At 63.0% G+C, this 57,671-nt stretch carries 49 protein-coding genes, 1 tRNA gene and 1 pseudogene (2 of these 51 only partly in view); 21 read left to right on the forward strand and 30 right to left on the reverse strand.

Features of this window, described 5'->3' with window-relative positions; translation table 11 throughout:
• The 6 genes from ASD45_RS23560 to ASD45_RS14995 form a co-directional block, all read right to left on the reverse strand.
• Positions 1-54, reverse strand: the beginning of a protein-coding gene (locus tag ASD45_RS23560; RefSeq protein WP_156380869.1) for a hypothetical protein. Its footprint begins 315 nt before the window's first position; the window shows 54 of its 369 coding nt (coding positions 1-54); it begins with the start codon at positions 52-54; its stop codon lies beyond the left edge, outside the window.
• Complete coding sequence (locus ASD45_RS23565) at positions 23-739, reverse strand: nucleotidyltransferase domain-containing protein (RefSeq protein ID WP_156380870.1); 717 nt, start codon at positions 737-739, stop codon at positions 23-25. Before ASD45_RS23565 ends, ASD45_RS23560 begins: the two co-directional genes overlap by 32 nt.
• Positions 736-1,626 carry a pentapeptide repeat-containing protein gene (locus ASD45_RS14980; protein ID WP_082540859.1) on the reverse strand — a complete coding sequence of 297 codons (891 nt, stop codon included), beginning with the start codon at positions 1,624-1,626 and terminating at the stop codon, positions 736-738. Before ASD45_RS14980 ends, ASD45_RS23565 begins: the two co-directional genes overlap by 4 nt.
• 208 nt (positions 1,627-1,834) lie before the next feature.
• Positions 1,835-4,855 carry a DEAD/DEAH box helicase family protein gene (locus ASD45_RS14985; protein ID WP_056912215.1) on the reverse strand — a complete coding sequence of 1,007 codons (3,021 nt, stop codon included), beginning with the start codon at positions 4,853-4,855 and terminating at the stop codon, positions 1,835-1,837.
• The gene (locus ASD45_RS14990; protein WP_156380871.1) at positions 4,855-6,606 is read right to left on the reverse strand and encodes a hypothetical protein; all 1,752 of its coding nucleotides are present in this window, start codon (positions 6,604-6,606) and stop codon (positions 4,855-4,857) included. The genes ASD45_RS14985 and ASD45_RS14990 overlap by 1 nt, the downstream gene beginning before the upstream one ends.
• A gap of 59 nt (positions 6,607-6,665) precedes the next feature.
• Positions 6,666-7,856, reverse strand: coding sequence for a DUF6361 family protein (locus ASD45_RS14995; protein WP_156380872.1), 1,191 nt, complete (start codon positions 7,854-7,856; stop codon positions 6,666-6,668).
• 410 nt (positions 7,857-8,266) lie between these two features.
• On the opposite strand from ASD45_RS14995, the gene ASD45_RS23570 reads away from it, so the two are divergent.
• From ASD45_RS23570 to ASD45_RS15020, 4 genes are all read left to right on the forward strand, one after another.
• Complete coding sequence (locus tag ASD45_RS23570; protein ID WP_156380873.1) at positions 8,267-8,593, forward strand: hypothetical protein; 327 nt, start codon at positions 8,267-8,269, stop codon at positions 8,591-8,593.
• Positions 8,590-10,377 carry a hypothetical protein gene (locus tag ASD45_RS23575; protein WP_156380874.1) on the forward strand — a complete coding sequence of 596 codons (1,788 nt, stop codon included), beginning with the start codon at positions 8,590-8,592 and terminating at the stop codon, positions 10,375-10,377. Before ASD45_RS23570 ends, ASD45_RS23575 begins: the two co-directional genes overlap by 4 nt.
• A gap of 546 nt (positions 10,378-10,923) precedes the next feature.
• Positions 10,924-12,444: hypothetical protein (locus ASD45_RS15010; RefSeq protein ID WP_210168894.1), on the forward strand; the 1,521-nt coding region annotated here is incomplete at its 3' end.
• Between the two features lie 604 nt (positions 12,445-13,048).
• The gene (locus tag ASD45_RS15020) at positions 13,049-13,342 is read left to right on the forward strand and encodes a hypothetical protein (protein ID WP_156380876.1); all 294 of its coding nucleotides are present in this window, start codon (positions 13,049-13,051) and stop codon (positions 13,340-13,342) included.
• 26 nt (positions 13,343-13,368) lie between these two features.
• Here ASD45_RS15020 and ASD45_RS15025 read toward each other — a convergent pair whose 3' ends face one another.
• From ASD45_RS15025 to ASD45_RS15045, 6 genes and pseudogenes are all read right to left on the reverse strand, one after another.
• A complete protein-coding gene (locus ASD45_RS15025; protein WP_056912223.1) occupies positions 13,369-14,865 on the reverse strand; it encodes a class I SAM-dependent DNA methyltransferase in 1,497 nt (498 codons plus the stop codon).
• Position 14,866: 1 nt separating this feature from the next.
• Positions 14,867-16,471: a restriction endonuclease subunit S gene (locus ASD45_RS15030; RefSeq protein WP_056912224.1), complete on the reverse strand. Its 1,605-nt coding sequence runs from the start codon at positions 16,469-16,471 to the stop codon at positions 14,867-14,869.
• Positions 16,468-16,572, reverse strand: a complete 105-nt coding sequence (locus ASD45_RS24025; protein WP_244485383.1) for a hypothetical protein — start codon at positions 16,570-16,572, stop codon at positions 16,468-16,470. The genes ASD45_RS15030 and ASD45_RS24025 overlap by 4 nt, the downstream gene beginning before the upstream one ends.
• 1,405 nt (positions 16,573-17,977) lie before the next feature.
• Positions 17,978-19,048 (reverse strand): annotated as a pseudogene (locus tag ASD45_RS24210) (DEAD/DEAH box helicase family protein); the annotation flags it as partial.
• A gap of 252 nt (positions 19,049-19,300) precedes the next feature.
• Positions 19,301-19,376: transfer RNA gene (locus ASD45_RS15040), tRNA-Glu, on the reverse strand.
• Between the two features lie 70 nt (positions 19,377-19,446).
• Complete coding sequence (locus ASD45_RS15045) at positions 19,447-19,803, reverse strand: hypothetical protein (RefSeq protein ID WP_056912226.1); 357 nt, start codon at positions 19,801-19,803, stop codon at positions 19,447-19,449.
• 35 nt (positions 19,804-19,838) lie between these two features.
• On the opposite strand from ASD45_RS15045, the gene ASD45_RS15050 reads away from it, so the two are divergent.
• The 3 genes from ASD45_RS15050 to ASD45_RS15060 all read left to right on the forward strand — a co-directional run bounded on the left by ASD45_RS15050 (position 19,839) and on the right by ASD45_RS15060 (position 22,623).
• A complete protein-coding gene (locus ASD45_RS15050; RefSeq protein ID WP_056912227.1) occupies positions 19,839-20,849 on the forward strand; it encodes an RluA family pseudouridine synthase in 1,011 nt (336 codons plus the stop codon).
• A 382-nt stretch (positions 20,850-21,231) separates the two neighbouring features.
• On the forward strand, positions 21,232-22,155 hold the full coding sequence (rpoH, locus tag ASD45_RS15055; RefSeq protein WP_056912228.1) for an RNA polymerase sigma factor RpoH: 924 nt from the start codon (positions 21,232-21,234) through the stop codon (positions 22,153-22,155).
• Between the two features lie 132 nt (positions 22,156-22,287).
• Positions 22,288-22,623 carry a hypothetical protein gene (locus tag ASD45_RS15060; RefSeq protein ID WP_056912229.1) on the forward strand — a complete coding sequence of 112 codons (336 nt, stop codon included), beginning with the start codon at positions 22,288-22,290 and terminating at the stop codon, positions 22,621-22,623.
• A 25-nt stretch (positions 22,624-22,648) separates the two neighbouring features.
• Here ASD45_RS15060 and ASD45_RS15065 read toward each other — a convergent pair whose 3' ends face one another.
• The gene (locus ASD45_RS15065) at positions 22,649-23,056 is read right to left on the reverse strand and encodes a hypothetical protein (RefSeq protein ID WP_056912230.1); all 408 of its coding nucleotides are present in this window, start codon (positions 23,054-23,056) and stop codon (positions 22,649-22,651) included.
• A gap of 239 nt (positions 23,057-23,295) precedes the next feature.
• Here ASD45_RS15065 and ASD45_RS24035 point away from each other — a divergent pair, with 239 nt between their 5' ends.
• The 4 genes from ASD45_RS24035 (at position 23,296) to ASD45_RS15080 (ending at position 25,920) form a co-directional block, all read left to right on the forward strand.
• Positions 23,296-23,481, forward strand: a complete 186-nt coding sequence (locus tag ASD45_RS24035) for a hypothetical protein (RefSeq protein WP_244485385.1) — start codon at positions 23,296-23,298, stop codon at positions 23,479-23,481.
• Positions 23,424-23,927, forward strand: a complete 504-nt coding sequence (locus ASD45_RS15070) for a PadR family transcriptional regulator (RefSeq protein ID WP_244485387.1) — start codon at positions 23,424-23,426, stop codon at positions 23,925-23,927. Before ASD45_RS24035 ends, ASD45_RS15070 begins: the two co-directional genes overlap by 58 nt.
• Positions 23,928-24,008: 81 nt before the next feature.
• Positions 24,009-24,875, forward strand: a complete 867-nt coding sequence (locus tag ASD45_RS15075; RefSeq protein ID WP_056912231.1) for an MBL fold metallo-hydrolase — start codon at positions 24,009-24,011, stop codon at positions 24,873-24,875.
• Between the two features lie 157 nt (positions 24,876-25,032).
• Positions 25,033-25,920: a DUF2189 domain-containing protein gene (locus tag ASD45_RS15080; RefSeq protein WP_056912805.1), complete on the forward strand. Its 888-nt coding sequence runs from the start codon at positions 25,033-25,035 to the stop codon at positions 25,918-25,920.
• A gap of 77 nt (positions 25,921-25,997) precedes the next feature.
• Here ASD45_RS15080 and ASD45_RS15085 read toward each other — a convergent pair whose 3' ends face one another.
• From ASD45_RS15085 to ASD45_RS15100, 4 genes are all read right to left on the reverse strand, one after another.
• Positions 25,998-27,461, reverse strand: coding sequence for a hypothetical protein (locus tag ASD45_RS15085; RefSeq protein ID WP_056912232.1), 1,464 nt, complete (start codon positions 27,459-27,461; stop codon positions 25,998-26,000).
• A 73-nt stretch (positions 27,462-27,534) separates the two neighbouring features.
• Positions 27,535-28,824 carry an adenylosuccinate synthase gene (locus tag ASD45_RS15090; protein ID WP_056912233.1) on the reverse strand — a complete coding sequence of 430 codons (1,290 nt, stop codon included), beginning with the start codon at positions 28,822-28,824 and terminating at the stop codon, positions 27,535-27,537.
• Between the two features lie 179 nt (positions 28,825-29,003).
• Complete coding sequence (locus ASD45_RS15095) at positions 29,004-30,887, reverse strand: alpha/beta fold hydrolase (RefSeq protein WP_082540860.1); 1,884 nt, start codon at positions 30,885-30,887, stop codon at positions 29,004-29,006.
• A 60-nt stretch (positions 30,888-30,947) separates the two neighbouring features.
• Entirely contained in the window at positions 30,948-31,856 is a 909-nt protein-coding gene (locus ASD45_RS15100) for a LysR substrate-binding domain-containing protein (protein WP_056912234.1), read from the reverse strand.
• Positions 31,857-31,968: 112 nt separating this feature from the next.
• Here ASD45_RS15100 and ASD45_RS15105 point away from each other — a divergent pair, with 112 nt between their 5' ends.
• On the forward strand, positions 31,969-33,105 hold the full coding sequence (locus ASD45_RS15105) for an aldo/keto reductase (protein ID WP_056912235.1): 1,137 nt from the start codon (positions 31,969-31,971) through the stop codon (positions 33,103-33,105).
• Between the two features lie 69 nt (positions 33,106-33,174).
• Here the strand turns inward: ASD45_RS15105 and serA are convergent, their stop codons facing one another.
• The 6 genes from serA to ASD45_RS15135 all read right to left on the reverse strand — a co-directional run bounded on the left by serA (position 33,175) and on the right by ASD45_RS15135 (position 39,334).
• A complete protein-coding gene (gene serA, locus ASD45_RS15110; protein ID WP_056912236.1) occupies positions 33,175-34,758 on the reverse strand; it encodes a phosphoglycerate dehydrogenase in 1,584 nt (527 codons plus the stop codon).
• 138 nt (positions 34,759-34,896) lie between these two features.
• Positions 34,897-36,069 carry a phosphoserine transaminase gene (locus ASD45_RS15115; protein ID WP_056912237.1) on the reverse strand — a complete coding sequence of 391 codons (1,173 nt, stop codon included), beginning with the start codon at positions 36,067-36,069 and terminating at the stop codon, positions 34,897-34,899.
• 116 nt (positions 36,070-36,185) lie between these two features.
• The gene (locus tag ASD45_RS15120) at positions 36,186-37,082 is read right to left on the reverse strand and encodes a porin family protein (protein WP_156380877.1); all 897 of its coding nucleotides are present in this window, start codon (positions 37,080-37,082) and stop codon (positions 36,186-36,188) included.
• The gene (locus ASD45_RS15125; RefSeq protein WP_082540861.1) at positions 37,060-37,797 is read right to left on the reverse strand and encodes an outer membrane protein; all 738 of its coding nucleotides are present in this window, start codon (positions 37,795-37,797) and stop codon (positions 37,060-37,062) included. The genes ASD45_RS15120 and ASD45_RS15125 overlap by 23 nt, the downstream gene beginning before the upstream one ends.
• A 116-nt stretch (positions 37,798-37,913) precedes the next feature.
• Positions 37,914-38,852 carry an outer membrane beta-barrel protein gene (locus tag ASD45_RS15130; RefSeq protein WP_082540862.1) on the reverse strand — a complete coding sequence of 313 codons (939 nt, stop codon included), beginning with the start codon at positions 38,850-38,852 and terminating at the stop codon, positions 37,914-37,916.
• Between the two features lie 218 nt (positions 38,853-39,070).
• On the reverse strand, positions 39,071-39,334 hold the full coding sequence (locus tag ASD45_RS15135; RefSeq protein WP_056912240.1) for a hypothetical protein: 264 nt from the start codon (positions 39,332-39,334) through the stop codon (positions 39,071-39,073).
• A 211-nt stretch (positions 39,335-39,545) separates the two neighbouring features.
• Here ASD45_RS15135 and ASD45_RS15140 point away from each other — a divergent pair, with 211 nt between their 5' ends.
• On the forward strand, positions 39,546-40,433 hold the full coding sequence (locus ASD45_RS15140) for a LysR substrate-binding domain-containing protein (protein ID WP_056912241.1): 888 nt from the start codon (positions 39,546-39,548) through the stop codon (positions 40,431-40,433).
• On the opposite strand, the gene ASD45_RS15145 is transcribed toward ASD45_RS15140, so the two are convergent.
• The 5 genes from ASD45_RS15145 to glmM form a co-directional block, all read right to left on the reverse strand.
• Positions 40,399-41,193 carry a dienelactone hydrolase family protein gene (locus ASD45_RS15145; RefSeq protein ID WP_056912242.1) on the reverse strand — a complete coding sequence of 265 codons (795 nt, stop codon included), beginning with the start codon at positions 41,191-41,193 and terminating at the stop codon, positions 40,399-40,401. The two genes, ASD45_RS15140 and ASD45_RS15145, sit on opposite strands and share 35 nt — an antisense overlap.
• 18 nt (positions 41,194-41,211) lie before the next feature.
• Positions 41,212-42,174: a tripartite tricarboxylate transporter substrate binding protein gene (locus ASD45_RS15150; RefSeq protein ID WP_056912243.1), complete on the reverse strand. Its 963-nt coding sequence runs from the start codon at positions 42,172-42,174 to the stop codon at positions 41,212-41,214.
• Between the two features lie 152 nt (positions 42,175-42,326).
• On the reverse strand, positions 42,327-42,812 hold the full coding sequence (bfr, locus tag ASD45_RS15155) for a bacterioferritin (protein WP_056912244.1): 486 nt from the start codon (positions 42,810-42,812) through the stop codon (positions 42,327-42,329).
• Between the two features lie 169 nt (positions 42,813-42,981).
• Positions 42,982-43,206 (reverse strand): (2Fe-2S)-binding protein, encoded by a 225-nt coding sequence (locus ASD45_RS15160; protein WP_056912245.1) that lies wholly within the window; start codon positions 43,204-43,206, stop codon positions 42,982-42,984.
• 276 nt (positions 43,207-43,482) lie between these two features.
• A complete protein-coding gene (gene glmM / locus ASD45_RS15165) occupies positions 43,483-44,826 on the reverse strand; it encodes a phosphoglucosamine mutase (protein ID WP_056912246.1) in 1,344 nt (447 codons plus the stop codon).
• A gap of 334 nt (positions 44,827-45,160) precedes the next feature.
• Here glmM and ASD45_RS15170 point away from each other — a divergent pair, with 334 nt between their 5' ends.
• Together ASD45_RS15170 and ASD45_RS15175 are read left to right on the forward strand one after the other, a co-directional pair.
• Entirely contained in the window at positions 45,161-46,324 is a 1,164-nt protein-coding gene (locus tag ASD45_RS15170) for an alpha-hydroxy acid oxidase (protein ID WP_056912247.1), read from the forward strand.
• A 145-nt stretch (positions 46,325-46,469) separates the two neighbouring features.
• On the forward strand, positions 46,470-46,904 hold the full coding sequence (locus ASD45_RS15175; RefSeq protein WP_056912248.1) for a thioesterase family protein: 435 nt from the start codon (positions 46,470-46,472) through the stop codon (positions 46,902-46,904).
• A 92-nt stretch (positions 46,905-46,996) separates the two neighbouring features.
• Here ASD45_RS15175 and ASD45_RS15180 read toward each other — a convergent pair whose 3' ends face one another.
• On the reverse strand, positions 46,997-48,016 hold the full coding sequence (locus tag ASD45_RS15180; RefSeq protein WP_056912249.1) for an LLM class flavin-dependent oxidoreductase: 1,020 nt from the start codon (positions 48,014-48,016) through the stop codon (positions 46,997-46,999).
• Between the two features lie 123 nt (positions 48,017-48,139).
• Here ASD45_RS15180 and ASD45_RS15185 point away from each other — a divergent pair, with 123 nt between their 5' ends.
• Together ASD45_RS15185 and ASD45_RS15190 are read left to right on the forward strand one after the other, a co-directional pair.
• The gene (locus ASD45_RS15185; RefSeq protein ID WP_056912250.1) at positions 48,140-49,444 is read left to right on the forward strand and encodes a DUF3422 domain-containing protein; all 1,305 of its coding nucleotides are present in this window, start codon (positions 48,140-48,142) and stop codon (positions 49,442-49,444) included.
• Complete coding sequence (locus ASD45_RS15190) at positions 49,445-49,855, forward strand: hypothetical protein (protein ID WP_056912251.1); 411 nt, start codon at positions 49,445-49,447, stop codon at positions 49,853-49,855. It abuts the gene before it with no gap.
• A 6-nt stretch (positions 49,856-49,861) separates the two neighbouring features.
• On the opposite strand, the gene ASD45_RS15195 is transcribed toward ASD45_RS15190, so the two are convergent.
• Positions 49,862-51,556, reverse strand: a complete 1,695-nt coding sequence (locus ASD45_RS15195) for an FAD-dependent oxidoreductase (protein ID WP_056912252.1) — start codon at positions 51,554-51,556, stop codon at positions 49,862-49,864.
• A gap of 202 nt (positions 51,557-51,758) precedes the next feature.
• Between ASD45_RS15195 and ASD45_RS15200 the strand changes: the two genes are divergently transcribed.
• The 4 genes from ASD45_RS15200 to ASD45_RS15215 all read left to right on the forward strand — a co-directional run.
• Entirely contained in the window at positions 51,759-52,979 is a 1,221-nt protein-coding gene (locus tag ASD45_RS15200) for a bifunctional alpha/beta hydrolase/OsmC family protein (protein ID WP_056912253.1), read from the forward strand.
• A 382-nt stretch (positions 52,980-53,361) separates the two neighbouring features.
• Complete coding sequence (locus ASD45_RS15205; protein WP_056912254.1) at positions 53,362-54,177, forward strand: hypothetical protein; 816 nt, start codon at positions 53,362-53,364, stop codon at positions 54,175-54,177.
• Positions 54,178-54,292: 115 nt separating this feature from the next.
• Complete coding sequence (locus ASD45_RS15210; RefSeq protein ID WP_244485388.1) at positions 54,293-55,822, forward strand: DNA polymerase Y family protein; 1,530 nt, start codon at positions 54,293-54,295, stop codon at positions 55,820-55,822.
• Positions 55,823-55,883: 61 nt separating this feature from the next.
• Positions 55,884-57,671: the 5' portion of an error-prone DNA polymerase gene (locus tag ASD45_RS15215; RefSeq protein WP_200949679.1), read on the forward strand. The gene runs 1,722 nt beyond the window's last position; only the first 1,788 of its 3,510 coding nucleotides appear in the window; its start codon is at positions 55,884-55,886; the stop codon falls past the right edge of the window.

Here is a 57,671-nt window from a genome sequence, read left to right on the forward strand (position 1 = left end):
GCGCTCAAGATCCACTCGTTTCTCAAAGCGCGTGCGTCGTGTTCGGCCGTCCATTCACTTCCCTCCTAAGTAAACATTCCAGCTCATCCAACCAAGGATCAAGCCTAGCGAACACGTTGACTATGAAGGCTGCCGTAACAATCGCGGGAGGCTGATGTCCTCGTTGGCTCGCCATCCTACAGTGCATCGCCGCGTCAAACTCTTCAACTGAGACCGGGCAAGGCCGAATGCTTCGCAGATGAAATACCGAATACCTAGAAAAATCAGGACGATCACAAAGCCGCCATGAGGCGGCCATAGCGATGTTGCGCAGGCACACATATACCAAACCGGCCTCATAGGCCGCATTCATGGCGCTGCGCTGCACCTGCGCAGGTATGCTGGAGAGAATAGCGCGAAACGAGCGGACATCCTGGAGACAATCCTTATAAACCGCCGGTTCACCCAAAGACGGCAGGAAGCGCGTTGGATCGAACAACGGCAGGGTCTCTCGGTATAAATGCCAAGAAAAAAGCTCGCCATTGCGAAACATTTCAGCGACACGCAGAGCACCATACCAAGAAATAGAAGGCTTTAGATGAGAATACTGTTGCGGCACAAATCTTAGCACCTCACTTTCATCCACCTTGCCCCTGTTGTTTTTAACAACAGCGAGGATATCAAGGTCGCTCAGGATATCGGCATGTCCTCGCCCGACAGAGCCAAATATATACGCGGCGATGAGCCTACCCGAGCTCATCGATGTGAAATCGATTTGTAGAGAATCGAAATAAATAGACCAATATAGACATACCTCATAATGACCGCGACAACATCAACGAACTCGAATCCCTTAAAAGTTCCGTCGGGCGATACATCGAGGAACCGCCGGAAGACGTAAACGATTACATCGACGCCGCGATGTGTATCATTCCAACCGATGCGCGGCATGACGCTCCAAAAATTGACAAACCCAAGGAGTACGAGGATCGTGAGGCAACTGATGAGCAGGCGCCAAGGCTTTTCACCATGCCCCCAGACTAAGCCGCTGATCTTAAGGCCGAGCAGCTTCATGCCCGCCTCGACCTTTGCCCATAAAGTTGAATACTTATTGCGATAGTACGTATCGAAGGCGCACATCGCGTAGGAATAATGGCGTTCAGTCGCGCTGATCTCTTGCAAGACCAGATATCCGATACTGTCGTGGTCACCGACCTCGATTGCGTTGGCTTTTAAATTTTGAAGGCTCTCCCGTCGAATATTAGGCGCAGCTGGGAGAGAGGCGACGATCTCCCTCACCTCGACGACGCTTTTGTGAAAATGCGCGTATTGCAATTCACATCCATAAAAATTAGCACTTTTGAAATTACAGTCGTCGAAGCGAACGCCATCGAACATGCAATTAACGAAGCGTGCATCGCGAAAATACCCGCGCTTGAAATTCGAATAGCGAAAATCGCAGTTCTCGAAAACAGTCTTTAGAGCATTTAGATCATTGATCTCCTTGCCTCGCCAGGTTGCTCCAATGACCTTGCGGCGCGATAAAGTGATGCGCTCAATGCGAGGGGGCGCCGGGATTTCTTCACCGCGCAGAACCGGAGGTTCTTCTGCGCGAGGGCTTGGCGGGAGGTCTGCATCGTCACTCATTGAAGGGCCCCACCCCTTTGTTCGACGCGCAACCCGCGCGGCCTCTGCATCACATTCCTTCGGCCCGAAGCCGTGACCGTTATGGACCGCTTGTCGAGAACTTGCGGAGCTTATCCGTTGGGCAACCTATTTCAAAGGTGATACTATGCAGATAAAATTCTCATTTCGCGTGAAGGGCCACGCAGGCATGAGGTGCGGCGAATTTCGGCTAACCGTGCTGAACGAAGGTCCCTCCCTTCTGCGAGCGAGCAAAGGCCGAGAGATCAAGTGCCAGCGGCTTCAGGAGCTCCGTGACCCTGGAGCCGCCGCTAGAAAGGAATTCAAGCAAGTCTTCTTGGTTTGGCTGGCCAAGTGTAAGCCTGTAGATGAGGCGTTGCTCTTTCAGACGTTTAAACTTTTCGAGATCACGGCTTTGAGGTAGGCTAAACACAAAGCGCTCGACATGAGCCCCTTTCAGAACCCACCACGGCGAAAGGCCCGAATCATCCCGAAAGCGAGCGTTCGCCGCATTTTCCATGGCGCTCCATAGCGAGCCGCTCCCGGCGGCATCGATTCCGATTTCGTCCTGCAATAGCTTTGCAAGTCGCCGTCGCACGGCAAGTCCAGCGTAGCGCTGTATGCGTCCCTCACGCTGCTCAAGCTCCAGCGGGCCGGAGCAAAGATCCCAATGAAGAATCCGGCTGCACCAAGTGTGAAAGTCGAGCCCCTCCTGGCCGACCGACGTTGTTGCGAGAACATGAGGCCAGAACGGTGAATTGAACGCATTACGGATTTCATCCGAACGAGGTGGCATCGCGCCGTCTGTGCCGCTTGGTGTCCGCTCGTCATCCTCGGTCGCACCGAAAGGCACCGCCGCATGGCAGCGCACGCGGATGCGCGGCTCTCCTGAGGGATGAACGCTGTGAAACAAAAAAGACCCGACCGAAACGTTCAAGGCTTCATGAAGGTCTTTCACAAGCCCGCGCTCGCGAGTTGGCAGGCTCTGCCGCCGCATCCAGAAATGCTCGTCGAGAACCGCTTCAAGATTGCCTTCAAGGCAGGCGCGGTGAAGGACCTTGACCGGTTTGCCCTTCGGCATCAGTGCCCAGAACACGGGCTTATCAAGATAAAGGCGGAGCCCCTGCCATGAGAGCCTGACCAGTTCCTGAAATGCTTCGCCAGCCAGAACCTCCTTATGATGCCTCCAAAGCGCGCGGCCGAGGATCACGCCGGGCGAAGCCAGCGCGGCTGTCACGAGGTCCTCAAGTTCCGTGCGGCTGATCCAGTCGACCTCATGCTTGTCATGCCAATCACCGAGGAGGACTTCGAGCCGCTGGTCGCCGTGCGCCACCGCGTCCCATGCATTCTTGATTAGCTCAAAATCTCCTGCCTTGCGCTCAAGCGCCGAAACCAGCATCCAGAGCCGCTTGCGACGTTCGCTGTTCTTGCCTGGTTTGCGCACCACTTCAACGTTCAGCGCTTTGAGCGCTTGTACGAGCTGCTTGCGGACTACATCGCGCGGAATCCCTCCTTTCAGCCCTGCTATGAGAGGGTCGGTCGTGCGGATCAGGAACGGCGACGGGTGGAATAGCGCTACGGTCGGCAAACGGGCGGGCCCGGCTTGAAGGCGGCGGCGCTTCCAAACCCGGTCATAACCCCCGCTTCGGGCGAGCAGGCCCGCTTCAACGCGAAGGCTGGTCAATGCCGCAACGCTTTGCGGCGTCGCCTTGAACCGGCTGAAGACAAGCAGCTTTGACTCATGCCCCGCGCGCGCCCAGGCACCACCAATCGGCCACCAGGGAACCGAAGGCCGGACCCAGGGAAGCGCGAGCGCCTCCGTCTGCGTTACCTTTTCGAGTGCACGCAGCTTAGGACTTGGCCAGCTTCGCGGGAGCGAGTAATTTTTGCGCCCGTCCACGCTCAGCTTGGTGAGCGCGCGGTCTCTTTGAATCGTTCCTTCACGCCATGCCTGATAGCGCGTTCCCAGCGCCTGAGCCGGTAGCGGCACAGACAGCCAATAAGGAAGCGCGGCCCAAACCTGCTCGGGCTTGAAGGATGCGGCCAGATGCCGAAACGCGCGAATATCGGCGCCTTCGATCACTGCCTCCAGTGGAGTCGTATGCGCGCTGTCATCGGAGATCGGCTCCCGCTCCATCCGCGAGACACAGGGGGCGAGCATGCGTTGCAGTTGATTACGCAAGGAGTGCGCCTCCTGCACAAATCGGTCAGATTCCGGCGAGCCCGGCGCTGTGCGTGCAACGGAGAGAATCGTATCGCCAAACTTCGCGAACGTTTCTTTAGCTTCGGCCTGCAGCGCCGCGCCAGATGCGCCGCCCAAGAATTCCAGCAGATCAAAGAACTCGCGGTTGGCTTCCGCGCCTCTATTCTCTTCGAGTCGAGTTGCAAAAAGCTTATAGGGCGTCGCGGACAGCAGAAGTAGGCCCGGCGGCGACTTTGCCGGGTCGAAGAGCGCGCCGATCAGCGGATCGGACCGGTTCGCCTTGGCAAGCAGATCGCGGTAGCGCTGAAACTCATCCAGTATCACTAAGTCCGGCGGTTGCGCCGTGAGAACCGTATAGGCAAGCGCGCGGCGCAGGCGCCCGACGAATCGGCCACGCGCCCCCTTTGCCGCCTCCGGCACTTGCGTCTTGGGATCGCCGTTGAACTCTTTCATCAGTGCCGCTTTGAAAGCGTAGATGAATTTGCGAGGCAATTTCGAAACCGGCCCACGATTTCTTCGTACAAGCTCATCCCAATCCGAGGTGACGTTGCATTGCATCGTCTTCTCGGGGAATTTGCGCATCAGATGCGGATAGGTCCGTGTCAGGAGAGCCGAGAGGAACGCCCGCTCTTCCTTGCGTCCCGCATGCAATCGCGTGGTCTTGCCAGGAAACGACGTACCGGGCGTGAGCGCGTATAACGCGACGCGCGTCTTGGGTTTAGCCAACAGTGGAATAAGGTTCAGGCGGTCCGCGCGCGCTACCGCACCCCTCTGTTCTTCTTCGCTCAGAAAATCGACGAGCCGATCCCGGTTCTGATGCGCCACGCGTTGCCCATTCGTGATGTAATAGACGACGAATGGCGTCCGGCGCTCCCGCCTTGCAAGCTTTTCGATGATTTGCTGTGCGACAACGGTCTTTCCAAGGCCGACCTCGTCCGCGATGAGAAAACGGCGCGAACCCTTCTTATTGCTGAGCGCCTCACAGGCAGCCTCAACCGCGGCACTCTGGAATGGCTTGGGGTCGGGCATCAGCGTTCTTTGAGCAACTCGCCGCTAACCACGGCCCAGACGGATCGAAATTCGCGCAAGCGATCCGCCTCACCGGGTGGCAGCGCCTCCGCCTCGGCAAGGATCGGCCCGAGATAGGTGTCGATGCGTGCGCCCGCACGCTTGAAACTCGCGCGGTCCCGCGCCCAGCATGCCAGCATCGCATCAAGGGTAAGAATGCCCGGATCAAAAGGGCTCGCCTGCAAGCCGGAACCAGGCCCGGCCTTGTCCCAAGGCTCCCCCGCTTCTCTGAAGCTGTAATCCGCGCCAAGCAGCGCCGCGATCCAGGCGAGAAACGCATTCATGCCGAGATGACGCGCGATTGCGTGACGGTCCCGCTCGGCATCAAGCGGCGGCGTAACATCCACGCATTGAAGCCAACTACATGACAATTCGCCCAGCGCGAGGCGGAATTGCACGAGCTGCGTATGGAGGCTTGCCGGAAAGGTCCCTAGCGGCAAAGACGCGTGACCACGGGGCCAAATGGTGAGGTTCGCAGTCGCCAAACCCGCTTCGACAGAAACCTCCTCATCTGCTGGATGCGGCGGCTTGTCAGCTTTAATGACAAACTGATTGCTCTCGCGGCTTAAGCCGCCGCTCCAAGCAGCCACAAAGCGCTTGCGGGCCCTCTCCAATCGCTCGGTTGCGGTGTTCTCTTCAGGGGGTTTCAGCTTCTCAAGTTCAGTCGCCGACACCGGACGCGCCTCAAGCAGCAACGCTTGCAAACCCTCCAGCAGGTGCGCGGGCGCCGAGACTTCCGCGATCACCTCTGCGTTCGCGCCCGTCCACGCGCGCTGCGTGGCGTTCGCGCTACCGACCCAAAGACGCAAGGCCTTGCCTTTGCGTACCGCGAGGATCTTGGCGTGCAGCCCTATCACAAGCTGTTCGGACTCGTCCTCAGCCACATGCGCGTTGTCGTTCTCTGATGTGGACGGCTCGACCTCTTCCTGCGGTGGGGATTCCTGAACAAAGATGCGGTCCCCAAATCCTGCCAGCGGCCTAGCGGCTTGACCCGCGAGCTTGGCTAGTTCCGCGCGAGTCGTGAGCAGCGTCCGCTTGGTTTTGGGCCCGCCCCAACCTGCAATTGTCTTCACAATGGTCCCATCGAGAAAGGGACTGACGGCGATCACCTCATCTGCTTGTTCGATCTTCGGGAATACAGCATCACTGCTTTTGGTGAGTGTAATGCGCTCAACGCGGAGCTTGTCCGGCTGATCCCAGCACACCTTGTCCAATGCGATCTTCAGTTTGGGAGCCCGGAACCCGTCAAGCTTGGCATGCTCCGCAAGGCGTGCGGCCACCTCCCCCATTCCCGCCACGGGCATGGCGTCTGATTTTGGATCATCATTGCTAGTCAGGAGCAGGCCGAATTCGCGATTTATCGCCGATGTCAGGTTGCGGCTTCCGAGCCAGAGCCGCCATTGATCGCCCGCCTCGCCGTTTGAGCATCGCACCAGCGCGATCTTCGGATGCCAGCTTCGCTCATTCTCATCGAAATCAACCTCACGGATAAACTGATCGAGAACTGCAGCCAGGCCCGGGATGCGCTTGGGCCGCGCGAGGCGTCCCCGCTGGATAAGAATGCGCACTTTGCCGCGCAACAACTCGACCGCTTCCGCCAAGTCCGCCTTGCCGCCGCTTCCCTCATCGTTGTCGCGGCCCGCGAGCGCCAGAAGAGCCGAGACAATCGAAACTAGGTCCGCCGAATAGCTCGCAAGAATGGCGCCGGTCACTACTTCGCCCGGTCCCGGGCGGAGCGCCTCAAGATAAGCTTGGCTCGGCCACGCTCCGCTCATGCCGCCGCCCATAAGTCGCCGAGGAGGCTACGCACCACGTTCCACCGATAATGCAGGGGCTCGGCCGCCGTGTGTTCTTCGTTATTCCAATCAAGGCGTCGGCTGGCTCCCGTGACGCGCGACAAGCGCGCCCGTTGCGTCTTGCGGGCGCATTCGGCCCGCTCGTACACATCACGCAGCGCCATGACATTTCGCGCCCCCTCATTCAGCCATTGCAGCGTGCTGTCGAGGGCCTCTGTCACGGCAGGCGGAAGAGTGCCTACGTCTTCAATCAGTTCCGGCAGGCTTAGCCGGCCCGCATCGATGCCGTATTGTTCAAGAACTTTCGGCAAATGCGTGCGGTGGATATTGGAGGTCGGCTGGCCGTCTTCCTCTTCGCGCAGCGTCTCGACAAGCGCGGCATAGACTCCGCGACCCACGGCAGCTAGCGCGGCGGCATGACCCGCGCGACGCAACTTGGCGGCATCGTCTCTGGCAAGCTCGGCGATACCGGGCGCATAACATGTGTCCGCATTTACCTTCCGGCCCGACGCGAGCCGCGCTAGCACGCTAAGATGCGTCGGCCGCACCGCGGGACGAAGATCGACGAACTGACGGTGTAAGAATTCCGCTTCGCGCGGCGCGAGATCAAAGTTCAAAGGCCCATAGCCGATCCAATCGTCCGGACGCGGCGGCAACGCCGCGAACGGCAACTCGGCGCGCTGGAGCTCCTGACCATCGTCGTCGAATGCACTGCGCTGTTTGCGTTGCAGGATCGCATGAAGCAGCGCGCGCGAAGGCATGCGCCCATCCTGCTGACGAAGAATTCCCCACGTGCCGAGCGCCGCCCAATAGCTCACCGAGGGCGGTTGTGTGGTTGGGCGCGGGTGGTTCAGGCCACCGATGACACCGCGTTCCTTGGCCTGCTTGAGCCGCCCCGCCAGGCGCACCTCCTGCCGCTCCAGCCGTTCAGCAACGCGGCCCGTGACCGCCTCCTCCGACAGAGACTGGTAGATCCATGGCACGAAGAGCGCATAGCGAAGCCGCGTGTGCAGCACCGACGTGCCCGGGAAAAAATAATCCGCATAACGCTGATGAACGATCAGAAAGCCGATCTCGTCCCGCACGCCTTCGCCCGCGCCAGAAAGCTGCCGCTCGGCGCGGCGCAATGCACTGCGCGACAGATAGGTCCATCCGAAACTCGACAATCCCGCCCCCTAGGAAGGAACGTACGACCTGTACATGAAAACCCGATTCGCAACCACAGGTTACCTAGCCGAGGCTTCCATTTTGCCTCGTTTCGGTGGTGCGCACTTCGCGCTCTGACAGCTCGGGGGAAGAAACAGAACGAGACGATCACCCTCGCGTCATCTTGGGCCAAACCTAGACTGGAGCCTCGTAACTTTCAGTTGTTTCACCTCAAAGTTAGATAATCAGCGCCCGCATCGCCGACAGATGCAGATTTGTACCCACACGTGTCTTGCATCGCCATCCGCGGCGATTCATCTAAGGAAACGTCTAAGAGAAATACGCGCCAGCCATGTCGTCCGTGACCACCTGCACGGACGGCAGCCGCTGGGCAGGGGCGGAGCCCCGTGCACCCCGATGGAGACATTGCATGCGCGCCGATGCGTTGATCCGAGTTCGCGTCGCTGAGCCGATCAAGCACCAATGGTCAGCCTATGCTGGCCGGCACGGCATCGGCCTTTCGGATTTCGTGCGCACGTCTTGTCGTGTTGCCACTTTAGTAGGCCATCAACGGCTGGCCGAAGGCTTGGCAGACCTCGCCCTCGCCCGTCGCGATCTGCACGCTCTCGTAGAAGAATTGCGCCGAATCGCCACTACCAATTCGCCGCCGGCGTCCGAGGATCTCCGTATTGCGTTGGCGCGCGTCCATATGACCACCGACGTACTATCTGCGGCGATACGCGGAAAGGTAGCATGATCATCAAGGGCGAGCGAGTTTCGTCGTCGCGGACCGTCGGCCCGCTCGTCGCCCATCTGCTCCACGGTGAGGAAAATGATGCCGTCGCCGTAATTCAAGGGACCGTGGCGGACATCGAGAGTGCCTTCGCCGACGCGCGCGCGTTTGATCGCAAATTCGCCGTCCGGCACTTCATTATTTCACCCGCGGTCGAGACAAGCCGGGCGGACGCTGTGTGGGTGCTAGGCCTGCTAGGGCGGGAATTTGGCTTCGATCCGGCCCACGCGACCATCGTCGAACATGCAAAACCCCGCGCCGTCGAGACAGCTTTTGGAACACACTGGCACGCTCTCGTTGCGGAACAGGACCCCTCCACCGGACGAACCCTCAGCTCCAAATTCTCGTTTTTAAGAAACGAAAAGATTGCCAGATTAGCGGAACATCGGCTCGGGCATCCTTTGGTTGTCTGCGCTCATCAAACCGCGGTTTTGAATGCACTAGAAGCAGACGGGGAGGTTGAACTGGCAGAGGCGCTGATGCGGGCGGGCGAAGCAGAACTTTCGAGCCGACCGCGCGAAGCGTTTTCGAGAAATGTACATCAGATGGGAAAGCGTCTCGGAGCTGACATTCCGGCAGCTAGAGCAGCGGTCCGCGCAGCATGGGACGCAACATCAACGGATGCAGAATTTGTAGCCGCACTTAGCGCAAGCCAACTTTGCATGCGCGCAGGTAATACACCCGGCACATTTGTTGTGGAAACAAGCGACGGCATCTTTGTCGGAGCGGCGCACAGATTGGCGCGTGTTCGACGAATCGACATGAATGCCCGCATGAAGGGAGCTAGTGATGTCGGAGAACTCAAGTCAGAGGCTTATCAGCGCAAAGGACCATTTCGAGCTACTGCACACCGAGATAAGGCACATCAAGCATCAAATTGGTCGAATCAGCGCAGACCCGACCGACAGGTCACAGGACGAGCCAGTGCTGACGTTACTGGAATCAATACTGCGCGCTATCCGCGACCAGCAGAGCAGTCAGGAAGTACTGCACCAGCGCATCGACGCTATCGCGCGATACGTGCCCGCAGCGGCGCGCGCCGTCTCGGGGAAATCCTAAGACGCAATCTACACTGGTCTGATCATCTGCAGAAGCAAGCAGCATTTCTTGCGAGACCTCCTGCCGAACGCGCCGAACGAGCGCTCGCCGAATTAGAGCGTAATTTAGAAACGCGGATTACCCAACGGATTGGGCCGCCGCCACCCTCGCCGCAAGTTCTCAGCGCACAGGCCCGAGCCAAGGGTCTTGCTGAGGCTGCTGATCATCTCAAGAAGCGATTAGATCACGCTGAGCGCAAAATTTCGGATCTGAGCGAGTCAGCACCGTTGGGGCTAGGTGCCCGATTCAATGGACGCCGAAAGGCGTGGGAAGTTCAGGTGTCTACAGCCAAGGCGAAGGCCGCCGTTCTACGAGCCCAATGCGCCGATGCTGACAACGAGGTCAGTCATGCGCGCGAGGTGGCAATTGACCTTGCACGTGCAGAGGCTCAGGCGCACGGCCGGATGATCCGAGCGCCTGACTTTCAAGCTGATACGGATCACCTACGCCGCCGCGTTGCCAGCGTTCAGAAAGCGCGACGGCACCTACTCGCTCACCCCGCATTGGCCTGGGGTGGAGCATTGGCGGTTCTTCTCGCCGCGCTCCCACTCGACATCACGAAGGCCGTGCTCGAAGAAGAATTCGGACAAAGCCCGATACCGCGGCTGTTGGCAGCGACTGACATTTGGGGCGTTGGAAGATTAGTTTGAGAGCACCGGAGCGGTGTCGTCGAATCCTTGAAGGGTTTGAGTGAGAGATCAAACCAATCGATCGTTCAGGCCTGCGGGCCATAGCGAACTTGCGCGAAGGCCACTGCGGTCCCCCTCTGGTTTGGAAAGCATCGGCGGCAGGCCGGAGCAAAATGAATACTGAGCGTATACTAATTCTACAAGTAGTAATAGAACTTGGATTTCTTGTATATGGTTAATATATAAAAGTAATTCTTGAAGTGATATTCAGGTATTCATGCGCAACGCGAGGCATCTGTCGTCGAATCCTTGAACTATATACTATAAATTTTTTGGCGAATACGTAGGCAACTTGACCCAATCATAAACGAGGACATTTTGGCCGATGGAGACAGTCCATTGGCCCGAAACGCCTCACCATACTTTCGTGGAAACCGCCATGCGGCGGCCGACTACGCACGTCGCGCGCATGATGAAGCGGCGGCCGCGCGGCTGGCAGGACAGGGTTGCGACGTTTACCGGTCGCGATCGCAAGCACTCGGAATCGATCTGGCTTCGGAAGGAAGCTTGGTCATTCCGCTCGGGCCCGAATTGAAAGGAGGACGCTTTTTCCGGACAAAAGCAGCGTCGATGGCGGCGGCATACACCGAGTCGTTTAGAGACGCGTGCTCGGCCGGTGCGATTACAGTGCCCCTAACATCCATCACGCTTAACACGCCGTTGGATATGCGGCGCGATGGCGTCTTACTCGTCGAGGAAGGCACGGTGCCGGTCGGAAACTATCGCCTGGCGCACGAGACCTTCCGGGGTTTGGTGGCAAGCGCAATCGAGGAAATGAAGCGACGACAGTTACTCTCGCCCGTGGCGGTCGTCTTTCATCCGCTGCCGATCAAACCGGGGAATCGCATTCATTTGCACGCGCATCTGATCGCTTCGGAGGTGCCGGATTCGAACCGGCCTCTGATCGCCGAGTTCTTGGAAGATCGGTTCGGCTCGAAACGCGTGTGGATGAGTGAGCCGGATGAGAGAGGGCGCGACGCATTTGCGACGTTCGCCTACCCGCTGTGGAGGTCGGTCGAGACGGATACGAACAAACTGATTGAGGACGATCGTCTACTTGCAGTCTTTTATCATCAAACGCATGGACTGCGCTTCGTACAGCCACTCGGTGGCTTTCATGAATGGAGGGCAAGGAATGCGAAAGAGAGGGCTGGCGGCATTTCAACGGCTCACCGTCAATCAAAGGACGGCTTGGCCGGCGGAGATCGCGAGTTCGGTACGCCTCCACTAACCTCGGATGAGACTGATAATCGGTCCGCAACGGCCTCCTCAAGCGGACCAGAAAAATTAACAGCTTCGGCGGACCGGCTCGGTCACCAGGCGGTGGACGCGCCCAATTCGGGGACGATCGACCATCCTTATCCGCACGATAAACAATCGCGCCTAACAGCCGACGAGCCGACCATTATTCACGGAGTATCGGCAGTCTGGATCGGCCAGGCACGACGGGTTATCGCGCGGGTGTCACACTATCGTGGCTGGCAGGCGTTGGTGAGTGAATTTCAACTCGCCGGTCACATCAGTGAGGCTAAGCGACTCGCTCAATGCGCCACGGACTCACTTCTATACGATACCGCCGCAATGCCCCCGGCGGACCACCATGGAAGCAACCACCACTCCAACGTCTCGCCTGTCTCAGCGGCCCGCCAGCCGGCAAAGCCCCGGTCGGCGGACTCCGCGGTAACTCCCAAATCGCCGTCGCAGTCTGCATCCGGCAAGCCTAAGGTTCCTACACCGACTGCCGACGTCCTTAGGCCCTCGGTAGTAGACGTGACGGCGGCCCACGTGCGCCTGACGGGCTCTGACGGCAAGCACGAGCAAGCACCGAAACCGACGGCGAAGACCGCGAACCAGCGGGATCGGGGCGCCGACGTCGATGCATCGACCGCGGCCACCGCCGGAAAGAAAGGACCTACGCCGACGAAGACGGCGGGCGCGGCGGCCGAGCGGACTGCCGGCGGACCAACGCCTCAGGCGTCCGCTGATCTGGACGGCAAGCCCGCGACACCGCACGCTGGGACCGGTCAANNNNAATGCCATGCCGCCCCCTCCGGGGCCGGCGCCGAAGACCGCGGGCCGGCGAGATCGTGGCTCGGGTGTTGACGCATCGACCCAGGGCACCGCCGGAGAGAAAGGACCTACGCCGACGAAGACGGCGGACGCGGCGGCCGAGCGGGCGGCCGGCGGGCCGACGCCTCAGGCGTCCGCTGATCTGGACGNCCAAGCCCGCGACACCGCACGCAGACGTCGGCCAAGGCCGCATGCGGTCGGCCGCAGCCAAGGCCGCCGGCCAGGCGAATCCCAGGGTCGGCGCCGCACGTGGCCGCACGACCACCACCGATCCCACCATAACTCCCAAACGTCCAAGGTTCGGCTCGGACATCACGCGCACGAAACATGCGGCATCGCCAGTGAGTAACGCGCGCGTTCTAGTCGACGTGATCATGGGCGCAGGTTCGCAACGGGAGCGCGATCGTCTGCTGGCGACGGCAATCAGGTCGGCCGCTGCCAGCGCCAGTGCGTTGAAACCGGCGCGCGGCGCTGCGCCGCTGGTTCACTTTCGCATTCACACCGGCTGAGTGGCATACTCACATCTCGGAAGGCTGTTCGAGAGAGAAATGAGAGGTCGTGGGTGCAGCGTGATACGCCGTCTCGCTTGACCACTCTCGCGCTCGCCGCGATCTGGACACGGCGGCGCCTGTCTGAAGAGATGCTTGGCCTTGATGATCTGGTTAGCGATCTAGGCCGCGATATCGACATCGGCATTCGTGCCGTCGCAGAAGAAGCCGCGGCAATGCTCGGCCCGGAATACCACGACATACCGGCCATCGCGGGCGACGCGCTCGATTTCCTTGAGGAAACTGCCGCTGAAGCGGACAACGAAGTATACGTCGTCGCGAATAGCTGCGACGGCAACCGCACGTGAGTTAAAGGATGCCGTCTGTGGCTGCTCTAAGCTTCCGCCCTTGGCCGAAGCCGCGCGGCAATCTTGGTGAACTGCTCCAATGCAGCCTCCAAATCGTCGGCAATTTCCGCCGCAATGATTTCAGGCGCCGGCAATGCGTCGATATCGGTCAGGCTCTTGTCCTTGATCCAGAAAAGGTCGAGGCTGAGCTTATCGCGCCTGAGAAGCTCGTCATAATCGAAGCACCGCCAGCGGCCTTCCGGGTTCGCTTCGCTCCAGGTCTCGGTGCGCTTGTGCATGCGGTCCGGCTTGTAGCAGGCGATGAACTCGTCGAAATCGCTGCGCCGGATCGGCTTCTGCTTCAGTGTAAAATGATGGTTTGTGCGCAGATCATAGACCCAGAGCTTGTCCGTCCAGGCTTCGGCGCGGCCTTCCTTCTTGTCAAAGAAGATGACGTTGGCCTTGACGCCAGGCGAGTACCAGATGCCGGTCGGCAGGCGGAGCAGCGTATGCACGCGGCACTTCTGGAGCAAGTTTCGGCGCACTTTCTCGCCGGCGCCCCCCTCGAAGAGCACGTTGTCGGGCACAACCACCGCGGCGCGACCGTCGATCTTTAAGAGCGAATAGATGTGCTGAACAAAATTGAGCTGCTTATTGCTGGTCGAGGTCCAGAAGTCCTCGCGGACAACGATCTGATCCTCCTTCTCGGTGTCGCCCTCCTCGTTGACGAACAAGAGGCTTTGCTTCTTCCCGAACGGAGGGTTGGTCAGCACCATCGAGTAGTCTTTGCCCCAAGGGGCAAGTAAACTGTCATGGCCGGTATGGATCACAACCGTCGATTCGCTGCCGATGCCATGAAGGTAAAGGTTCATGGCGCACATGCGGCCAACCTTGGTCGAAAGCTCCATTCCTTCGATCAGGCTTTCGCGCAGGGCGCGCTTCTCATCGGCGTCGAGGTCACTTTGATGGCGTTCGAGCACGTAATTGTAGGCCGCGCATAGAAAACCGCCTGTGCCTGAGGCCGGATCGCAGATCGTGTCCCTCGGAGTCGGCCGCATTGCCTCGCAGATCGCTTCGATGACCGGCCGAGTCGTGAAATACTGGCCCGCTCCTCGCGCAGATTCCTGCGCCGAGCGAGCCAGCAATTCTTCGTAGATCGTTCCCTTGACGTCCACCGGCAGCGAGAGCCAGTCTTCCTTGTCGATCAGATTGACGACGATCTGCTTCAGCAACGCCGGATTGTGAATTTCGGAGCGCGCGCCCTTGAAGATGACGCCAAGCATGCCGGGCTTCACGCCGAGCTTTTCTAGACTCGTGCGGTATTGATCCTCCAGTGCCGCACCGTCGAGCGGCAACAGAGCCTTCCAGCCGAGATCCGGCGGCACGATCGGCGTGCGGTTGTACGGCTCTTCGGTGAGCTGGTCGGCCATCTTGAGGAACAGGAGCAGCGTAAGCTGCTCGACATATTCAAACGACGATAAGCCGGCATCCCGCAGGACGCCGGCATAGTTCCAGGCGCGCTTACCGATCTGCGATACATCCATACTAGTTTTCTTTCTTTGTGGACTTGGCGCGTGCGGCCTTGCCCCGGGCCTTCGCGGCGCGGCGCGGCCTTTGGCCGTTCAACCGCTTCGCGGCGGCGGCTTCGCGGGCACGCTGCTCGCGTTCCACGGCGATGCGTTTCAGGAGTTCTGAGGCCGGCTCATCGTTTGAGTCCTGCGATACCAGCTTGCCGCAGAAAGCATGGCGCAGGACAGATTGGCGCAGGGCCTGAGCGTTGGCCAGTTTGGCATCGATGTCGGATTCAAGGTGGTCGATGACCGAAAGCTGGCCGTCGGCCGATTCGGCAATCGTTCGCTGCTCCACGACAGGCGGCAGCGGCACTGCCAAGGTCTCAAGAACTCCTAGGCTGATGTTGTACTGGCCCGCTGACGTTGCTGCCCGCGTCTCGATCCAGCGACGAATGAATGAGCTATCCCAGATAAGCGCTAACCAAGCCAGAAGCGAAGGATCTGGTACTAAACGAAGGCGGATCAGGTACGAGGCAAATGAAAGAGGAATGGCAGGAGCGCTGCGAACGACCGCCCCGCGCCCGATCAACTTACGACTGCCGTTCGTACGGACGATCAGAAAGTCGCCAATGCTAACCAAATCCTCATCGCGCTCGACATATGAGGGTGGTGCAAATTTGAGATCGTCAAGGGCAACGGAGCCGCTAACGATGTTCGGGATTCGCAGCACCGCCAAGCCCGTGTTTGACTCGCGGCATTTTTCGGACGTGCCATATCCCGCCGACCACGCGAGTTGGTCCATCGAAGCCCAACACCACCCCTCCGGCAGCGGTGGCAGGTCGGCCGTGTCCGGCGCCACAGGCTCTTTGTATTTTGCCTTCCAATTCTTCGACGGCTCGCGGCCCTTCTCCTTGAATTCGCGAAGCCGCTCCTCCTCCCAACGCCGGCGGCGTTCCGCGAGGATTCGGCCGAGCAATTCGGAGGCTGGCTCGGTGTGCGAATGCTGCTGCTTGCGCCATTCGGCGGTGAGCGCACCTTCCACAGCCGCCTTGAGCACCGCAGCGCGGTAAAGCTTCAGCTTGTCCCGCACCCGCCCCAGTGCCGCCGCCCCCGCATCGAGATCGGACAACAATTCATCGAGAGCATCGGCGATGCGCTCTTGTTCTTTAGCCGGCGGCAAGGGCAAGACGAGTTGCGCGAATTCATCATCGTGCGCCGACGGCGGGCTATTCCCGTAGGTCACGATTGATGAAATGAATGCGCCTTGCCGAAAATAATTGAAGATGTACCGGCTATCGACTCCCGCTCCGGGTCGACAAACAAAGAAAGCCGTAGAAGCGACCGCGTCAACAAGATCGCTCGGAACAATAGCGATATTTTTCAAGTACGGGCGAACGAGTGAGACTATCACGTCGCCCGGCAAGACCACATTTCGAGCCCGACTAGGCGCAGCCCCATTCTGTAGCCGCCTGGGCCGCTCAATGCGTTGTCGCAAGTTATCGATGGCCTCGATATCGATATAGGCGAAGCTGCCCTGACCCGAAACTTGAGGATTTCTGGTGAAGGTCGGGAGAGACAGTTCAGCAATCGTCGCGTGGACCCAGCGAGCGGGCAAGTTGCCCTTTGTCTTCTCAGTCACGCCGCCAGCCTTTCATTTAGTTCGGTCATTAGCGGCTTGAGTTTGTCGCCGAACAGCGCGTGCGCGCGGCCAAGGCTGCCATGCTGGCCGAACCAGCCCACCTCGAAGTCCTCCGGCGCGATCGCCAGGCTGGTCGCTATATGCGTCGCGCAATTGCCGCAGTTCCCTCAGCGATAGCTTCAGCGGGCGCGCACCGGCGTAGAGCACTTGCAATGCTGTCAGTTCATCCTTGTGATCCGCTATCCAGGCGCGAAAGTCCTTCACCTTGGAGGCGGCCTTTTCGACCGCCGCGGCGTCGAAACCGGCATAGAGCACGTCGTCGATCGTGTGCCGGTCAATCGTCTGCTCGTTCTGCGTCCGGATTTCGAGAATGCGGCGCCGGAACTGCGCCTTGAGGAACGGCGTGACCGCTGCGTGCGCCAACTGCTCGGCCGCAGCCTTGATCTGTTCATCGGTCGGCGCGCCGACGATACCATGAAGCGTCTTAGCCTTCTCGGCCTGCGCATCAGGATCACAAGCGAGGAGTAGGCTATGCGCGAGATCGGCTAAGGACTTGCCTCCGGCAAGCTCCTTAAGCTCACCGAGTTGGTCGGCGCTGAAGTCCCGTTGCAGCCGTGAGATTCGACCCGCGAGCGTGGTCAGCGCATCGACGTCGGTGCCCCCTTGGGCAACGTAGTTGAGCAATTGCTCCAGCGTCGCCGAGGGCTGGCGGTTGAGCGTCCTTGAATCGGTCTTGTCCTCCTCGCACACGCCCACGGCATCGACGATGATGAAGCGATCCTTGATCCGGGCGCTAGGCGTCACAGTGCGCAGTTTGTCGGGCGAGATCACCCGCACGCCGCGGCCCTTCATCTGCTCGAAGAAGCCGGCCGACTTCACGTTGCGCAGGAAGAACACGCACTCGATAGGTTTAACGTCGGTGCCAGTCGAAATCATGTCCACCGTCACCGCGATGCGCGGGAAAAAGCTGTTACGGAAATTTGCGAGAATTTCATCCGGGCTCAAACTTGAGGTTTTCACCCACTCGGTGACCTCCGACTCGGTGCCGTCTTCATTTTTGACGATTTTGACGACTTTGGTGAAGCCGGTGCGATAGGTGATCTTCTGGCAGAATTCGTTGCCCTCAGCGAAGACTTCGCGCGCGATGCGGACAATATCGTCAGCATGTGAATCGTCCTTGGCGAAGATCAGAGTTTTCGGCACTTCGCGTCGTCCGGGAAACGCCTCCGGCAGCACTTTGTCGCGAAACTGCTGCAACACTGTGCGTAATTGACTTTCCGAAACTATGTCGCGGTCGAGCTGGTTCGACGTATAGGTCAAATCCTGATTGAGGAATTCCAGACGCTCGCGCCGCGTCAGCTTATGGCGTTTGTCCACATATACGCCGGTATCGCCGGCGGCGATGGTCGCCCCTTGTTCGGTGATGCGCGTGCGAATGCGGTAAACGTCAAAATCGACATTCACGCCATCGGTGACGGCCTCGTCGTGGCCATATTGCATGACGAGATTCTGGTTAAAGAATCCGATGGTCTTGCCAGCCGGAGTCGCAGTGAGTCCGATGGTAAAGGCATCGAAATAGAGCAGCACCTGGCTCCATAGCTCGTAAATGGAGCGATGGCATTCGTCGACGATGATGAAGTCGAAGAACTCAGGCGGAATGCCGGCATTGTAAACCACATCCGGCGGCGCGCCCTGCCACGGCTTTGCCGTGTCGAATGCCGAGCCGTCCTCGTTGCCGGCGTCGAATTCGGCTTCGCCCTTGAGCATCGAATAGAGCCGCTGAATGGTGGTGATGACTACCTTCGCGGCCGGATTAATCGAGTTCGTTTTGAGCCGCTGCACCGTGTATAGCGTGGGAAATTTCCGCGGATCATCGACTGGCTCAAAGTTGGCAAACTCGTCCTCGGTTTGCTTGCCGAGGTTGCCGCGATCGACAAGGAAGAGCACGCGCTTTGCATTGGCGAATTTGAGTAACCGATAGGCGATATTGACCGCGGTGAAAGTCTTGCCCGACCCGGTCGCCATCTGCACCAGGGCGCGGGGGTCGGCTCGACCTAATGACTTTTCGAGATTGCGGATAGCCCGTGCCTGCACGCCCCACAGCTGCGCCTCGTCGAGCGGCGACATATTATTGAGTCGGGCCCGAAGCGGCGCCGGCTGTGCGGTCCAATCGGCCAGCGTCTCCGGACGGGGAAAATTGAATAGCTGGCGGCTGCGCGGAACCGGATCGAGGCCATTTGTGAAGAACGTCAACGCACCGTTCGATTCAAAAAGGAATGGGAGCGGACGGCGGTGCGCCGGCAAATTGTTTGGAAGGCCGGCGGCATATTTGGCCGACTGGGCCTCGACGCCCGTCAGTGTGCCTTGCGCCTTCGCCTCGATCGCCCCTGCGACCTTACGATCGACATATAGCAGGTAGTCGGCGAAGCCGTAGCCGGACTTCAATGAGAACTCGCGCACGGCAATTCCGCGCCCGGCAGTCAGGTCAATGTCGTCCTTATCCTGGACAATCCACCCAGCCGCTGCCAGATCGGCGTCGATTTCCCGTCGTGCTTTCTGTTCAGGCGTTTCCGCCATTACCCCTGACCCGGCCCTGCCATTGATCGGCGCCCGCCCGCGCGGCGCCTAGCCAATCAAACCTGTACTACTCCCGGCGGCGCAATCACAACCCGTGAAAGCACGACAAGAGGAGCTGACTAGCCACCACTATTCCGATTTGGGAGCTTAAGAGCAGGCGCACTGAAATTAGAAAATCCAACCCACAGAACTGCCGCTAGCGTCTGCCACTAATGCCGCTAACTGATCGTCTAAGCTATTGATTTTATTGATTGGCGCTCCCTAGGGGACTCGAACCCCTGTTTTCGCCGTGAGAGGGCGACGTCCTGGGCCGCTAGACGAAGGGAGCGTAGGGCCACGGAAACTTCCGATGGCCCCGGAGATAGCCGCGATCCGCCGGCAGTGCAAGCCGTTCCGGCCTAGGGCTGGGGCGCAAGCCGCAGCCGGCCGAGCGGCTTCAGCGTATCGGGATCATAGGTGCGCACTTCGGTCGCGCCGCCGACATCGACCGTAACCACGATCTGGGCTTCGCCCACTGCGGTCGAGACCACCTTGGCGCCGGCCGGCAGCGTATCGCTCACCTCGATGATCGCCCCGGGCGCGGTTGGGCCAGGCCCGGCGGCAGGGCTGTCCCCCGCCTTGAAAACCTTGTAACCGATGGCTCCGAACACCGCGCCGATGGCGACCACGGTCGTCACCGAAGCGATCAGCATCAGCCGACGCACCTTGGCGATGGCGGCCGCCTGATCGGGCTCAAGGGGCTGAGGGTCGGGCATCGGCTCACCGGATTTCAGGTTCAGTTCAAGACACGATGGACAGCGTCACCGAAACAGTCAGCGTCGCCGCCGAGGATGAAGGCACCCGGCTCGACCGCCTGCTCGCGGCACGCCTCCCGGCATTGTCGCGATCGCGGCTCAAGGCGCTCATACTCGATGGCCAGGTGACCGTGCAGCAAGCCGCGCACGAAACGGCGCGCACCATCCTTGATCCCTCGGCGCAGGTCAAATCCGGCGACGCCATCACCGTGACGCTGCCGCCACCGGAAGACGCCAAACCGGCTGGTGAAGATATTCCCCTCAACATCGTCTATGAGGACGACGACCTCATCGTTATCGACAAGCCGGCGGGCCTGGTGGTGCATCCCGCCGCGGGTCACGCCACCGGCACGCTGGTCAACGCCCTGATCGCGCATTGCGGCGACAGTCTCTCCGGCATCGGCGGTGTCAAGCGTCCCGGCATCGTGCATCGCCTCGACAAAGACACCACAGGGCTGATGGTGGTCGCCAAGAACGACCAGACGCACCGGGCGCTGTCGAAGCAATTTGCCGACAAGCTCGAAAGCGAACTCGAGCGTGGCTATCTTGCGCTGGCGTGGGGCGCGCCGGAGCGGCCGCGCGGAACGATCGACGCGCCGCTTGATCGGCATCCACACACCCGGGAAAAGCAGGCGGTGCGGACGGGCGGCCGCGAAGCCGTGACCCACTGGGAGCTTCGCGAAATTTATTCGGGGGCGGACGGCAAACCGGTCGCCAGCCTGATCGAATGCCTGTTGGAGACCGGCCGCACCCACCAGATTCGCGTGCATCTGGCACACATCGGCCATCCGATCATGGGGGACGAGACCTACGCCACTGGCTTCAAGACCAAGGTCGCGCGACTAACGCCCGCGGCCGGCGAAGCGCTCATCGCCCTCGGGCGGCAGGCTTTGCACGCGGCGATCCTCGGCTTTATCCACCCGCGAAGCGGTGACCGGCTGCGTTTCGAGTCCCCGCTGCCGATGGATATGGAGCGGTTGGCGTGCTGCCTGCGCGAAAGCACCTAACCCCGTGGCTCTTGAAAAAGGCCGGGCGGGCCCCATATCGGAGAACGTGACTACCTCACATCCAGAAGTATCTTCGCGATCGCCTGTTTTGCTCGAAACGGCGCTGTCAATTGCGGCGTTACCGTGGTCCCCGGTCCGGTCCAGGACCGTGCGACAGGATGCCCGCATTCCGTATTCTCAAGCCCAATCAGCCCCTTAGCTAGACACAGCGGGGTCACGCTGACGTGACGGCGGAATGCTTCCGCTGCCCGTCGTGAACCAGTATGCTGCATCTGCGTTCGTTGGAGAGAGCGACCGCAACTCGGATGCGCACCGTCGGCTCGGGGAGCGACGGTGACAACCGCCTGCCGACCTGTCGGGGGCATTTACATGGAGGGCGCTTATGGCCCGTTCTGCTGCAATACCGGCACTCAGTGCCGAAGCCGGTCTTTCACGTTACCTCGAAGAAATCCGTCGGTTTCCCATGCTGGAACCGCAGGAAGAGTACATGCTCGCCAAAAGCTGGCGCGAGCACGGGGACCGTGATGCCGCCCACCGATTGGTTACCAGCCATCTGCGTCTCGTCGCCAAGATTGCGATGGGTTACCGCGGCTATGGCCTGCCGATTTCCGAGGTCGTGTCCGAAGGCAACGTCGGCCTGATGCAGGCCGTCAAGCGCTTCGAGCCGGAAAAGGGCTTTCGTCTGGCCACCTATGCGATGTGGTGGATCAAGGCGGCGATCCAGGAATACATCCTGCGTTCGTGGTCGCTCGTGAAGATGGGCACCACAGCCAACCAGAAGAAGCTGTTCTTCAACCTGCGCAAGGCCAAGAGCAAGATTTCCGCGCTTGAGGAAGGCGACCTTCGGCCCGACCAGGTCAAGGTCATCGCCACCCAGCTCGGCGTTACCGAGCAGGACGTGGTCGATATGAACCGCCGCCTCGGCGGCGACGCCTCGCTGAACGCTTCGATCCGCGACGATGGCGAGTCGGGCGAGTGGCAGGACTGGCTGGTCGACGACGCGCCGAGTCAGGAACGTATCCTGGCCGACAGCGAGGAAAGCGATAACCGCCACAAGGCGCTGATCGGCGCGCTTGACGTGCTCAATGACCGCGAACGCCGCATCTTCGAAGCGCGGCGGCTCGCCGACGATCCGGTTACCCTCGAGGATCTGGCCGCCGAATTTGGCGTGTCCCGCGAGCGAGTGCGCCAGATCGAAGTTCGTGCCTTTGAGAAAGTGCAGAAGGCGGTGAAGAACTCGATCTCGACGCTCGAGACGCCGAAGGTCACGCCGCAGGCGCAAGTGGCCTCGGCCGCGATGCACTAAAAGTCGGCGACCCCACATCAACGCAAAAGCCGGGCTGAAAAGCCCGGCTTTTTTACGCCCTACTCGCGCCAAGGCTTTCCGTTGGAACTTTAAGGGTTCCCGGCGATTGTCTGGCGGAACCAGGGGCCTGCCATGAAAACTCCGAAAGTCATTACTGATGTCGAACATCAGGCGGCGCGTCAGCTCGATCTACTGATGCGGGCCGTACGCCAGCAGTACAAGCGCTTCGTCACCGGCACCAAGACATCGCCGGCCGTTGCCCAACGCCGCTTTATTCGGTCGGTGGAAAAGACAATCGACAGCGCCGAAGACATCATCGCCGAATTGAAGCCGCGCATCGCTTCGGTAAAACGATCGCTGGCTGGTCCCAAGCGCTCGGCAAAACGAGCCGTGAAGCGCGCCAAGGCGGCCACGAAACGCGCGCCGGCCAGGAAGCGAACCAGCAAAGCTCGCAAGAAAAAGCAGTAGTCGCGACGTCGGCTTAACGTTCGCCTCAATGATCCGAATGCCGTTCCGCCTTCAGCGCTTCGAAGGTCGGCATGTTCGGGCAATAGGTCTTCCACTCGGTACCGTCAGGATCGCGACGTAGTTCATGCTGACACTGTTTCTTCTCGTCGCAGAATGAGCAGACGCGCTGGAGATCATGGAAGACCGCCGGCTCGACTCGAGCCACGTCCTGCGGGTCTAGCCCCATAGAAGCCAGCCGCTCAACCATCGGGTCCGCCGCATGAGGGCCCAGGTTATTGACTCGCGTAAGGTCGGAGACTGACAGACCGACATCGGCGGCAATCTGGGCCGTTTCCCTGTCGTCGAGCGGCATTGGCGTGGCGAACAGGCGACGACACCAATCGAGAAATGTCCTGAGCGGCGCCTTCTGGGTCTCCGTCGCAGTCATCGCCATACGGTCCTCCCGTCGTCGCTATAAAACGAACTTAAATTGTAAATTACCGCGGGCACCGTGAGCCGCATTGACCCAAGTCAACCTCCCGCCCCGGCAATCCAATCCGGCCGCTGAAAACAACCACTTCTGATAAGATATATCTTGCGATATGTTTCCGACTGTCGTATCTAAGAGCCATCTAAAGATATATCTTTCTATGTCAAAGATGTATCATATTGAACTGAAAGGAGTTTCCATGTTTGGACATCGTCATGAACGTCAAGAAGGACGCTGCGGCCATGAATTTGCGGGCCGGCACGGGCGCGGCCGACATCGCCACGGTCCAGGCCGTCACGGCTTCGGCGGGTCGGGCGGCGGCGACGATCTCATGCACGCCGGCCGTATGCTGGCACAAGGCGATCTTCGCCTCCTGGCGCTGGCACTGATCGACGGGCAACCTCGCCACGGCTACGACATCATCAAGGCGCTCGAGGAAAAGACCGCCGACTGGTACTCGCCCAGCCCCGGCATCGTCTATCCGACCCTCACCTATCTAGAGGAAGTCGGCTACCTCACATCCCAACCCGAGGGCGCCAAAAAGCTCTACACCATCACCGAAGACGGACGTTCGCACCTCAACGAGAACCGCCATCTGGTCGAAGCGGTAATGAAGCGTCTCGCCTTCATCGGCGAAAAAGCCCAGCGAATGCGGGCGCGCGAAGAGGGCGACCAGCGCGACGACAAGCGTTGGCGCCGTATGCAACTCGTCCGCGCCGCTCTCGACAATCTGCGGGACACCGCCGTCGAGCGTCTCGAGAACGACGCCGATGCCGAATCCAAGGTCGTCGAGATCCTGGCACGCGCCGCCGGCGAAATCCGCCGCGTTCAGTGATGCATCGGCAAATCGACCGAGTCAGGATACCCTGACTCGGTCAGTCTCTCGCCGCTGCCGGCGTAAATCTCCGGAGTTCTCATGAGCCTCACATTCGCGGTCGGTGACCTCACCATCCATCGAATTGTGGAGCAGGAGACCACCTTTCTGCCGGCACTGGAGATGATGCCGGGTCTAACGGCGGACGTACTGGACGCGAACCGCGCATGGATGCGGCAGGCAAAGGCGCTGGATGACCGTGACACGCTCATTCTTTCCTTCCACTCCTACGTGGTGAAGACGCCGCATCACACCATCCTGATCGACAGTTGTATCGGCAATGACAAGCCGAGAACGCGGCCGATGTGGAATATGAAGACTGACGACACGTATATGCGCGCGCTCGCCGCCGCCGGACTTGCCGTCGACGACATCGACTTCGTGATGTGCACGCACCTGCACGCCGATCACGTTGGCTGGAATACCCGCCTCGTGAACGGCCGCTGGGTTCCGACCTTTCCAAAAGCCCGTTACGTCTTTTCCAGGCAGGAATTCGACTATTGGTCCGGGCAGAACGCCAAGGCTCCCGTGCCGACGTTCCTCGACAGCGTGCTGCCGGTCGTCGAAGCCAAAAGGCACGAGGTCGTCGGTAACGACCACCAAATCGGCGACCACGTCCGCATCCTGCCGACGCCTGGCCACACGCCGGGCCACGCCGCCTTCGCTTTCGGTCGCGGCAAGGACGATGCCGTGTTTTCCGGCGATCTCATGCATTCCCCGATCCAAACGCTCTATCCCGAGATGTCCGTGAAGTTCGACGTTGACCCGGCGCAGGCCGCAACAACCCGCCGTAGCTTTCTCGAACGCTATTGCGACACCGATACGCTGTGTTGCACCGCGCATTTCCCCTCGCCGTCCGTCGGCAAAATCAGACGCAAGGGCGACGGGTTCATCTGCGCTGCGGCATAGTCTGAAAACCGCGCGGATCGCGCGCGAAATCGTGAACCAGTTCCGGCCCGGACCGTGTTAGACTGCCTGACAGGCTCGTGGCGTGACCGCGGCCGCAGAAAACTTGGCCAGGGTCGAAACGTGCCACGGCAGCCTGAACACGCTTCAGGAGGCGCGCATGGCTCATTCCCATCTGATTGTCGGTGCGGCTGATGGTTCTGCTGCTCCTACGATACGCCGCATTGGTTTCGCCGATCTCAAAGACGCCCTGTCACAGGGCGCGGACGATTTCCTCGCCATGCCGACGCACGCGATTTTCCTCTGCGTCATTTACCCACTGATCGGCCTCATCGCGGCACGCCTCGCCTTCGGCTATTCGGTGCTGCCGCTGCTTTATCCGCTGGCAACCGGCTTCGCGCTGGTTGGCCCGCTCGCCGCGCTTGGTCTCTACGAGCTCAGCCGGCGGCGCGAACAAGGTCTCGATACATCGGCCTCGCACGCCTTTGACGTGTTCCGGTCGTCGTCGATCGGCGGCATCGTCGTGCTCGGGCTGTTGCTGACGCTGCTGTTCGGGCTGTGGATGGCGGCGGCCAATGCGATCTACATCGACAATTTCGGCTACAAGCCGCCGGCTTCGATCGCCGCGTTCATCAGTGCGGTTCTGACCACCGAACCCGGCTGGAATCTGATCATCGTCGGCAACATCGTCGGGCTCATCTTCGCCGCGGTAGCATTCACGCTCACCGTGGTGTCGTTTCCGATGCTTCTCGATCGGGATGTCGGCGCCGCCGGCGCGCTGCTCACCTCGATCCGGGCGGTGATCGCCAATCCTCTTGTAATGGCGGTGTGGGGCTTGATCGTCGCCGCATTGCTGCTCGTCGGCTCGCTGCCGTTCTTCATAGGCCTCACTGTGGTGATGCCGATCCTCGGCCACGCGACCTGGCATCTCTATCGCAAGCTGGTGGTCGCCGACGAAAGCCCGCAGCCCACCTACCGCGACGACAGCCAGCGCGTCAGGCGCCCCGCAGCGGATTTCCCCGCGGCGCTATTCCCGTGGCGCAAGTAGGCAGCGCATAAAACAACGGCGGGGCATTGAGCCCCGCCGTTACGTTGTATCTCAAACGTCAATGATCGCGCCGCGCGCTACTCGCCCCAGGCCTTGAAGGATTCGGCAAAAGCCCGGGCGCCGGGCGTGCCCTTCTCTACAGCCAGAATGGCGCGCTTGCCGCTGGTATAGACGATCGGGATGTCGAACCAGTCTCGATCCTTGAGCAATTCGACATTGCGCTGTTGATCGACGGTGACGGCCGACAGGCCAATGAGGAAGTAGTTGTTCGTCACCTTTACCGACAAGCCGGCGAGTGGCAGGCCCCTTGCCTGCTCGTTCTGCTTCATTAGAATTCCCGGAACATTGGCGATGCCGCCCTCGGGGAAGTCGGACGGCAGGGTGAACATGATCTCGATGGTGTGGCTGGCCGGCAGGGCCTTGTCGGTGTTGCGACGTAGCGACCACGTCATCCGCATTCGCCGTTCTGGGATCTCGACATCGGCGCGGATGGCGAGCTCAGGAGCCAGACCGGCACCCGGCGACACCGTCTCGGTGCGCCACACCGCCGACCCGACATAACGCTTGCCCTGCGGATCCGATGAATCTTCGTCATAGAGCACGACCTTCTGCGCCACCGCCGCGGCGGGCGCGGTCGCCGGCGTCGCCGTCGAATCGTTCGTGGCGCCGATGCGGTCGGTGATTTTGGGGCGGCCGGTGGGTGCCTCCGCCGTTTTCGGCGCCGTCGTCGTCGGCGTCGTCGTGCTCGAGCGGCTCAGGCTCGCCATCACCAACTTGTAGCCATCGACGAGCGCGCCGCGCTGCCAGTAACCGGCCGCGGCGACGGCCGCGATCAGCAACAGCACGACCGCGACCTTGACGATCCGCCCATACGAGCGCGCTGGCCGGCCGTATTCGGCGTCGTCTTCGTCGTGAGAGGCCGGCGGCGGCGGCAAGCCCGTCCGGGCGCGGCCATAGGCGGGCTCGGATTGCGCCCGCTCGGATAACGGCGCGGCGTGTTCTTCCGCCCGCTCGCGATCGGTTTCCTCGACATCCGCCGCGACGGCTTGATCGTCCTCCGGCGGCTCGAAATAATGCGACGCCGGCTCGACGGGACGCTCGTCCGGAATGGCATCGACGTGAGCCTGCAGATCGGCTGGCGCCGCACCGGCCTCGTCCGCCGCCGCATGATCCTCGAAACCCTGATAGGTCTCGCGCGCTGTCCGGTTGGCTTCGTGGCTCGCTTCGCCAAGACCTTCCGCCTCGGCGACGGTATGGCGAAAATCCCGCAACGCCTGGTCGCGCAGCGAGGGCGAGGCCGCCTCCGCCACCGTCGATTCTTCGCGAATCGTCTTCGCCGCTTCGGCCTCCAGACGACGGATCGCCTCTTCCAGGCCGAGCCGCTCGCGCGTGATGTCGGCCTCATCGAGGGGCGGATCGACGCCGCGCAACTGATTGACCAACGCCGCGCGGGCGCGCTCATACAAGGCGCGGCGGTTTTCGCCGGTGTTCTTGTCGAGGCCTGCGACGGCGCGGGCAATCAGGGGGTAGTAATCGGCCATTGCGTGTTAATGGAACCTGCTTTGCGCGTTTTGTAAGGCGCGAGGTTGTGTGCTTGGGCGGTCAGATCCTGGTTCAGGTCTCGAACGGGTTGGTCATCAGAATCGTATCGTCGCGCTCGGGACTGGTCGATAACAGAGCCACCGGGCAGCCAATCAGTTCCTCGATTCGGCGGACATATTTTATCGCCTGCGCCGGCAATTGCGCCCATGACCGGGCGCCCGCGGTCGGCTCTTTCCAGCCGTCGATGGTCTCGTAGATCGGTTCGACCGCCGCCTGGGCGTGCTCGCCCGCCGGCAGATAGTCGATCTCGCGGCCATCGAGCTTGTAGCCGACGCACACCTTGACCTCGTCGAAGCCGTCAAGGATGTCGAGCTTGGTCAGCGCGATGCCGTTGATGCCGCAGGTCGAGACGGTCTGGCGCACCAGCACGGCGTCGAACCAGCCGCAGCGGCGTGCGCGGCCCGTGACCGTGCCGAACTCGCGGCCGCGCTCGCCGAGCATCTTGCCGATCTCGTTATGCATCTGATCGGTCGGGAACGGACCTTCGCCGACACGCGTCGTATAGGCCTTGGTGATGCCGAGCACGTAATCGATGGCGTTCGGTCCGAGACCTGAGCCGGTCGCCGCCTGCCCCGCCACCGTGTTCGACGACGTCACATAGGGGTAGGTGCCGTGATCGATGTCGAGCAGCGCGCCTTGCGCACCTTCGAACAGGATGCGCTTGCCTTCGCGACGCTTGCCGTCAAGCAGCCGCCAGACGGAATCCATGTAAGGCAGCACTTTCGGGGCCAACGCGGCGAGATGATTGTAGAGATCCTTCGGGTCGATCTCGGTCAGACCATTGCCGCGGCGCAGCGCGTTGTGATGCGCCAGCAGGCGATCGATCTTGTCGCCAAGCGCCGGCAGATCGGCGAGATCCATGAAGCGGATGGCGCGGCGGCCGACCTTGTCTTCATAAGCCGGGCCGATGCCGCGCTTGGTCGTGCCGATGCGCGCCGAGGAGTTCTCGCGGATCGCCTCGAGGTCGCGATGCAGCGGCAAAATGAGCACGGCGTTTTCGGCGATGCGCAGCGTCTCCGGCGTCACCTTGACGCCCTGCGAGCCGAGCTGCGCAATTTCCTTGAGCAGCGCTTCGGGGTCGATCACCACGCCATTGCCGATGACCGACAGCTTGCCTTCGCGCACGACGCCGGACGGCAGCAACGACAATTTGTAGGTGGCGTTGCCGATCACCAAGGTATGGCCGGCATTATGGCCGCCCTGGAATCGCACAACGACGTCGGCCTGCTGCGACAGCCAGTCGACAATCTTGCCCTTGCCTTCGTCGCCCCACTGCGACCCGACAACCACGACATTCGCCATAGAAGCTTTATCTCCGCGTCAGCGTCCGGACACTGACGCCGGGCGGTGCCGGCCAGGTCCACCCTCGGATAAAGGATGGAGGCCCCCGAAGCAAGGCAAACCGGCCCCGCCGGCGAACCGTGTGGACGGTTAGTTCGCCTTGTTTATCAACAGGCTACTGGCCCGGTCGGCGGCTCCGGTCAGGCCGCCAGGACGTAGCGGCCCGGCGCATCCGGCAAAGGCACCTCGCCAGCCGGGAAAGCCGGCGGCGACACCGGGTCGCCGGATCGCGCCTGCAGCCAGGCGAGCCAGTCCGGCCACCACGAGCCGGACTTGGCCGGTGCGGCGGAGAACCAGGTGTCGGGGTCGGTATGGAGGGCATCGCTGGCGGTTGTGGTGACGCGATAATGCAGGCCGGCGCGACGCCGGTCGGAGACGATGCCGACATTGTGCCCGCCGGAAGCCAGGAGATAGGTGACTTCCGTCTCGGTCAGCCGGTGGATCTTGTAGGTCGACCGCCATGGCGCCACGTGGTCGCGCTCGGTACCGACGGCGAAAATCGGAACGCGGATATCGGCAAGTGCAATCGGCTTGTCGCCGACCATATAGCGGCCTTCGGCCAATTCGTTGTCGAGGAACAGCCGGTGCAGATACTGCGAGTGCATGCGATAGGGCATGCGGGTGGCGTCGCCATTCCACGCCATCAAATCGGTCATCGGCTCGCGCTCGCCCATCAGATAGTTGCGCGCGAGATACGACCAGACCAGATCGTTCGATCGCAGCATCTGGAAGGCGCCGGCCATCTGCGACGTATCGAGGAAGCCCTGCTCCCACATCATGTCATCGAGGAAGGCAAGCTGGCTCTCGTTGATGAACAGCATCAGTTCGCCGGCTTCAGTGAAATCCGTCTGCGCCGCAAGCAGCGTCATCGATTGCAGACGATCGTCGTTGTCGCGCGCCATGGCGGCGGCCGCGATCGACAGCAGAGTGCCGCCGAGGCAGTACCCCACCGTGTGAACCTTGCGCGACGGCACGATGGCATTGACGGCATCGAGCGCAGCCATGACGCCGAGCGTGCGATACTCTTCCATCCCGAGATCGCGATCGTTTTCGTCCGGATTCTTCCACGAGATCATGAAGACGGTGAAGCCCTGCGCGGTCAGGTACTTCACCATCGAATTCTCCGGCGACAGATCGAGGATGTAGTATTTCATGATCCAGGCCGGGATGATCAGGATCGGTTCAGGCCGCACTGTCTCGGTCGTCGGCGCGTACTGGATGAGCTCGATCAGGCGGTTGCGATAGACCACCTTGCCGGGCGTAATCGCGACATCGCGGCCGACGACGAAGTTCTCGCAGCCGACCGGTTTCTTGCCGCTGATCCGGCGCTCCCAATCCTCGATCATGTTCTGGAAGCCGGTGACGAGGTTGGCGCCGCCGGACTCGAGCGTTCGCTTCATGATCTCGGGATTCGTCAGGATAAAGTTCGACGGCGACGCCATGTCGAGGATCTGGCGCGACGTGAATTCGACGATACGTTCGTTCTGCTGGCTGACACCGCGCACGTCGGTGGTGGCGTTGTGCCACCACTGCTGCTGCAACAGAAACGACTGATAAATCAGGTTGTAAGGCCAATGCTGCCACGCCTCGCTTTCGAAGCGGTGGTCCTGCGGCAGCGGCTCGATGCACGCCCCGACCGGCTCGCGCCGCGTCATGCTCTGCGCGCAGTGCAGCGCCAAGCGAGAAGACTTGCGCGCCGCCTTCTCGACCAACTGCAGACGCTTGCCGGGCGCGCCGGCAAGATGCGTCGCCCAATCGAGATAGGCATGGACCAAGGCCTGCGGCGACAGCCCCATGGTGAGACGCGCCATACCGGCGTGCAGCGAGCGGTCGATGATATCGGCCAGCGCCGTGACGGCGTAAGAATCGCGCTCGTCGTGAAGCGCCACCTCATCAACACGCAGAAGCGCCGGGGACGCGGCCGGCGGTGGGGCGGCCGGCGGTGGCGCGGCCGGCGGCGCCGCGGCGGGTATCAGCCTGACAATCGGCTCTTCCGACGGGGTCCGGGTATTCGGGTCGGTCATGACGTCTGATGTTAGCGGCGCGGGCGCTCGGTCCCATGACTTAGGTCAAAAGGCCCGGGGTCACCGGCCGCGGGAGCGCAATATATCGCGCGCCGTGTCGATGAAGGCGCGAAGCTTGGGCGCCATGGCGGCGCGGGCCGGGTAGTACAGGAACAGCCCGGGCATCTCGAGTGCCGTTCGCGGCAGCACCTGGGTGAGCCGGCCGGCGGCAATGTCGGCCCGCACCAGCGGCTCGAAGATATACGCAAGCCCCACGCCGGCGAGCGCCAGTTCACGCGCATAGACCGTCGTGCTGACAATGGCGGAGCCGCTCACATCGATCGCGACGACGCGCTTACCATCATTGAGGTCCCACCTGTAGAGGTTGCCCGCCGTCGCCATCCGGTAGCCGATACAGTTGTGACGAGCGAGATCGGCAATCGCCGTTGGTCGTCCCTGCGCCGTCAGATAATCGGGCGAGGCGACGATAATGGTCTTGAAGGGCGGCGTCAGGCGCACCGTGACCATGTCCAGTGCGATCATTTCGCCGAGGCGGACGCCGGCGTCGAACGAGCCGGCCACAATGTCGGTCAGCGCATCGTCGACAAACAACTCGACGGTCACGTCAGGAAAGCGCTTTGCCATCGCCCGCACAACCGGCGTGATCGCGATCGGCACCGACATGCTCGGCACGTTCAGACGCAACAGGCCGCTCACCCTTCCCTTGGCCGCCTTCACGCGTTCAATGCGCTCGTCGATCTCCCTGAGCGCCGGCTCAGCCGCTTCGATAAGAGCCTGCCCCGCTTCGGTCACCGCCACACTGCGGGTCGTGCGCGTGAACAATGGCGTGCCGAGGCGATCCTCCACCAGCCGCACGGCGTGACTGACCGCCGATGGACTCATGTTCAGTTCCGCCGCGGCCGCGGCGAAACCGCCGCGCCGGGCAACGGCGATGATCACCGGCAGATGGGCGAGAAGATCGCGGTCCATTCATGCATCATATCGAATAGTGCATTCTCATTAAACCGTATTATCGAATGGCCGGATCGGGCCGATGTTCTCCGCCGCAGCCCTCCCCGGCCGCGACATACGGAGACGATCGATGACCTCACCCCTGGACAGCTACTACACCCTCGGCCGCACCGGCCTGCGCGTCAGCCGGTTGGCGCTGGGCACCATGACCTTCGGTACCGAATGGGGCTGGGGCTCCGACAAGGAGACGGCGCGGCAATTGTTCAACGCCTATGCCGACGCGGGCGGCAATTTCTTCGACACCGCCGACCTCTACACCAACGGCACCAGCGAAACCTGGCTCGGCGAATTCGTCGCCGAACGCGGCCTGCGCGACAAGGCGGTGATCGCCACCAAGTTCACCTACAACGGCGAGCCGGGCAATCCGAATGCCGGCGGCAACGGCCGCAAGAACATCCTGCGCGCCGTCGAGGGATCGTTGAAGCGGCTCGGCACCGACTACATCGACCTCTATATCCTGCACACCTGGGACCGCGTGACGCCGGCCGAAGAAGTGATGCGCACGCTCGACGATCTCGTCCGCGCCGGCAAGATTCGTCACGCCGGCCTGTCGGACGTGCCGGCGTGGTACGCCTCTCGTGCCCAGACGCTGGCCGACTGGCGCGGCTACGAACCGATTTCCGCCCTGCAGCTCGAATATTCGCTGGTCGAGCGCAACATCGAACGCGAGTTCACCGATCTCGGCACACAGCATGGCATGGGCATCATGGTGTGGAGCCCGCTCGGCAGCGGTCTCCTGTCCGGCAAGTACCGGCCGAGCCAGGATGGCGGCACCGGCGACGGCCGTCTCGAAGCGGTGAAAGGCTCTGCCGTCTCTGCCTTCGACAAGTTCAAGCAGCGCAACTGGGACATCGTGAACGAGCTCGACGCGGTCGCCAAGGCGATGGGCCGAAGCATGGCGCAGGTCGCGCTCAACTGGGTGGCCAACCGGCCGGGCGTTGCCAGCGTCATTCTGGGCGCAACCAAGCTGTCGCAGTTGAACGACAACATGGCCGCGCTGTCGTTCGAGATTCCCGGCGAACTGAAAGCGCGCCTTGACGCCGTCAGCGCGCCGGCCGTCGAGTTTCCGTACAGCTACTTCCGCGACAACCAGCAGGTACGCATCGCCGGCGGCGTGGCGGTCGGCGGCAAGCCGGCCACTTACGTGCCTGCGATCGAGATTCCGGCCGTTGACGTGCTGCCGGCGCCGGTGGCGCAGAGCCGGTAGATCGGACGCAAAAGCAAAGGCCGCGGACAAAACGTCCGCGGCCTTTTTTCGTGCAAAGCGATTGCCGGCCTAGAAATGCAGCGGCTTGGCCGATTGCACCTGCGGCAGCGCGCGCACTTTGGCGAGCACGTCTTCCGGCAGTTCGCCGTCGATCTCGATCAGCGCCACCGCGTTGCCGCCGGCGGTTTCGCGGCCGACGTGGAAGGTGGCGATGTTGATGTTCGCCTCGCCCAACGTGCCGGAGAACTTGCCGATGAAGCCCGGCTTGTCGAGATTGGTGATGTAGACCATGGACGGCGCGAATTCCGCGTCCATGCGGATGCCCTTGATGTTGACGATACGCGGGCGACCGTCGGCGAACACGGTGCCGGACACGTGCCGCGACTGGCGCTCGGTCAGCACGGTGATGGTGATCAGGCTGTCATAGTCGCCCGCCACCTGCCGCGTCGTCTCCTCAACGATCATGCCGCGCTCCTTGGCGATGACCGGCGCGGACACGACGTTGACGTCGCCGAGCATCGGCCGCAGCAGCCCGGCGAGCGCCGCCGAGGTGAGCGCGCGGGTGTTCATCTGCGCCACCGCGCCCTCATAGGCGATCTGCACCTTCGAGATGCCGGTCTCGGTCAACTGGCCGGCGAAGGAGCCGAGCTTTTCGGCGAGTTCGACGAATGGCTTGAGCTTCGGCGCCTCTTCGGCGCTGATCGACGGGAAGTTGATGGCGTTGGTGATGGCGCCGGTCATCAGGTAGTCCGCCATCTGCTCGGCGACCTGCAGCGCCACGTTCTCCTGCGCTTCCGTGGTCGAGGCGCCCAGATGCGGCGTGCAGATGACATTGGGATGGCCGAACAGCACGTTTTCGGTCGCCGGCTCGGTGACGAAGACGTCGAAGGCGGCGCCGGCGACGTGGCCGGAATCGAGCGCGGCGCGCAGCGCGTTTTCATCGACCAGGCCGCCGCGGGCGCAGTTGATGATGCGCACGCCCTTCTTGGTCTTGTTCAGCGCGGTGGCGTCGAGAATGTTGCGCGTCTTGTCGGTGAGCGGCGTGTGCAGCGTGATGAAGTCGGCGCGCTTGAGCAGATCCTCGAGCTCGACCTTCTCGACGCCGATATCGACGGCACGCTCCGGCGACAGGAACGGATCGAAGGCGATCACTTTCATCTTCAGGCCGAGAGCACGGTCGGCGACGATCGAGCCGATATTGCCGCAGCCGATGACGCCGAGCGTCTTGGCCGTGATCTCGACGCCCATGAACTTGTTCTTTTCCCACTTGCCGGCCTGCGTCGAGCGATCGGCTTCCGGGATCTGGCGGGCGAGCGCCAGCATCAGCGAGATGGCGTGTTCGGCGGTGGTGATCGAATTGCCGAAGGGCGTGTTCATCACGATGATGCCCTTGGCGGTCGCCGCCGGGATATCGACGTTGTCGACGCCGATGCCGGCGCGGCCGATGACGCGCAGGTTCTTGGCGTTTTCCAGGATCTTCGGCGTCACCTTGGTGGCCGAGCGGATGGCGAGGCCGTCATAGTTGCCGATGATTTCGGCGAGCTTGTCCTTGTCCTTGCCGAGCGCCGGCTGGAAATCGACTTCGACGCCGCGATCCTTGAAGATCTGGATGGCGGCGGGAGACAGAGCGTCGGAGATGAGAACTTTGGGCATGGTCCATGTCCTGTGATGGCGTCATTCCGGGCCGCGGGCAAAGCGAGCGAACCCGGAATCCAGATGCAATTTGAAGATTTCGATCGGGGGCGGATTCCGGGTTCGCGCCGTTCGGCGCGCCCCGGAATGACCGTGTCGTTACGCTGCCTTCGGCAGCGCGGCCTTGGCCTGTTCGAAGGCCCAGTCGAGCCACGGCGTCAAAGCTTCGACGTCCTTGGTCTCGATGGTGGCGCCGCACCAGATGCGGAGGCCCGGCGGCGCATCGCGATAGAAGGCGATGTCGTTGGCGACGCCTTCCTTCTCGAGCATCGAGGCGAGGCTCTTGGCGAACGCCGCCTGCTCGTCGAGCGTGAGCTTGGTCACCGCCGGATCGGCGACGACGAGGCACACCGAGGTGTTGGACCGCGTCTCGGGCTTCTTGGCGAGGTGGTCGATCCACGCGGTCCTGGCGACCCAGTCGGCCAGCGCTTTCGCATTGGCATCCGAACGCGCCTGCAGACCTTTCAGACCGCCGACCGACTTTGCCCAGTTCAACGCATCGAGATAATCCTCGACGCACAGCATCGACGGCGTGTTGATGGTTTCGCCGACGAAGATGCCTTCGTTGAGCTTGCCGTTCTTCGTCATGCGGAAGATCTTCGGCAGCGGCCAGGCCGGCTTGTAGGTCTCGAGACGCTCGACGGCGCGCGGCGAGAGAATGAGCATGCCGTGCGCGCCCTCGCCGCCCAGCACCTTCTGCCAGGAGAAGGTGACGACATCGAGCTTGGTGAAATCGAGGTTCTGCGCGAACGCCGCCGAGGTGGCGTCGCAGATCGTCAGACCTTCACGATCGGCCTTGATCCAGTCGCCGTTCGGCACGCGCACGCCCGAGGTGGTGCCGTTCCAGGTGAAGACGACGTCGGTCTTGAAATCGACTTTCGACAGATCCGGCAATTCGCCGTAGGCCGCCTTGAGTTCAGTGACGTCCTTCAGCTTGAGCTGCTTGATGACATCGGTGACCCAGCCTTCGCCGAAGGATTCCCAGGCCAGCATGGTGACGGGACGTGCGCCGAGCATCGACCACAGCGCCATTTCGACGGCGCCCGTATCGGAGGCAGGCACGATGCCGATCTTGTAGTCGGCCGGAACATTGAGGATTTCGCGCGTCAGATCGATGGCCTGCTTGAGCTTGGCCTTGCCGATCTTGGCGCGATGGGAGCGGCCGAGAGCCGCATCTTTGAGGGCTTGGAGGGTCCAGCCGGGGCGCTTGGCGCAGGGGCCGGACGAAAAGTGCGGGTTGGCCGGCCGCACGCCGGGCTTAGTCGCGGTCATATGACTATCCTTCCAGATAGAAGCCTCTCGTTGGGGAGAGGTGTCCCACTGGCGGAGATAGTCGATCAGCCCGCGCCGGTCAACCGCGCTGGCGCGAATGGCGAATATTTAATGCGTTAGAAACGCATACCGACGCCGACCCGGCCGTTATTGAGCGAATTGCGAATGCCGTTGATCGCGCCGAACGTCAGGTATTCCCATTCGGCGCGCAGGAACACGTTGGGCGTCAGCGCCACGTCGAGGCCCACACCGCCGGCGAAGCCCGCCGAGAAGGCATTCTGCTTCGAGTCGGTATAGGTGTGATCGCTGCTGTAGGGACTGCCGCCACCGCCGCCGACGTCGGTGCCGCTCGCGCGGATGCGCGTGCTGACCGCGTAGTCGAAGCGTCCGACGGCAACGCCGGCGAAGGCATAAGGCATGAATTGGCCCATCGGATAGCCGGCCCGCGCGCGGAAGGTCGCGTAGTCCTTCAGCCGCACCGTGGCCTGCGAATCGATGGTGACGTTGTTGTTGTAACCGTCCGAGGTGTTGAACTGCCGGCCGATCGAATCGGCCTCGGACTGATCGAAGCCCGTGGTCTTGTTGTAGGTGATATCCGCGCCGAGGATGACGCCTTCCCACTGCGCGCTGTAACCGAGGAAGCCGCCATAGGTGCGGCCATTGGTGACGCTCGACGGCAGTGTCGACCAGTTCTCGGGGTGATACTCGTTCAGCACGGTGGTGTTGCGGAAATCGTAGGCCACCTGCTCGCTGTTGCTGCTGCCGAAGTTGGTGATCATGTTTCCGACGCCGAACTGACCGCCGAAATTGATGCCATCCCAGCGTATGCCGCTGCCCGCCAGCGCCGGCGGTTCGAACGAGCCGCGCAGCGGCGACTCGCCGGGCCAGTCGGCCGCCCTGGCGGCGAACGGCGGCGCGGCGAATGTCGCAACCGCGGCGCCGAGCAGCAACGCCCGCAAGGCAACGCCCTGCCCGCGCCGGCGAAGTGCGTTATCGTAGTGTGGGTAAGTCATCGAAATTCCAACGCAGGCCGACCCGAACTTCGTGGTTGGCGATGTTCTTGAGAGTCATCTGTCCGGCAGCGTCGCTGGCGGTCGAGACATCGCCGAGCGCGAGATAGCGATAGCCGACATCGACCTGCATGTTGGGCGCGATCCGGTAAGCAACGCCCGCCATCGCCGCCCAGGCGAAATTCCACTGGCTGTGTGCGCCGTCGCCGCTGAACGGGGGCGCGACCGTGCTCTGATATTCGCTGACGCGCAGCCGCGTCGCACCGAGGCCGCCGCCGATGTACGGCGTCGCGCGATACCAGGTGCCGAGGTCCAGGTAACCGTTGAACAGCGCGGTGATGGCGGAAACCTTGGCGGTGGTGTCGTTCGGCGTGAGCGTCGTCGCCTCGTATTTCATCGGCGAGCCGAAATCGATGGTGCCGTCGGTGCGCAGCCAGCCGGTCTTGACGCCGAGGCCGACGCCGCCGGCAAAACTGCCGCCGAGTTTCTCGCTGCCCGGCGCCGCAAATCCCGGGGCCACATTCGAGCCGGAGACGTGCCCCCAGCGATAGCCGATGTCGCCGCGCAGGTACCAGCCGCTGAGCAGTGCCGGCGGCTCCAGCGGCCGCACATAGGCGGGCGGCGCGACAGGCCGGTTGCCCGGCATATCGGCCGCTTGCGCGCTGGCCAACCCGGCAAGGCTCGCCAATCCGATTGCCGACGTCCGAACCAGACCCATCACCCCACTCCTTCGCGACACGACGCCGCGTCTCGATTCGGCGATTTTGTTAAACCGCCATCAACCAAGAATTTTCACCAAGCGGCCGCGCCGTTAACGACGCGGCCGGTGTTTCACTAGCCTTTGCTCTGTAGCGGCGGCTGCATGTAGACAGGCGGCGGCGCATAAACCGGCGGCGGTGCGTAGTATTGCGGTGCCGGTCGCGAGAACATGTCGAAGCCGTCGAGATTCCAGCGCAGACCGAGCTTCACGTCGTGCGACGTGATGCGGTCGAACGTCGAGCCGGCCAGAACCTCCGACCCGTCATAGGCCACCAGGCTGCCAGTTTCGGCCTTGCCCAGATCGACATAGCGATAAGCCAGTTCAACGGTGAAGTTCTTCGACACCTTGTAGGCAAGACCGGCATACAAGGCCCATGCGAAATTCCACTTCGCATTGTCCGCCGCGAAGGACACGCCGTTGTTCGCAGGATTGCCGCCGCAACCGTGGCAGACGTCCTGGAAGCTCTGGATGTTGATGCGTGAGAAGCCGACGCCGCCACCGACGAACGGCGTCACGTTGTTCCAGGTGCCGAGGTCGATATAGGCATTGGCCAGGAACAGCCATTCCGACTTGCTGCCCGTGTATTCATCGGTGGCTCTGCCGCCGTTGAAATTATAGATTTCGGAACCCTTGAAGTTGGCTCGGCTGCGATATTCACCGGTCACGTCGAAGCGCAGCCAGTCATTGAAATAATAGCCGACGCCAAGACCGAAGATCCCGGCCGAATCGAATCCGTAGCTCGAGGACGCCGGCGTGATGCCTGCGGAGTTGTTGAGCGTCTTCACCTGCTGATTGCTGATGCCGATATCACCGCGCAGGTACCAGCCCGAATATTCTTCGACCACGACCGGCGGCGGCGGCAGATAGCAGGGAACGGCGCCCGGCGGGGCGCGCCCGGCCGCGATCGTCGCTGCATCGTAGCAAGGCGGTGGTGAATAGTCGGCCGCGTGCGACACCGTCGCGATGAACGACGCAGCTGCGGCGACGATTCCGATTTTAAGACGCGCACTCATTAGACCGTCATCCCTCAACTGTTTCGCCGCACACGTCGCGACGAAAGAAGACTGGAGGACGATGGCACCAAATCCTTAAGTGGCTCTTAACCCTGTTTTTTAACGACGATTTTTAACGATTGTTCCATACGTGCCGCGCGCCGCCTTGAGCGGCCGCAGCATCCTGGGCTTTAAGATTCTCTTTACCGCTGTGGCGGAGCAATCCGTCGCAGGCTCGCTTATCGACGCTGTCCGCGCCGCGCCCAATCGTGACTGACGAGCTGCTCGGCGAGGTTGACCAGCGCCTCCCGCGCCGCCGGCGCTTCGATCGCAAAGAAAGCTTCCATCAAGCGGACGGCTTCCTGCATGCGCGGATCGTCTTTGGCGCCAGGCACGGCCTTCTCAAAGCCCTGCCTCTCATGGTCGCGAGCGTCGGCCTTGGGTTTCAGCTTGGTATCGAGCGGAACGACGTTGCCGTCGTTATGCAATGGAAAGTCTTTCATTGTCATTGGCGCCTGATAGTCCGGAATGCCTGTTTTGGGCCTCTGGTTTCCTGTCTCAGTCGCGGTCGTACGCCACACAAAAAGAGACCGGCGCCTTGAAACTGGCCACAACCACGCATTGAAGATGGCGACTAGTCGCCCAATTGTCATTATCGCGGATATCGCGTTTTGTAAGGTTTTACCTCATAATCGGAGCATGGAATTACGCCACTTGAGGTATTTTGTTGCCGTCGCCGAAGAGCTGCATTTCGGCCGCGCCGCCGCGCGCCTCAACATCTCGGCGCCGACGCTCAGTCATCAGATTCTGGCGCTGGAAGGATTGCTCGGCGCCAAGCTGTTCCTGCGCCGGACCAAGAGCGTGGTGACGCTGACGGCAACCGGCAAGCGCTTCCTGGTCGAGGCCTATGCCACCCTGGCACAGGCCGCCAATGCCGAGATGATCGGACGCCGTGCGGCGCGCGGCGATGTCGGATCGATCGCGCTCGGTTACATCTTTTCGGCCGGTCTCAGCGGCTTCGTGTCGCGAAACCTTGTGGCCTTTCGTGAGAACCATCCGGACGTGATGTTGCAGTTGCGGCGTCTCGTGACATTCGAACAGTTTCGCGCTCTGACTGACGACACGCTCGACGTCGGCTTTACTGCCGCGCCGCAGAGCTATCCCGCCGGTCTCACCGGGTTCGTCGTCGACCGTCAGCCCTATTATGTCGCGATTCCCGAGCGCAATCCGCTCGCCAAGCGCAAACACATCACGCCGGAGGCCATCGCCGGCGAACCTTTCGTCGCAGTATCGCTGGAGATGGAAGTCGGCTTCGGTGGCGGCAACATCTCGGCGATCTCGCCGCCCGGCAAGTCGCTTCGCATCATCGAGCGCGCGCCGGACATCTTTTCGGTGCTGACCTTGTGCGCCGCCGGCGTCGGCTTGAGCGTCATGTCCGAACCGATGACGAACGCGCATGTGCCCGGCATCGTGTTCCGGAAGGTCGAAGGCGTCAGCCGCACGTTCGAACTTGCCCTGGTCTATCGTCGCAATGAAGCGGCGCCGGCCGTAAAGGCCTTCATCGAATTCATGCGGGCGCACGTGAAGCTCGCGCAGGCTTGAGCTGCCGCGCGAACATGGCGAAGGTCTCCTGCCAGTCGGTTTCGGTCGCCGCGGCGTCGTGAACGTCGCGGTCGGGCAACGAGTAGCCGTGATGCGCACCGCGGTGAAAGCTGGAGCGATAGGTCAGGTCGCTGCGACCCTTGAACGGCGCCTCGAGCGCGGCGAGAATCTGCGGTTCGCTGAAGCGGTCGTGTTCGCCATGGCCGCAATAGACCTCGCCTTTCATGCGATTGATCAGGCGATGCGGCGAGTCGGGCGCATCGGTGACCAGAAGCGTGCCATGGAAGCTCGAGGTCGCGCGAATGCGATCGGGGAACGATTGGGCGGCGAAGAACCCGATCCGCCCGCCGAGGCAAAAGCCGACCGTCCCGGCCGGGCCCGTTGAAACCGGCTGCGTGCGGGCAAAATCGAAGATCGCCGACACGTCCGTCTCGATCATCTGTCGTGTCAGGCCACGGCCGAGCACCAGCATTTCCTGCTGCAGATTCTGCGGCAGCGTATCGAACGAGACCATGCGGCCCGCGGCGTTGCGCCGTTCGTATCGGATCCTGCCGCTGCGATAGTAGAGATTGGGGACGACGCAATAATAGCCGTGGCACGCGACCTTGCGCGTGAGCGCAAACAGCTCCTCGCGCAGACCCCAGATGTCCATGAACATGATGACAAGGGGAAACGGACCGCCCTCGGCCGGCCACGCCGCGTAAGCGTCCATCGTTCCGTCGGCGGTCGGGATATCGATGGCGCGGCCGTTCACGTTCATGGGCGGCGGCGGCTTTCGTTACTGCTTCGGATTGGATGGCTGCAGGCGCTTGACGATGTCGCCCCAGGTCTTTCGATCGTCGGCCATTTGCGCGGTGACGCGCTCCGGCGATCCGCCCCACGGGGTCAGTCCAATACCGCTGAACGCCTTTTTCGTCTCGGGCTTCTCGAGATAGGCGGCGATCGCGGCGTTGAGCCTGGCGATGATCGGCTTCGGTGTGCCGCGGGGCGCAAAGATCGCGTTCCACGTCGAACAGGTGAGGTCGATCCCGGATTCTTTCAGCGTCGGAACGTCGGGCGCGACATCGAGCCGCTGATCGGCGGCGACAGCCAGAACCTTCGTCGCCATCGTGCTCGGGCCGAAAGCCGGCGTGCCCAGCTCAATCTGCCCGCCGAGCAGGTCCTGCACCATCGGCGTCGCGCCGCGATAGTTGATGAAGTTGCCTTCGATGCCGAGCTTCTCGAGCAGCAACACGCCGCAGTATTGCCCCATCGTGCCGACGCCCGGCATGCCGATGTTCAGCCTGTTGCCGTTCCTGGCCGCCCAGGCCTTGAGCTCGGCGACGGTCGAGACGCCGATCTTCGGCGATGCCAGCACGCCGTTCGGTGTGGCGCCAATGAGAATGACCGGTTCGAAGTCTTTGTCGGCGTCGAAGCCGAGGTCCTTTTCAAGCATCGGCCTGAACACCATCGGCCCGATGGCGGTGACGACGAAGTCATAGCCTTCCGGCGGCGCCTTGGCCGTTGCCAGCAATCCGACGAGGCCGCTGCCGCCCGCTTTGGTTTCGACGACGAATGGCTGGCCGAACGATTCCGTCATCGCCTGGGCGATGGAGCGAACGGCGAAGTCCATCGTACCGCCGCCGGCGAAGGTCTGTGTCAGTGTGACCGTTCGCGTCGGCCATTCTGCCGCCTGGCCCGCCCGCGGGGTGCCGGCCAAAGCGACCAACAGCGCGGCGGCGCAGACGTGGACGACCCTCATTCCAAGACGAACCAACCGGCCGGACATCGTACTGCCTCCCCCTGATGGCGCGAGACGGCTCCGTTACCCATCCTTTTATAAATAGCAGATAACGACGATACCCGCCACGCGCGCGGATTGTGAGCGACTCCGGCAGGCCGCCCTGGCGACGCTTAGTGGTCCTCACCCATCTCGCCGATGTGATGCTGCGAATAAAGCTGCACACCGAGCTTGGCGACGAGGTCGAGTTGCGTCTCGAGAAAGTCGATGTGGTGCTCTTCGTCCGACATCAGTTTCTCGAACAGGTCGCGCGTCACGTAATCCTTGACGCCGTTGCAGTAATGCGCGGCCTCCTGATAGAGCGCGCGCGCCGACAATTCGGCGGCAAGATCGCAGTCGAGGATCTCCTTGACGTCCTGGCCGATGTGCAGCGGATCGAGCACCTGCATGTTGGGGAAGCCGTCGAAGAATATGATGCGCTCGATCAGCTTGTCGGCGTGCTCCATCTCCTCGATCGATTCCTTGCGCCACTGTTTGGCGAGATCCTTGAGGCCCCAATTGTCGAGCAGCCGGTAGTGCAGCCAGTACTGGTTGACGGCGGTCAGTTCATGGCGAAGCGCCTTGTTGAGGTACTCGATGACTTTGGCTTCGCCCTTCATGCGCCTGACATCCTCTTTTGAGCCGGCCCCGCCGCCACGTAGTCGTCGCGCGTGCCGCCGGCGTTACTTTGTCTCAAGAACAATTCAACGAACGGCGCACCCGGTCAAGTTTGCGGGGCGCGGCCGGCCGCGCGTCCGCGCCGTCATGCGGTTCGTTATGTAAAAGCGGTCAATCGCGCTGCGGCGCATGGGCCGCGCAGGCGCAGCCCGACGGACAGGCACCGGCGGCGCCCAACGCTTCGTTCATGATCTTGCGGATGGTGCGCGCGCAGCGGCCGCACTGGGCGCTGCAGCCGAGGCAGCCATAGACCTGCCCGGTCGTGCGCGGCGCCGAACTGGCGCAGGCGCTGCGAACGGCCTTGTCGCTCAATACGTTGCAGGAACAGACGATCATCGAAGAACCCGGCTTTACGCTCAACCCGCTGTGGATTTCGCGGAATTGGCTAAAGCCCGCCTTGCGCCAAGTCAAAGCAATTCGCTGTTTAAAAGAGTTCTAATCTATTGAAATATAACGATTTTTTGTCCTCTCCCAGTTCGGAATTATTCCAGGCAGCCCACAAATATCCTGCCATTGGAAGGGCTTAACGACAGTCGAAAAATAGTGGCGCGGAGCCGGCTCGCGCGAACCGGATCCGTGCGCATTTCCCGTTTTCGCGAAGCCGGTGTGCGCTTACGCCGCAACCTTGGTCAGCGCGTCGATGACGCTGTCGACGGCGGCTTCGACCACCGCCTTGTCGTCACCCTCGCCCATGACGCGGATCACCGGCTCGGTGCCGGACGGGCGCACCAGCAGGCGGCCGTTGCGGCCGAGCTTCTGCTCGGCGCTGGCGATCGCGGTCTTGACGCCGGCATTCTCCAGCGGCTTGCCGGCCTTGAAGCGCACGTTCTTGAGAACCTGCGGCAGCGGGTCGAAACGATGACAGACTTCCGACACCGGCTTGTCGCGGCGTTTGACCACCGCGAGCACCTGGAGCGCCGCCACCAGACCGTCGCCGGTGGTGGTATAATCGGACAGGATGATGTGGCCGGATTGCTCGCCGCCGACATTGTAACCGTCGGCGCGCATGCGCTCGAGCACGTAGCGGTCGCCGACCGGCGTGCGCAGGAGGTCGAGGCCGATGCTGCCGAGGTAACGTTCGAGGCCGAGATTCGACATCACCGTCGAGACGATGCCCGGCTTGGTAAGGCGGCCGTCTTCCTTGAAGCTTTCGGCGATCACGGCCATCAGCTGGTCGCCGTCAACGATGTGACCGCGCTCGTCGATGATCATGACGCGATCGGCGTCGCCATCGAGCGCGATGCCGATGTCGGCGCGCATCTCGCGGACCTTGCGAGAAATGGCGGCGAGATCAGTCGAGCCGCACTCCTTGTTGATGTTGAAGCCGTCCGGTTCGACGCCGATCTCGATGACGTCGGCGCCCATTTCCCACAGCGCGCCGGGCGCGACCTTGTAAGCGGCGCCATTGGCGCAATCGACGACGACGCGCAGGCCATCGAGCGAGAGGTGGCGCGGCAGCGTCAGCTTGGCGAATTCGATGTAGCGGTCCTGCACGCCGTCGATGCGGCGGGCGCGGCCGAGATCGTGGCTCTCGGCGAGCTGTTTGGTCAGGTCGGAATCGAGCAGTTCCTCGATCTTCAGTTCGACTTCGTCCGACAGCTTGAAGCCGTCCGGGCCGAACAGCTTGATGCCGTTGTCGTCGAACGGGTTGTGCGAGGCGGAAATCATGACGCCGAGATCGGCGCGCATCGAGCGCGACAGCATGCCGACCGCCGGCGTCGGAATCGGGCCGGTGAGCAGCACGTCCATGCCGACCGACGTGAAGCCGGCAACCAAGGCGTTCTCGATCATGTAGCCGGACAGGCGGGTATCCTTGCCGATCAGCACGCGATGGCGGTGATCGCCGGTACGGAACATCAATCCGGCGGCCTGCCCGACCCTCAGGGCCAGCTCCGGCGTAATAACCTTGTTGGCACGCCCACGAATACCGTCGGTGCCGAAATAACGACGAACCATCTCACTCACCCCTTGAGACCCGGCCGGATCCTTAACGTCCTCCTGTCCCGGGAGGCGTCGTTATTGGCCGAATGCAGCCGCGGGTCCAGTCCCTCAGACCCGCGCGCCATGTCATATTACGTGCAATACCTTGCTCTTACGTCAAAAATTGTGAGTAATCATTACCGGCCGCGGTTAAGGTTCCACCAGTCAACGCCATGCGCCTGCCCGGAAAACCCGCGGGATATGGCCGCCCTGGGGGCTGTGTTAACGGTTTTCCCGGTCATGCCGGTCAAAACGGCACCACGGCCGGTCAAAAAACGGCACCAGAGAGAAACGCCCGACGAGAAGCCTCATGAAAATCGCCGCCTGCATCGACGATCTGCGCGCCATCGCCAAGCGGCGCGTGCCGCGCGCATTTTATGACTACGCCGCGTCCGGCTCGTACAGCGAGCAGACCTTGCGCGCCAACCGCGCCGACCTCGAAGCCATCATCCTGAAGCAGCGCGTGCTGGTCGACGTCTCGGCGCGCGACCTGTCCACCACTGTGCTCGGCAAGAAGCTGGCGGCGCCGCTGATCCTGGCGCCGGTCGGCCTGCTCGGCATGCAACATGGCGACGGCGAAATCCTGTCGGCCCGCGCCGCCAACGACGCCGGCATCCCGTTCACGCTGTCGACCATGTCGATCGGCTCGATCGAACAGGTCGCCGAGGCAACCGGCCAGCCGTTCTGGTTCCAGCTCTACGTCATCAAGGACCGCGACTTCTCCAAGCAACTGATGGACCGCGCCCTCAAGGCCAAGGTCGATACGCTGGTGCTGACGGTCGATCTGCAGGTGCTCGGCCAGCGCCATCGCGACATCTATAATGGCCTCACCGTACCGCCGGAATTCCGCATCAAGAACGTCATCGACATCGCCACCAAGCCGGCCTGGGCCTGGAGCGTGCTCAACGCCAAGAGCTGGACCTTCGGCAACATCGCCGGCCACGTGCCGGGCATGGAGAGCGTCAACTCGCTGTCCGGCTGGACGCAGGCGCAGTTCGATCCGGCGCTGAACTGGACGGACCTCGACTGGATCCGCAAATACTGGCCGGGCAAGCTGGTGATCAAGGGCATCCTCGACGTCGATGACGCGCGCCGCGCGGTCGAACTCGGCGCCGACGGCATCGTGGTGTCGAACCACGGCGGCCGCCAGCTCGATGGCACGTCGTCATCGATCCGCATGCTGCCGCGCGTCGTCGATGCGGTCGGCGGTCAAACCGAAATCCTGTTCGACGGCGGCATCCGCACCGGCGCCGACATCGAACGCGCGCTGGCGCTCGGCGCCAAGGCGGTGATGATCGGCCGCGCTTATGCTTGGGGCCTCGGGGCGCTCGGCGGGCCCGGCGTCGCCAAGGCGATCGACATTCTCAAGAAGGAGCTCAGCGTCACCATGGCGCTCACCGGCGTCGGCCGCATTTCCGAGATCGACGGCCGCGTCATCGAGGGCGGCACCGTGCGGGCGAAGGCGGCGGAGTAGGTCGAATCGTCAGAATTGCCGTATCCTCCGTTCGTCCCCGCGAAAGCGGGAATCCATCTGAGCCGGCAGCGCCCTCACGTTCGATTTCTGGACCCCCGCTTTCGCTGGGGCGAACGGAGTTTGTTGCTGGCGAGTCGAGAACATCATGCCCCGTCCCCAACCGCTCCCCCTCGCCGCCTTCCCTTACGTCGCCGACATCACGACGCGGTGGATGGACAACGACGTCTACGGCCACATCAACAACGTCACCTATTACTCGTTCTTCGACACCGTGGTGGCGAACTGGCTGATCGAGAGCGGCGTGCTCGACATCGCGACGAGCCCGGTGGTCGGCCTCGTCGTCGATACGCAGTGCAGCTATTTTGCCTCGATCGCCTTTCCCGACCGGGTGCGCGCCGGCCTGCGCGTCGCCCATGTCGGCACCTCGAGCGTGCGCTACGAGATCGGCATCTTCCGCAATGACGATCAGGCCGCCGCGGCGCAGGGCCACTTCGTGCATGTCTATGTCGAGCGCGCCAGCAACAAGCCGATGCCGCTGAGCGACAAGCACAAGAAGGCGCTGGAGGGATTGAGGGCGTAAGCCACAAACTCCGTTCATTCCCGCGCAAGCGGGAATCCAGTTCTTGTATTCAGCACTGGGTCCCCGCTTTCGCGGGGACGTACGGAGTTACTTCACCGCCAGCCCATGCCCGGCGCGACGTGCTTGAGGATCGCCTCGATGACATGCGCGTTGTATTCGACGCCGAGCTGGTTCGGCACCGTGAGCAGCAGCGTATCGGCTTCGGCGATCGCCTCGTCCTGCTTCAACTGTTCGATCAAGGCATCCGGTTCGGCGGCGTAGGAGCGGCCGAAGATCGCGCGCTCCTTCTCACCCAGGAATCCGACCTGATCCTGACTCTCGTCGCGGCCGAAATACATGCGGTCGCGATCCGACACCAAAGCGAAGATCGAACGCGACACCGAGACGCGCGGCGTGCGCGTGTGGCCGGCCGCCTTCCACGCCTCGCGATACAGCCTGATCTGCTTGGCCTGCTGGACATGGAACGGCTCGCCGCTCTCGTCGATCTTCAGCGTCGAGGATTGCAGGTTCATGCCGAGCTTGGCCGCCCATTCGGCGGTGGCGTTGGTGCCGGCGCCCCACCAGATGCGCTCGCGCAATCCCTCGGAGAACGGCTCGAGCCGCAGCGGCCCCGGCGGATTGGAGAACATCGGCCGCGGGTTCGGCTTGGCGAAGCCTTCGCCCTTGAGCACTTCGAGAAACACTTCTGTATGCCGCCGCGCCATGTCGGCGTCGCTCTCGCCCTCGGGCGGCGCATAGCCGAAATAGCGGAAACCGTCGATCACCTGCTCGGGCGAGCCGCGCGAAATGCCGAGCTGCAGGCGGCCGCCGGCGATGAGATCGGCGCTGCCGGCATCCTCGGCCATGTAGAGCGGGTTCTCATAACGCATGTCGATGACGGCGGTGCCGATCTCGATGCGCTTGGTGCGCGCGCCGATGGCGGCGAGCAGCGGAAACGGCGAGGCGAGCTGCCGGGCGAAATGGTGGACGCGGAAATAGGCGCCGTCGGCGCCCAGCTCCTCGGCCGCGACGGCCAGCTCGATGGATTGCAGCAGCGCGTCGGACGCCGAGCGCGTGCCCGACTGCGGCGACGGGGTCCAGTGACCGAAGGAGAGGAAGCCGATGTGTTTCATGGCCGGTATATGGGACGGCGGCGGCGGCTTGTCTAATAGGCACAAACGTTAGCCTGTACCGGGGGCAGAGAGTAGCCAGGGTCCCCTTGCCATCCTCCCCCTTTCCATGCCCCCATTCCGCCCATGACGGGCGAGGTCACCATCAAGGGCGGCGCGCGGCTTAGTCCGCATCCCCTGCGCGCGGCCATTCTCGCCGAGGTGCACGCCCGGCCGTTCACCGCCATTACAACGCCGCGCCGCCTCATCCATTTCGCCTTCGCCACCGCGGGCGAGGCCGGCCGCAACGACCGCGCCGCGCTCGCCGCCTTCTGCGCGCGGCGCAAGCTCGAGCCGCTCGACGCCGTCGCCCGGCATCACCGCGTCGCCTTCGACGACGTCACCTTGCGCTGGGAGCAGCATTCCGAGTTCACCACCTACACCTTCGAGATGGCGCCGTCCGCCGGCCAGCCGTTCTATCCGGACGCGGCCTCGCTCGCCGGGGCGATGGCCATCGTGCCGCAGCCCGGGCCGCTGCTGGTAGCGCTCGATCTCAACCTGGTGCGCGACGACGCCGATAAGCCGATCGCGGTCGATACGCTGTTCGATCACGCCAGCCTCGCGGTGGCGGAGAATTCGGACGGCACGGCGCTGTTCGCCACCGACTTCCAGCCCGGCGCCGCCGGCTTCGTGCGCATCATCGTGCTCGACCGCGGCTTAGGCGCGGAGCGCGCCGGCGCCATCGTGCAGCGCATCGTCGAGGTCGAGACCTATCGCACGCTGGCGCTGCTCGGCCTGCCGGAGGCGCAGCGGCTGTCGTCGTCGATCGGCCGTATCGAAACGCGGCTCGCCGAGCTGACGCAGGAGATCTGCACCGCGCACCAGTTGCCGGACAACCAGCGCCTGCTCGGCGAACTGACCGCGCTTGCCGCCGAACTCGAAGCCGGCGCCGGCGCCAGCCACTACCGCTTCGGCGCCAGCCGCGCCTATCACGAGATCGTCGAACTGCGGCTGCAGACCATCGGCGAGCGCAAGGCCAGCATCTACCCGACCTGGTCGTCGTTCCTGGCGCGGCGGCTGACGCCGGCGATGCGCACCTGCATCACCACCGAGGAGCGGCAGGCGACGTTATCGCAGCGGCTGGCGCGCGCCGCTAACCTGCTGCGCACGCGGGTCGATGTCGAGCTCGAGCGGCAGAACCGCGATCTGCTCAAGTCGATGAACGAGCGCACGCGGCTGCAGCTTCGGCTGCAGACCACGGTGGAAGGCCTGTCGGTCGCGGCGGTGAGCTATTACGTCGTCGGCCTGTTTCACTACATCGCCGAGGGCGCGCATGCGCGCGGCGTGCCCGTCGATGTCACGCTGGCGACGGCTTTGTTCGTGCCGGTCGCCGTGCTGTGCATCTGGCTGATGGTGCGCGTCATCCGCAGGAAGCACATCGGCGGGGAGTAGATGATCTTCGCCATCAAGACGGACATTGCCGAACCGCGGGCCAAGACCTTCACCTTCACCGCGCAGAAGACGATGTATGGCGGCAAGACCATCGCCGCCGGCGACACCATCTATCTGTTCGCCAGCGAGAACGAAGGCGGTGCCGGCTTGGTCGCCCGCGGCGTCGTCACCGCGGCGCAAGCGGTGGCGAAGAAGAGCGGCGTCATACGGCAGACGCCGCGCGTCAGCATCGAGGTGAAGCGCACGGCGCTGGCGAAGCGCCCGCTCGGCCGCGCCGACCTCAAGCCGTTCGCCGACTGGGACGACGGCAAGCCGCAGACCGAGCTGAATTTCAAATTTTATCGCCAGGCGACCGACAAGATCGTCGGCATCTCCGACAAGGCGGCGAAGTTTCTCGCCCGCTGTTTCTGAGCGGTCCTACTCCGCCGCCTGCGGCAGCGGCTCCTCGGCCAGCGCCAGCACCTGATGGATCTGCGCCACCACCGCGGCGCCCTCGCCGATCGCGGCGCCGACGCGCTTGGTCGAGCCGGCGCGCACATCGCCAATGGCGAAGATGCCGGGGACGCTGGTCTCCAGCGGCATCGGCTGGCGCCCGACGTCGCGGTCGAACGACGTGCCGGTGACGATGAAGCCCTTGCCGTCGCTGTTGACGCAGTTCGCCAGCCAGTGGCCGTTCGGGTCGGCGCCGATGAACAGGAACAGGTGGCGCAGCGCGATCGATTTTTCCGTGCCGCTGCGCACTTCGCGGAAGGTCGCGCCGCGGAGGCCCGCGCCGTCGCCGTCGAGCGCCACGATCTCCTTGCCGACATGCAGCGACACGTTGGGCAGCGCCTGGATGCGCTCGATCAGATATTTCGACATCGTCGCTTCGAGGTCGCGGCGCACGATGAGATGCAGATGCTTCACCTTCGGCGCCAGATAGACCACCGCCTGCCCTGCCGAATTGCCGCCGCCGATCAGCGCCACCTCCTCGCCTTCGCACAACTTGGCTTCGATCGGCGAGGCCCAGTACGAGATGCCGTTGTTGTCGAAGTCGGACAGGTTACCGATCGCCGGGCGGCGATAGCGCGCGCCGGACGCGATGATCACCGTGCGCGCCTGCACGGTGCCGCGGTTGTCCGCGAGCTCGAGCTTGAACGGCTGGCGCGACGCGCAATCGGCGCCGCTGCAGTCGAGTCGATCGACGGTGAGCGGAATGGCGATCTCGGCGCCGAACTTCTGCGCCTGATTGAAGGCACGGCCGGCCAGCGCCATGCCGGAAATGCCGGTGGGGAAGCCGAGATAATTCTCGATGCGCGCCGAAGCGCCGGCCTGGCCGCCAAAGGCGCGGGTGTCGAGCACGATCATCGACAGGCCTTCGGACGCACCATAGACCGCGGCGGCGAGCCCCGCCGGTCCGGCACCGACCACGGCGACGTCGTAGACCTTGGCCGGATCGAGCTCCGGCGTGATGCCGAGACAGGCGCCGGCCTCGGCGTCGCTCGGCCGCTTCAGCAGCTTGCCGTTCGGGCAGATCATCAACGGCAGTTCGTCGTCGCGAATGCCGAAGCGTCCGATCGCATCGCGCGCCTCGGCGTCGGTGTCGGCATTCAGCACGGTGCAGGGATAGCCGTTGCGCGCCAGGAATCCCTGCAGCCGCACCAGCTCCGGCATGTGGGGATGGCCGATCAGCAGCGAGCCGGCGCCTTCGGTCTGCAACAGCGCGACGCGGCGCAGGATATAGGCGCGCATCACGATCTCGCCGAGCTCGGCCGAGCCGACCATCAGCGCGCGGATATGGGCGGCGTCGAACGGCAAGGCGGTGAGACCCTGCGGCCCGGCGCGGCCGGAGGGAATGCTGCCGCGGCCGCTGAGCTGACTGACCTCGCCGGAGAACTGGCCGGCGCCGTGGGAAACGACCGAGGCGAAGCGATGCAGGCCGTCGCGGCGGACGACTTCGAGCGTGCCCTCCAGGATCAGATGCGCCGGCACCTCGCGCTCGCCGGTTTCGAAAATCGGTTCGCCGGGCGCGAAGGTCTGCGCCGGGCCGCTGGCGAAGCGGCCCATGGTTTCGACCTGGGCCGGATCGAGCACCGGAAACATCTGATCGAAACGTTCTTCGGCGAGGCTCATGTTGCACTCCACAAGGCAGCCGGCACGGCGGACCGGCGCAGTTTAGGCTATTTTCAGCCGCCGCCAAAGACGCCGGCCAAGGCCGACCGGCGCGGGCGGCATGTCACGCGTCGGTCACAGGCTTGTGCCGAGCTTTTACGCTCGCTGTCATATACATAGCGGTCCATGTCAATGCGTTGAACCGCCCGCGAGGTCCGCCGCCATGCGCAGCAGCCGCTTCAATTTTCCCAACGCCAAAGGCGAACTTCTTGCCGCCACGCTCGACGAACCGCTCGGCAAGCCCAGCGCCTATGCCCTGTTCGCGCATTGCTTCACCTGCGGCCAGAACAATCTCGCCGCCAAGCGCATCGCCGAGCGGCTGACCGAGCACGGCATCGCGGTGCTGCGTTTCGATTTCACCGGGCTCGGTTCCAGCGAGGGCGAATTCGCCAACACGCATTTCTCCTCGAATGTCGACGATCTGGTCGCCGCCGCCGATCACCTGCGCCAGTCTTACGGCGCGCCGGCCTTGCTGATCGGCCATTCGCTCGGCGGCGCCGCGGTGCTGGCGGCGTCGCACCGCATCGCCGACGCCCGCGCCGTGGTGACGATCGCCGCGCCTTACGATCCGTCGCATGTCACCGGATTGTTCAAGGACGATGTCGCTGCGATTCGCGATCAAGGCCGGCTCGAGGTCAATCTCGCCGGCCGTCCCTTCACCATCACCCGCGAATTCCTCGACGACATCGCCGGCAAGACACTCGACGACAAGCTCGCGCATCTGGGCAAGGCGCTGCTGGTGTTTCATTCGCCGTCCGACGATACGGTGGGCATCGACAACGCTTCGCACATCTTTCTTGCCGCCAAGCATCCGAAGAGTTTCGTGTCGCTGGCCGGCGCCGACCATCTGCTGACGAGGAAGGCCGACGCGTTCTATGTCGCCGACGTTGTCGCCGGCTGGGCCGGGCGTTATCTCGACCGGCCCGAAGGCATGACCGAGGAAGAAATCGAAGAAGGCCTGGTGCTGGTGCGCGAAACCCATGCCGGAAAATTCCAGCAGGCCATTCTCACCGGCCCGCATCGCCTCATCGCCGACGAACCGGAGAAGCTCGGCGGCATGAATTCGGGGCCCGGGCCTTACGACTATCTGCTCGCCGCGCTGGGCGCCTGCACGTCGATGACGATCAGGCTTTATGCCGAGTTCAAGAAGATCCCGCTCAAGGATGTCTCGGTGCGGCTCACGCACGGAAAAATCCACGCCAAGGATTGCGAGACCTGCGACACCAAGGTGAGCACCGTCGATCGCATCGAGCGCACCATCACGCTCGAAGGCTCGTTCGATGACGAGCAGCGGCAGAAGCTGATGGAGATTGCCGACAAGTGTCCGGTGCACAAATCGTTGTCGTCCGGCATCGAGATCGTGACCGAGGAGCGTCGCGCCTGACGCCTATCAGGAACAGAAGGCCGCCCTTGCGGATTGGACCTCGGCTGGCACGCGACTTGAATGGTTCCTGTTCATGAAATCCAATCGAAGCGATCCCCGGCTGGTCTGGCTGGCCACGGTGTTGGCGGTGGCGGTGTTGATCATCTTCGTCATCCAGATCTGACCCGCTGTTCTTCCCTGATCTGAATGTCCGCGCGGAGGGCTTTGGCGGTGCGCCGGCACCGCGCCCTCCAGCGCTGCCGCATGGCAGAGTGCGCAGCCACCATTCCTTGCGTCTTGACGGTCCGTGGCGCCTCCTGCACACTAGAACAAATAGGGAACAAAAAGCCGGAACGTCCGTTGGTTTTCCCGCGGATTAATTCAGCTTTTCAAAGGTTTACTCATGCTCGACGAGCTGCGTCAGCATCTGGCACGCTTGCAGAAGCCGGCCGGCCTTACCGACGGCCCGGCGGTGCTGCCGCTCGGCATTCCGGCCGTGGACGGGGTGCTCGGCGGCGGGCTGGCGCGTGGCGCCTTGCACGAAATTGCGGCCATGAGCGAAGCGCATCTGCCGGCGGCGACCGGTTTTGCCCTGGGGCTGGCGGCGCTTTCTTCTCCGTCATTCCGGGGAGAGCGTGAAACGCGCGAACCCGTTACGCGCCGTCCCGGAATGACAGAGAGAGGTGAAAGCAAGAAACACCTCGTCTGGGCCGCCGAGGACATGGCGCTCGCCGAGAGCGGGGCGCCGCACGGCGCCGGCCTCGATGCCTTCGGACTCGCGCCGCAGCAGTTCCTGACCGTCTCCGTCGCCCATCGCCAGGATCTGATGTGGACGATGGAAGAGGCACTGCGCTGCCGCGGCGTCAGCGCCGTGATCGGCGAACTGCGCCATGGCGCGCTCGATCCCGTGGCCGTGCGCCGGCTGTCGCTGGCGGCGAGCGACAGCGGCGCGCTGGCCTTTCTGCTGCGGGCACAGCCGCCGCACGACACTTCCAACGCCGCGACCCGCTGGGTGGTGGGCACTTCTCCTTCCGCCTCGCCGCAGCGTCACGAACTGGGCGCGCCGCGTTTTGCCGTTCACCTCACTCGCAATCGCCGCGGTCCGGCCGCGTCATGGTTTCTGGAATGGAGACAGACCGATGAGCGCTTCGTCCTCGCCGCGCATGCTGAGCCTGTGGCTGCCCCGCTTCGCCACCGATCGCATCAGAAGGTTGCGTGACAGTTCGTCATTCCGGGGCGCGAACGCAGTTCGCGAACCCGGAATCCAGAAGCAGCTTCTGAGCCCGCATCGGGATTCCGGGTCCGGCGCTGAGCGCCATCCCGGAATGACGGCGATGAACATGGGGAAAGGTGAAGAGATCCCTCTCATCGTCGCCGGCCGGCGCGGCAATGCCGACGTGCTGATCGCGATCGATGAAGCCGCCGAACGGCTCGGCCTGTCGCCGGGGCTGGCGCTGGCGCAGGCCCGCGCCATGCACCCGTCGCTCGATGTCGTGCCGGAAGATGCAAGCGCCGACGCCGAACTGCTCGAGAGCATCGCCGACTGGTGCCTGCGCTATACGCCGCTGGTCGCCTGCGACGCGCCCGACGGCCTGCTGCTCGATATTTCCGGCTGCGCACATCTTTATGGCGGCGAGCGCCAACTGGTCGCCGATCTGGGACGCCGTCTCGCCGACGCCGGCTTTGCCTATCGCATCGCCATCGCCGGCACCATCGGCGCGGCCTGGGCGGCGGCGCGTGACGGCCGGCCCGATACCTATGCCAACGGGGAGGAGCGCAACATCCTCTGTCCGTTGCCGCTCGCAGCCTTGCGCCTGCCGCCGCCGATGGTGGCTTCGCTCGCCCGCGTCGGATTGAAGTGCATCGGCGACATCATCGACCTGCCGCGCAGTCCGCTGACCGCGCGCTTCGGCGCCGGCCTGCTGCGCCAGCTCGATCGCGCACTGGGCCGCGAGCACGAACCGCTGACGCCGCGCCTGCCGGTCGCGCCTTATGTCGCCGAGAAGCGTTTCCACGATCCAATCGCGCGCGAGGAAGACGTGCTCGGCACCGTCGAGATGCTGGCCGTGCAACTGGCCGCGGCTCTGGAGCGGCGTGGCGACGGCGCCCGCCGCATCGAGCTGACGCTGTTCCGCACCGACGGCGCGCTGCGCCGCATCACCGCCGGCACGGCGCGGCCGTTGCGCGATCCGGCCGACATGCGCGCATTGTTCGCCGAACGGCTCAACGCGCTTGCCGACGAACTCGACCCCGGCTTCGGTTTCGACATGGCCCGGCTGTCGGTGCTCACCGCCGAAAGCGCGCCGCCCGAGCAGATCGGCATCGGCGCTGCGGAAGACATCGGCGACATGGTGCGCCTCATCGATCGACTGAGCGCGCGGCTTGGCACGCAGCGCGTGCGCCGGGCCGTGGCGCAGGATAGCCATAGTCCCGAAGTCGCGTCGGTGTCGCTGCCGGCGCAGATGACCGGAACGGATGACGGCTGGGCCGCCTTCCATCGCTACCGCGCCGAAGTCGAACTGGCGCCGCGGCCGCTGCGGCTGCTGGCGCGGCCCGAGCCGATCGAGGCGGTCGCCGAGGTCCCGGACGGCCCGCCGTTGCGCTTCAAGTGGCGGCGCGCGCTGCACGACATCGTCGCCGCCGAAGGCCCCGAGCGCATCGAAGGCGTGTGGTGGCAGGAAGAACCCGACCTGAACGCCGCGCCCCCCGGCAACCGCGCCCGCGATTACTTTCGCGTCGAGGACAAGAGCGGCCATCGCTTCTGGCTGTTCCGCGCCGGACTTTATCGCGACCTGACGCGCGCCGATGTCGCGCAAGGCGCGGTCGCCGCACCGGCCTGGTTCGTGCACGGGATGTTTGGGTAGCTGGTCATTCCGACACGCGAACCATCGCGCATGAAGACGCGCGTGAACGCGCGAACCCGGAATGAAAATTTGTATCATGCGTTACGTCGAATTCGCCACCGCCACCAACTTTTCCTTCCTGCGCGGCGCTTCGCATCCCGAAGAGCTGATGCTGCAGGCGCGGGCGGTCGGGCTCACCGGCCTCGGCGTCTGCGACCGCAATTCGGTCGCCGGCGTGGTGCGCGCGCATCTGGCCAAGCGCGAGCAGAACCTGCCGCTGCGTTATCATCCCGGCGCGCGGCTGGTCTTCGCCGACGGCACGCCCGACATCCTGGTCTATCCGCGCGACCGCGCCGCCTGGGGCCGGCTGACACGGCTGCTGACCATCGGCAATCGCAAGGCGAAGAAGGGCGACTGCATCCTCACGCTCGACGAGCTGATCGCGCATGCGTTCGGGCTGGAGATGATCGTCATGGATACGCGCGTTTCACGAACGCCGCGCGCCGGGCCCGGCTCCGGCTTCATGAAGACACTGGAGCCCGGCCGGACCGCTTCCGAGGATGAGACGCTGGCGGCGCTGGCGCGGCTGCGCGCCATCGCGCCCGGCCGCGTCCGCCTCGCCGCCAGTATGCTGTATCGCGGACAGGACCGCGCTCGGCTCGCGCATATCAAGGCGCTGGCGCGCGAGGCCGAGGTGCCGCTGATCGCCATCAACGATGTGCACTATCACCACCCCGACCGCCGCATGCTGGCCGACGTGCTGACCTGCATCCGCGACAAGGTGACGATCGACCGCGCCGGCCGCAAGCTCGCCGTCAATGCCGAACGCTTTCTCAAGGCCCCGGAGGAAATGGCGCGGCTGTTCCGCGACGCGCCGGAAGCGATCGAGGAGACGATGCGACTCTCCGATGCGCTCACCTTCACGCTCGATGAGTTGAAATACGAATATCCCGACGAGCAGATCGCGGGCTTTGCCTCGGCGCAGGAAGCGCTCGAGCATCTGACCTGGGAGGGCGCTGCGAAGCGCTATCCGAACGGCATCGACGACGCCACCCGGCAAAGCATCCAGCACGAATTCGCGCTGATCGCGCAGCGGCAGTACGCGCCTTATTTCCTCACCGTCCACGACATCGTCCGTTACGCGCGCTCGCGAGGCATCCTGTGCCAAGGCCGCGGCTCGGCCGCCAATTCCACGGTCTGCTATTGCCTCGGCATCACCGAGGTCGATCCGGTGCGCGGCGGGCTGCTGTTCGAACGCTTCATCTCCACCGAACGGCAGGAGCCGCCCGACATCGACGTCGATTTCGAACACGAGCGCCGTGAAGAGGTCATTCAGTACATCTACGGCAAATACGGCCGCGAACGCGCCGGCATCGCCGCCACCGTGATCTCCTATCGCGGCCGTTCGGCGATCCGCGAGGTCGGCAAGGCTTTCGGCCTCTCCGAGGACACGATCGGCGCGCTGTCGTCGTCGATCTGGGGCGGCGGCGGCAACGTGTCGGAGGCCAGCGTCAAGCGCACCGGACTCGACCCGAACAGCTTCCGCATGAAGCAGGTCGCCGCGCTGGCGCAGGAGATTTCCGGCTTCCCGCGGCATCTGTCGCAACATGTCGGCGGCTTCGTCATCACGCGCAGCCGGCTCGACGAGGTGATGCCGATCGGCAATGCGGCGATGGACGACCGCACCTTTGTCGAATGGGACAAGGACGATCTCGACGCGCTCGGCATTCTCAAGATCGACGTGCTCGGCCTCGGCATGCTGTCCTGCGTGCGCAAGGCGATCGATCTGGTGGCGCGGCATTATCCCGACGGACGCGGCAAGCTTGCTCTCGCCACCATCCCGGCCGAGGAAGAAGCCGTCTACCGCATG

This window comes from Pseudolabrys sp. Root1462 (genome assembly GCF_001426945.1).
Taxonomy (GTDB): Bacteria; Pseudomonadota; Alphaproteobacteria; order Rhizobiales; family Xanthobacteraceae; genus Pseudolabrys.

Excerpts from the sequence above, each read along its gene's own strand:
- ASD45_RS15180 (WP_056912249.1), bottom strand. The coding sequence starts at position 48,016 with ATGAAACACATCGGCTTCCTCTCCTTCGGTCACTGGACCCCGTCGCCG.
- ASD45_RS15135 (WP_056912240.1), bottom strand. The coding sequence starts at position 39,334 with ATGAAAGACTTTCCATTGCATAACGACGGCAACGTCGTTCCGCTCGAT.
- ASD45_RS15115 (WP_056912237.1), bottom strand. The coding sequence starts at position 36,069 with ATGACCGCGACTAAGCCCGGCGTGCGGCCGGCCAACCCGCACTTTTCG.
- ASD45_RS15090 (WP_056912233.1), bottom strand. The coding sequence starts at position 28,824 with ATGGCGAATGTCGTGGTTGTCGGGTCGCAGTGGGGCGACGAAGGCAAG.
- ASD45_RS15200 (WP_056912253.1), top strand. The coding sequence starts at position 51,759 with ATGCGCAGCAGCCGCTTCAATTTTCCCAACGCCAAAGGCGAACTTCTT.
- ASD45_RS15185 (WP_056912250.1), top strand. The coding sequence starts at position 48,140 with ATGACGGGCGAGGTCACCATCAAGGGCGGCGCGCGGCTTAGTCCGCAT.
- ASD45_RS15145 (WP_056912242.1), bottom strand. The coding sequence starts at position 41,193 with ATGAACGTGAACGGCCGCGCCATCGATATCCCGACCGCCGACGGAACG.
- bfr (WP_056912244.1), bottom strand. The coding sequence starts at position 42,812 with ATGAAGGGCGAAGCCAAAGTCATCGAGTACCTCAACAAGGCGCTTCGC.
- ASD45_RS15120 (WP_156380877.1), bottom strand. The coding sequence starts at position 37,082 with ATGACTTACCCACACTACGATAACGCACTTCGCCGGCGCGGGCAGGGC.
- ASD45_RS23575 (WP_156380874.1), top strand. The coding sequence starts at position 8,590 with ATGATCATCAAGGGCGAGCGAGTTTCGTCGTCGCGGACCGTCGGCCCG.
- ASD45_RS15075 (WP_056912231.1), top strand. The coding sequence starts at position 24,009 with ATGAGCCTCACATTCGCGGTCGGTGACCTCACCATCCATCGAATTGTG.
- ASD45_RS23570 (WP_156380873.1), top strand. The coding sequence starts at position 8,267 with ATGCGCGCCGATGCGTTGATCCGAGTTCGCGTCGCTGAGCCGATCAAG.
- rpoH (WP_056912228.1), top strand. The coding sequence starts at position 21,232 with ATGGCCCGTTCTGCTGCAATACCGGCACTCAGTGCCGAAGCCGGTCTT.
- ASD45_RS15210 (WP_244485388.1), top strand. The coding sequence starts at position 54,293 with ATGAACATGGGGAAAGGTGAAGAGATCCCTCTCATCGTCGCCGGCCGG.
- glmM (WP_056912246.1), bottom strand. The coding sequence starts at position 44,826 with ATGGTTCGTCGTTATTTCGGCACCGACGGTATTCGTGGGCGTGCCAAC.
- ASD45_RS15195 (WP_056912252.1), bottom strand. The coding sequence starts at position 51,556 with ATGAGCCTCGCCGAAGAACGTTTCGATCAGATGTTTCCGGTGCTCGAT.
- ASD45_RS15065 (WP_056912230.1), bottom strand. The coding sequence starts at position 23,056 with ATGGCGATGACTGCGACGGAGACCCAGAAGGCGCCGCTCAGGACATTT.
- ASD45_RS15125 (WP_082540861.1), bottom strand. The coding sequence starts at position 37,797 with ATGGGTCTGGTTCGGACGTCGGCAATCGGATTGGCGAGCCTTGCCGGG.
- ASD45_RS15085 (WP_056912232.1), bottom strand. The coding sequence starts at position 27,461 with ATGGCCGATTACTACCCCCTGATTGCCCGCGCCGTCGCAGGCCTCGAC.
- ASD45_RS15130 (WP_082540862.1), bottom strand. The coding sequence starts at position 38,852 with ATGAGTGCGCGTCTTAAAATCGGAATCGTCGCCGCAGCTGCGTCGTTC.
- ASD45_RS15170 (WP_056912247.1), top strand. The coding sequence starts at position 45,161 with ATGAAAATCGCCGCCTGCATCGACGATCTGCGCGCCATCGCCAAGCGG.
- ASD45_RS15095 (WP_082540860.1), bottom strand. The coding sequence starts at position 30,887 with ATGACCGACCCGAATACCCGGACCCCGTCGGAAGAGCCGATTGTCAGG.
- ASD45_RS15045 (WP_056912226.1), bottom strand. The coding sequence starts at position 19,803 with ATGCCCGACCCTCAGCCCCTTGAGCCCGATCAGGCGGCCGCCATCGCC.
- ASD45_RS15190 (WP_056912251.1), top strand. The coding sequence starts at position 49,445 with ATGATCTTCGCCATCAAGACGGACATTGCCGAACCGCGGGCCAAGACC.
- ASD45_RS15100 (WP_056912234.1), bottom strand. The coding sequence starts at position 31,856 with ATGGACCGCGATCTTCTCGCCCATCTGCCGGTGATCATCGCCGTTGCC.
- ASD45_RS15205 (WP_056912254.1), top strand. The coding sequence starts at position 53,362 with ATGCTCGACGAGCTGCGTCAGCATCTGGCACGCTTGCAGAAGCCGGCC.
- serA (WP_056912236.1), bottom strand. The coding sequence starts at position 34,758 with ATGCCCAAAGTTCTCATCTCCGACGCTCTGTCTCCCGCCGCCATCCAG.
- ASD45_RS15150 (WP_056912243.1), bottom strand. The coding sequence starts at position 42,174 with ATGAGGGTCGTCCACGTCTGCGCCGCCGCGCTGTTGGTCGCTTTGGCC.
- ASD45_RS15080 (WP_056912805.1), top strand. The coding sequence starts at position 25,033 with ATGGCTCATTCCCATCTGATTGTCGGTGCGGCTGATGGTTCTGCTGCT.
- ASD45_RS15160 (WP_056912245.1), bottom strand. The coding sequence starts at position 43,206 with ATGATCGTCTGTTCCTGCAACGTATTGAGCGACAAGGCCGTTCGCAGC.
- ASD45_RS14985 (WP_056912215.1), bottom strand. The coding sequence starts at position 4,855 with ATGCCCGACCCCAAGCCATTCCAGAGTGCCGCGGTTGAGGCTGCCTGT.
- ASD45_RS23565 (WP_156380870.1), bottom strand. The coding sequence starts at position 739 with ATGAGCTCGGGTAGGCTCATCGCCGCGTATATATTTGGCTCTGTCGGG.
- ASD45_RS15070 (WP_244485387.1), top strand. The coding sequence starts at position 23,424 with ATGCACGCCGGCCGTATGCTGGCACAAGGCGATCTTCGCCTCCTGGCG.
- ASD45_RS15060 (WP_056912229.1), top strand. The coding sequence starts at position 22,288 with ATGAAAACTCCGAAAGTCATTACTGATGTCGAACATCAGGCGGCGCGT.
- ASD45_RS15050 (WP_056912227.1), top strand. The coding sequence starts at position 19,839 with ATGGACAGCGTCACCGAAACAGTCAGCGTCGCCGCCGAGGATGAAGGC.
- ASD45_RS15025 (WP_056912223.1), bottom strand. The coding sequence starts at position 14,865 with ATGGATGTATCGCAGATCGGTAAGCGCGCCTGGAACTATGCCGGCGTC.
- ASD45_RS15105 (WP_056912235.1), top strand. The coding sequence starts at position 31,969 with ATGACCTCACCCCTGGACAGCTACTACACCCTCGGCCGCACCGGCCTG.
- ASD45_RS15175 (WP_056912248.1), top strand. The coding sequence starts at position 46,470 with ATGCCCCGTCCCCAACCGCTCCCCCTCGCCGCCTTCCCTTACGTCGCC.
- ASD45_RS14980 (WP_082540859.1), bottom strand. The coding sequence starts at position 1,626 with ATGAGTGACGATGCAGACCTCCCGCCAAGCCCTCGCGCAGAAGAACCT.